Below are 55008 nucleotides of genomic sequence, written 5' to 3' on the forward strand. Positions count from 1 at the left end.
CAGCCCCCCGCACACCCCCCCCCACCCCTCCGAACACGGCGCCCCCCCCCCCCCCCCCCCCCCCCCCCCCCCCCCCCCCCCCCCCCCCCCCCCCCCCCCCCCCCCCCCCCTCAGTGCCCCGGACTCACATGGGGCAGGTGGCGCGGTAGTCCGAGATGCTCCCGAAGTAGGAGACCGACGGTCCCGGGCAGAGGAACTGGGTGTACCGGGTGTCGTCGTCGACGAACCGCTTGAGCCAGGCGATGGAGCTCGACGCGATGTCGGTGTTCGGGCTGTTCGGCGCGAAGTGGCTCGCGTTGTTCAGCTCCAGGTAGGCCCGCTCGGGCGCGTTGGTCAGGTTGTCGTAGAACGGGATGGAGTGGCTGCTCACCGGGGCCACGCTGTCGTTCTCCGCGCCGATCACCAGGGTGGGCGTGCGGACCTCGGGCCAGGTCTTGTCGGTGTTCCAGCCGGTCAGCGGGATGGCCGCCTGCAGGGAGGGCCGGTCCTTGGCCGCCTCGAGCGCACCGCCGCCGCCCATGGAGTGGCCCAGCACGGCGAGCCGGCCGGCGTCCACGCGGGAGCGGACCGAGCTGGAGCCGGTGAGGTAGTCCAGCGCGGCCAGCAGCTGGTCACCGCGGGAGGCCGGCTGGTCGTAGCGGGAGTTGGTGTTGAAGGTGATGACGACGAAGCCCTGGGAGGCGATCCGCGGGCCCAGCCAGGCGATGGTCGACTCCGACGCGGTGTACCCGGGTGAGATGGCCACGCCACCGAACGTGCCCGCCGTCGTGGTCGTCGGGTAGTAGATGGTGGCCGAGCCGAAGCCGGGAGTGGACCAGTTCGACACCGACGTCGAGGAGACGGCGAACGGGCCGCGCTCGGCGGTGATGCTGGCCTGGGTGGGTGCGGGGCCCCGCCACCAGGACGGGTCGGCGGAGGCGGGGATCGACGTGGCGACGACCGTCGCCAGCGCGAGGGCGAGCGCCGCGAGGGCGCGCGCCACCAAGCGAGGAATGGGCACGGTGGACCTTTCGACAGGAGTACCGCAGCCGACGGCAGCGGCGACCGAGGGGATCCGCCGATGCACCGGGCCCGGTATGTGATGCACATCACCATCGACGCGGCGTCAAAGTAGCGTCACCGTTCGCGGTCGCGCAACACTTCCCGCAGATGTTTCAGAACGCGGGTCCGGTGGCGCCCCGCCCACCCGGCAGGATCAGGCGCGGGCCGTGGCGGCGGCGTCGGAGACCAGGTGGGTGACCGGCACCCCGCACCCCTTGCGCAGGCGCGCCGGCAGGTCCCGGCGCAGCCACGCGGACAGTCCGCCGGGGAGGGTGGAGACGACGATCTCGTCGGCCGGGAACCGGCCGAGGCCGAGCCGGACGGCCTGCAGCGGATCGGCGTCCCCGACCTCGCCGTCCACCGTGGCCCCCAGCGCTCGCAGGGAGTCCAGCGCCCGGTCGAGGCGCTGCCGGGCGAGCGCGTAGGCCCGGTCGGTCACCGACGGGCCCAGCGACGCGTAGGCGGCGGGCCCCTCGGCCTCGTCACCCGCCGGCGTGGCCGGCGCGACGAGCAGGAACTCGTGCGGCTCGGCCGCCATGCGCTCCTGCACCGCGCGGGTGAGGGTGTCGGTGGTCAGTGTCTGGTTGGCGACGATCAGGCAACGGCGCATGGCCTGTGCTCCTCGTGGACGAGCCCTCCTGGCGAGCCGAGTGTGACCGGCGCCATCCTGCGGCGCCAGGGCAGCGCCCCCATCGGTGCGTTCAGGAGCTCCCGGCCTCACGGGCACGCTTGCGGCGCTTGCCCTCGTGCATCGCCTGCACCCGGGCGACCGGGATCGTGTGCCCCTCGGCGACCAGGTCGGCCGGCAGGTGCTGGGGCGCGGGCAGCGCCTCCGCCCACGGATCGGCGTCGCCCAGCAGCACGGGCGCGGTCGTCACGGTGAAGTCGGCGGGCTGCACCTCGCCGAGCCGGTGCCAGGCAACCGGGAAGGAGACCGGCAGCCCGGGACGGATCCGTGGGCTGTAGGCGGCGACGACGGTGCCCTGCCCGGACCGCGTCGAGTCGACGAAGACCCGGCCGCCGCGGTCCTCCTTGATGTAGGCGGTCGTGGCGCGCTCCGGGTCCAGCGCGGCGGTGCGTGCCGCCAGCGCCCGCGTGGCCGCGGCGACGTCCTCGAACGACGAACCGGCCACCGGGACGACGACGTGCACGCCCTTCGACCCGCTCGTCTTCACCGCCCCGGCGAGCCCGGCCGAATCCAGCGCCCGGCGCACCAGCCCGGCCACGGCGACGACCGCCGCGAAGTCCGCACCCTCCGGGGGGTCGAGGTCGAGCACCAGCCCGGTCGGCTCGGACTCCCCCGCGCAGAAGTTGGGCACGTGGAACTCGACGGCCCGCTGGTTGGCCAGCCAGATCAGGGTCCGGCGGTCGTCGCAGAGCACCTGGTGCACCTCGCGGTGCGCGCCGGCCGCCCAGACCGGCACCGTGCGCACCCACTCAGGCGCCCCCTTGCTCACGTTGCGCTGCATGAACGGCGCCTGCCCGGGGCGCACCCGCATGACCGACAGCGGCCGCCCCGCCAGTCCCGGGACCATGCGGTCGGCGACAGCCGCGAGGTAGTCCACCAGGTCGCGCTTGGTCACCCCGAGGCCGTCGCCCAGCGCTGCTTCCAGGCTCGTCAGCGGTACGCCGTCCAGCTCGTCGGTGGCCACGCCGGTCACGCTGCCCGGCAGCCGCGCACCCGGCAAGCGGTCGTCGCCCGGTCGGGCGTCAGATCTCGTAGGTGCCCGCGGGCTGCACCAGCTCGGTCTCGGAGAACACCGAGCTGGCGGCGAAGAGCTGTCCGATCCGGTCGACCCACGCGGGGATGTGGGTGAGCAGCAGCCTGCCCACGCCGGCCGCGGCCGCGTGCTCGGCCGCCTGACGGCCGGTCAGGTGCAGCCCCGGTGGCTGGTCGGGGTCGTTGTCGGGGTGCGCGGCCTCGGCGAGGAGCACGTCGGCGCCCCGGGCCAGCTCGACGACGCGGTCGCTCACGCCGGTGTCACCGGTGTAGACCAGCGACCGGCCGCCGGCGGTGAGCCGGATCGCGTAGGTCTCGATCGGGTGCGCGGTGCGTGCCAGCCCCACCTCGAACGGGCCGATCGTCAGGGCACCGGGACCCACCGGCACGAAGTCGAACACGTCGGTGAGCCCGTCGCCGTCCAGGTCGTAGGCCAGCGCCAGCCGGCGTTCCGCGCCCACCGGCGCGTACAGCGGGACGAGCCGGCCGGGCGACCGCTTGGAGTACCGGTGCCACACGACGAACGGCGCGACGTCCAGGCAGTGGTCGGCGTGCAGGTGCGAGAGGAAGACGGCGTCGACCGTGCCCGGGTCGATCAGGCCCTGGAGTGCGCCGAAGGACCCGTTGCCGAGGTCGAGCACCAGCCGGAAGCCCTCGTGCTCGACCAGGTAGCACGACGCCGGCGAGGCGGGGCCGGGGCCGCTGCCCGAGCACCCCACGATGGTCAGCTTCATGCCGCGCCCACCGCGCCGGCGCGCAGCACCGAGCCGACCTCGGGGCCGAGGAACCTGCGCCCCAGCCGGGCGAAGGGTTCGGGATCCCCGGTGGCGAGGAAGGCGTGCTGCGGTGGCGACGCCTCCTCGCGCAGCTGCCCGCTGCGGGTCAGCACCCGGTAGACGTCCTTGGCGGTCTCCTCCGCGCTGGAGACCAGCGTGACGTCGTCGCCCAGCACCAGGGAGAGGACGCCGGTCAGCAGCGGGTAGTGCGTGCACCCGAGGACGACGGTGTCCACCCCGGCGGCCAGCAGCGGGTCGAGGTAGGACTGGGCCAGCCCCAGCAGCTGCCGGCCGCTGGTCACCCCCCGCTCGACGAAGTCGACGAAGCTCGGGCAGGCCGCGCTGGTGACGGTGACACCGGGCACCGGGGCGAAGGCGTCCTCGTAGGCGCCGCTGGTGACGGTGGCCTGGGTGCCGATGACGCCGATCCGCCCGCTGCGCGTGGCGGCGGTCGCCCGGCGGACGGCGGGGAGCACGACCTCGACGACCGGCACGTCGTACCGCTCCCGGGCGTCCCGCAGCGACGCGGCGCTGGCCGAGTTGCAGGCCACGACGAGCATCTTCACGCCGTCGGCCACCAGGTCGTCCATCACCGCGAGGGAGTGCCGGCGCACCTCGGCGATCGGCAGCGGACCGTAGGGGCCGTTGGCGGTGTCGCCGATGTAGCGGATCGCCTCGCCCGGCAACTGGTCCAGCACCGCCCGGGCGACGGTGAGCCCACCGACGCCCGAGTCGAAGATGCCGATCGGTGCGTCCGCACCCGGCTGCGTCGTCCCCATGTCGCCGGTCAGGCTAACCGCCCGCCCCGTCCGCGGCGCGCACCGCGGCGACGACCGTGGTCGCCGCCGCGACCAGCGCGGCGTTGTCCGGCGCCGGTGTGCCGTCGGGCAGGGCGAGCACGTCCTCCAGCCCGATGCGGGTGTCCAGGCCGCGCCGCGCCGCCGAGCGCAGCGCCGGCCAGCAGCTGCTTCCCTCACCGTGGAGCAGCACCGGCCGGCCCTCGCCGACGGCGGCGAGCAGCCGGGCGGCCTCCGCCTCGGCGGCCGCGGCGTCCGGACCGTCGGGCAGCTCCACCAGCACGCGCAGGCAGGAGTCGCGGTGCGGCGAGGCCTGCCAGGCGGACGCCCCCTCCAGGTGCCAGAGGCCCGCCTCGATCTGCACCCCGCGGTCGAGCAGCGCAGCGGCGACGTCGTCCGCGCCGTCCTCGTGCCAGTTCAGCGACGCGTGGTCCGGCAGCACGGTCCAGGCCCGGATCGCCTCGACCCGCTTTCCGGGATCGGGCAGCGCCCAGGCGCCGGTGGTGACCCCGATCGGTACGCCGGGGACCGCCGCACGGACGGCCGTGACCACCGCTGCCACGTGGGCCGGGTGCAGGGAATCGGCGCCGGCGTCGTCCTTGGGGTGCACGTGCAGCTCGCGGGCACCGGCGGCCACCACGGCCGCGGCATCCCGCGCCACCGCGGCGGGGCTCACCGGCAGCGCCGGGTGGTCACCGGGACGGCGCGGGCCGTTCGGGCAGGCCTGGATCAGCACGCCCGCAGCCTGGCACAGCCCACCGACGCTCAGCTCACGCCCAGAGCTGGCCCTCCAGCGCGGCGGTCGCCTCGTCCAGCGTGCCGGCGTAGGCGCCGGTGGACAGGTACTTCCAGCCGCCGTCGCAGACGATGAAGACGATGTCGGCCTTGCGCCCGGCCGCGACCTCCTTGTCGGCGATGCCGAGCGCGGCGTGCAGGATCGCGCCGGTCGAGATGCCGGCGAAGATCCCTTCGCGCTCCACCAGCTGGCGGGTGCGGTGGATCGCGTCGTCGGGGCCGACGGAGAACCGCGAGTCCAGCAGCGAGGCGTCGTAGAGCTCGGGGATGAACCCCTCGTCGATGTTGCGCAGGCCGTAGACGAGCTCGCCGTACCGGGGTTCGGCGGCGATGACCTGGATGCCCGGCTTGTGCTCCCGGAAGTAGCGGGAGCAGCCCATCAGCGTGCCCGTCGTCCCGAGCCCGGCGACGAAGTGCGTGATCGAGGGCAGGTCGGCCAGGATCTCCGGCGCCGTGCCGTCGTAGTGCGCCTGCGCGTTGGCCGGGTTGCCGTACTGGTAGAGCATCACCCAGTCGTCGTGCTCGGCGGCGAGCTCCTTGGCCATGGCGACGGCCTGGTTCGAGCCGCCGGCCGCCGGCGAGGAGATGATCTGCGCGCCGTACATCTCCAGCAGCTGCCGGCGCTCCACCGACGTGTTCTCCGGCATGACGCAGATCAGCTTGTAGCCGCGCTGCCGGGCGACCATGGCCAGCGAGATGCCGGTGTTGCCGCTGGTCGGCTCGAGGATGGTCGAGCCGGGCTGCAGCAGCCCGTCCTTCTCGGCGGCCTCGATCATCGTGATCGCGGCGCGGTCCTTGATGGAGCCGGTCGGGTTGTGATCCTCGAGCTTGGCCCACAGGCGCACGTCGGAGGTCGGCGACAGATTCGGCAGCCCCACGAGCGGGGTGCCGCCGAGCGAGTCGACGAGGGAGGCGAAGCGGGCCATGGGAGCTCTTCCGGGACGGGGAGGGTGCGGGAGGACCGGGGGTGCGACCGGGGCGTGCGACCGGTCAGCAGCCGCCCGCGACCGCCGGGAGGATCGTCACCGAGTCGCCGTCCTTGACCTGGGTGTCCAGGGCGCCGGTGAAGCGCACGTCCTCGTCGTTGACGTAGACGTTGACGAAGCGGTGCAGCTTGCCCTCCTCGGTCACGAGGCGGTTCTTCAGGCCAGAGTGCTGCGCGTCGAGGTCGTCGATGAGCGCGGACAGGGTGTCCCCGCTGCCCTGGACGGTCTTGTTGCCGCCGGTGTGGGTGCGCAGGATGGTGGGGATCCGGACCTCGATGGCCATGGCGTGCGTTCTCCTCGGAAGTGTTCGGCTGGTCGGGGGCACGCTGCGCGAGCGGCAGCGACGTGGTGCGTCTAGCGGGCGCAACGCCCGGGCGCCGTGCGGGATTCCGCACCGGCGGCAGCCCCGTCCCGGGCCCGCCCCGAGCGTGCGAGGGGCGGGGAGGACGGGGTCCTTCTTCAGTCGTAGACGACGGTGGTCGGCGAGTGTCCGAAGAGGTAGGACTCGACGATCTCGACCTCCTCCTCGCTCACCTCGCCGTCGACGATGCGGTAGCTGCGGAACTCGACCTCGTCGCCGGCCAGCCCCGTCTGCTTCTCGTGGTGCCGGGTGGAGACCAGCACGTAGTGCGTGCGCGGGTCCGCTGCCGGGCCGGATGCGTAGCCGACGTCGGTGCGCGACGGATAGGCCTCGGTGGCCGTGTGCGAGTGGTAGACGACGACCGGCCACTCGTCACGGTCGTCCATGTCCCGGTACAGCCGCAGCAGGTCGGCCGAGTCGAACTCGTAGAACGTCGGCGACCGCGCGGCGTTGAGCATCGGGACGAAGCGCTCCGGCCGTTCGCTGCCCTCGGGGCCGGCGACGACGCCACAGGCCTCGTCCGGGTGGTCCTCCCGGGCGTGGGCCACGATGGCGTCGTAGGTCGCGCGGTCGATGCGCAGCACCCGGCCAGTCTAGGCGGCGCCTTCCGGCGACCGGGACAGGGCCGGGAAGGGTGACCTCGGCAACCATCCGGTGAACAACCGATACGGTCTGGACCCGTGTGGGATGACGCTCTGCTGATCGCCGGCGTGGTGCTGGCCGCGCTGCCCGCATTCGTCCTCGGTGCCCGGAACATGTTCCGGCACCGCGGCTACGTCACCGGCGACCCGAACGACCGCGCCCCGGTCATCGTCATGGTCACGCTGCGGGCGCTGGTGCTGCTCCTGGTCCTGGCGCTGTCGGCCATCACCCTGATCTCCTGCATCGGCGCCCTGATCAAGGACGTCGAGCTGCACGGCCTGGTCTACGTCTTCTTCACCCTCGACCTGCTGCTGGCGGCCCTGGTGCTGCTCACCTTCGGCCGGAGCGAGCAGCGACCAGCGCGTCGACGAGCGAGCCCTGCACGGCGGTGAGCCAGTAGTAGACGGCCAGCTGCTGGTCTGTCTCGTCGGCCACGTCCTCCGGCGGTTCGGTGTCCTCGCTGATGTCCAGCCGGGTGCCCAGGGCCAGGCGGAGGTCGTTGCTGGTGCGCAGCCAGGCGGCGGCCTGCTCCACGTCCAGCCGCACCTCGCCGCCCTCGGCCGGGAGCGAGGCGCGCACGGTCGCCAGGTCGTCGGCCTTGGCGCCGCGCAGCGAGGCCTCGGTCAGCTCCCGGTAGTCGGCGGCCATCTCCGGGTCGGAGCGGTGCCCGTCCGGGAACAGCCGGCCGAGCACCGGGTCGTCGCCGACGTCGTCGAGGTCGGCGGAGAGCAGCTGCTCGAGCTGGTCCAGCAGCAGCCCGAGGATGCCGGCCTCTGCACCCTCCAGGCGGGCGACCAACTCACCGCTGCGCGCGGCACGGAACGGCTTCACGCCAGCCTCCTCGCTGCACTCGTCGGACGCGCGGATCCGGGGCGCGCCGTCATGGCCGAGCTCGCGAGCTCGCTCACGTATCCCTCTGGTAGCTGGCCCACAGGCCGTAGGCGTGCAGCCGGCTGGTGTCGTGCTCCATGCGCTCGCGCGGGCCCGAGCTGACGATCGCCTTGCCGTCGTGGTGCACCTGCAGCATCAGCGCGGTGGCGGTCGGCTCGTCGTAGCCGAACAGCTCCTGCAGGACGAAGGTCACGTAGGTCATCAGGTTGACCGGGTCGTTCCAGACGATGGTGACCCAGGGGCGGTCCAGCTCCCCGCGTTCCTCTTCCGTCGTCTCGGGGGTCCGAGTCGGAGCGAGCGGTCCGGCCACGGGTCCACCATAGGACGCCGATCTGCCCCGGTCCCGGCCCCCGCCTAGGCTTCCCGATCATGGCTGTGGACACCGGGCTCACTCCCCCACCGGCCCCCGCGCTCTTCACCGACCGGTACGAGCTGACGATGGTCGCCGCGGCGCTGGCCGACGGCACCGCCGACCGGCAGTGCGTCTTCGAGGTCTTCGCCCGCCGGCTGCCGCACGGCCGCCGCTACGGCGTGCTCGCGGGCACCGGCCGGCTGCTGGAGGCCCTGCCCTACTTCCGGTTCGGCGACGGCGAGATCGCCGCCCTCCGGGACCAGGGGCTCACCGACGCCCGCCTGCTGGACTGGCTGGCCGACTTCCGCTTCTCCGGAGACATCGACGGCTACGCCGAGGGCGACCTGTACTTCCCGGGTTCCCCCGTGCTCACCGTGCGCGCGTCCTTCGCCGAGGGCGTGCTGCTGGAGACCCTCGCGCTGTCGGTGCTCAACCACGACAGCGCGATCGCCTCGGCGGCGGCCCGGATGATCTCGGCCGCCTGCGACCGGCCGTGCATCGAGATGGGCTCGCGCCGCACGCACGAGGAGGCCGCGGTGGCCGCCGCCCGGGCCGCGCACCTCGTCGGCTTCGCAACCAGCTCGAACCTGGAGGCCGGCCGGCGGTACGGGGTGCCCACCGCGGGCACCAGCGCGCACGCCTTCACGCTGCTGCACGACGACGAGCGGTCCGCCTTCGAGGCCCAGGTGGCGGCTCTCGGCAAGGGGACGACGCTGCTGGTGGACACCTACGACGTCGAGCAGGGCATCCGGACGGCCGTCGAGGTGGCCGGCCCCGAGCTCGGGGGCATCCGCCTGGACTCCGGAGACCTCCCCACGCTGGCCACCCGCGCCCGCGAGCTCCTGGACGAGCTCGGGGCGACCGGGACCAGGATCGTGGTGACGAGCGACCTCGACGAGTACGCGATCGCCGGCCTGGCCGCGGCACCGGTCGACGGCTACGGCGTCGGCACCTCCCTGGTCACCGGGTCGGGCGCGCCCACCGTCGGGATGGTCTACAAGCTGGTCGAGCGGGACGGCGTCCCGGTGGCCAAGCGGTCCGAGGGCAAGCGCTCGGTCGGCGGCCGGAAGTACGCCGTCCGCCGGCACGACCCCGACGGCGTGGCGACCGCCGAGGTGGTCACCGCCGACCCCGTCGCTGCGCGCCCGGGCGACCGCGACCTGCTCGTGCCGCTGGTGCGCGACGGCGAGATCTGCGACCCGGTCTCCCCTGCCGAGGCGCTGAGCCGGGCCACGGCCCACCACCAGCGGGTCCGCGAGGCGCTGCCGCCGGAGGCCCTCGCCCTGTCCCGTGGCGAGCCCGCGATCGACACCGTGACCGTCTGACCTGCCGAGTAAGAGGACGCCGTCCCCCTCACCCCTCGCACGCTCGGGGCGAGCCTCCGGACGCGGCCGAAGACCAACCGGAAAGGACCTGACCTCATGGCCCGCGCCCTGATCGTCGTCGACGTGCAGAACGACTTCTGCGAGGGCGGGAGCCTCGCCGTCGCCGGCGGGGCCGCAGTGGCCGCCGCGGTCACGGCCCACATGGCCGAGGGTGGGTACGACCACGTCGTCGCCACCCGGGACCACCACATCGACCCGGGGTCGCACTTCTCCGAGGCTCCGGACTTCGTCGACTCCTGGCCCCGGCACTGCGTCGTCGGCACCGACGGGGTCGAGCTGCACCCGGCCCTGGACCGCGCGCCGATCGAGGCGGTCTTCGACAAGGGCGAGTACGCCGCCGCCTACTCCGGCTTCGAGGGGACGGCGGACGGCGTGACGCTGGCCGAGTGGCTGCGGCAGCACGACGTGGACGCCGTCGACGTCGTGGGCATCGCCACCGACCACTGCGTGCGGGCCACCGCCCTGGACGCCGTGGCCAACGGGCTCACCACCCGGGTCCTGCTCGACCTCACCGCGGGCGTCTCGGAGGCGACCACCGAGGCAGCGCTGGACCAGCTCCGCACCGCGCGCGTCGAGCTCGAGGGGGACGCTGACGCGTCTGCGTGAGCACGCCCTCGAGGGGCGTCGCGACTGGACCGGGGGTTCGCGCCGAGTGGGGCCCGGAGGGTCCCGCGCAGGCGCGACGGTGGGGCTCCGCGCAGCAGGGCACGGCTCCTGGCCGCGGTGTCCTCCGGAGGAGGACAGATCACACCGCGGTGTCGTCCGGAGGACGACAGATCACGTGGCGTCGAGCACCTCGTCGCGGGTGAAGCCGAGCACCTGCAGCACGGCGTCCAGATAGGGCTGGTTGAGCGCGGTGTGCGCCTGCTCGCGCACGAACGGCTTGGCGTTGAAGGCGATGCCCAGCCCCGCGGTGTTGAGCATGTCCAGGTCGTTGGCGCCGTCCCCGACGGCCACGGTCTGGTCGAGCGGGATGCCGTAGTCGGCGGCGAACCGCGCCAGGGCACGCGCCTTGCCGGGCCGGTCCACGATCTCCCCCACCAGACCGCCGGTGAGCTTCCCGTCGACGACCTCGAGGGTGTTGGCCGCCGCGAAGTCCAGGCCGAGGCTGTCGGCCAGCGGATCGGTGATCTGGGTGAAGCCGCCGCTGACGATGCCGCACCGGAAACCGAGGCGCTGCAGCGTGCGGATGAGCGTGCGCGCGCCCGGGGTCAGCACGAGCGCCTCGCGGACCTCGTCGAGCACCTCGACGGGCAGCCCCGCCAGGACGGCGACGCGCTTGCGCAGCGACTCGGCGAAGTCCAGTTCCCCGTTCATGGCGGCGGCGGTGATGCGGGCGACCTCGGCCGCGCGCCCGGCACGGGCCGCGAGCTCGTCGATCACCTCACCCCGCACCAGCGTGGAGTCGACGTCGAGCACGATCAGCCGCTTGCTGCGCCGGGCCAGCCCGACGCGCTCGACCGCGATGTCGGTACCGGTCGCGGCGGCGACCGATGCCAGCGCGGTCCGCAGGGCCGTGGCCTCCGCGCCGGACACGGTCAGCTCGAAGCTGGTGACCGGGTAGTCCGACAGCCGCCGGATGGCGTCGATGTTCCCGCCGACCGCGGCGATGCCCTGCGCCGCGCCGGCGACCGCCTCGGCCGAGACGGGGCGGCCGAGCAGGATCACGTGGTGCGGGCGGCCGGCCGACACCGACGCCGGTCCGGCCGAGGCCGGCTCGACCTCCACCCGGAGACCCACGTCCGCGGCGACGGCGGCGGCCAGCGGACCCAGGTGCGCCAGCAGCGCGTCCTGGTCCACCGCGGGGGCTCCGTCCGGGGAGACCACCCCGACGACGACGCCGAGGACCAGCTGCCCGTGGACCACCACCTGCTCGACGTCGAGGACCTCGAGGTCGGGCGCACCCCCGGCCAGTGCAGCGAACAGCCGCGCCGTCACACCGGGCCGGTCGCCACCGCTGACGGTGAGCAGGGCCCGGGCAGGGGTCACCTGCGAGACCTCGGGCATCGGGGGCGCGGGGTTCGACGGCACGGGGTCCAGCGGCACGCCGTCATGGTGCCGCACCCGATCCGCCGCTCCTGCGGTAGCCCCCGACGACGACGGACGCCCCGCCGGCCGTGAGGCCGACGGGGCGTCCGATGTCCTGCTGGATGCGCCTCAGGTGGGGTCGGGGTCGTTCGGACCCTGGCGCGGACCGGTGCCGGGGACGAGTTCGCTGACCCCGGCGTAGGGCTCGTGGCGCTTGCCGGCGTGGGCTTCGGCCTGGAGCCGCTCGGTGAGGTGCGGGTAGTGCGCCTCGAAGGCGGGGCGCTCGGAGCGGATGCGGGGGATCTCCACGAAGTTGTGCCGCGGCGGCGGGGAGGAGGTGGCCCATTCCAGGGAGTTGCCGTGGCCCCACGGGTCGTCGCGCAGGGCGAGCTTGCCGTACTTCCAGGAGCGCACCACGTTGTAGATGAACGGGATCACCGAGGCGCCCAGCACGAAGCTGAAGATGGTGGAGATCATGTTCAGCGTGGTGAAGGTGTCGGTGGGCAGGTAGTCCACGTAGCGGCGCGGCATGCCCTCGTTGCCCAGCCAGTGCTGCACCAGGAACGTGCCGTGGAAGCCGATGAAGGTCAGCCAGAACTGCAGCTTGCCCAGCCGCTCGTCCATCATCCGGCCGCACATCTTGGGGAACCAGAAGTAGATGCCGGCGTAGGCGGCGAACACCACGGTGCCGAACACCACGTAGTGGAAGTGGGCGACGACGAAGTAGCTGTCCGAGACGTGCCAGTCCAGCGGCGGGGACGCCAGCAGCACACCGGTCAGCCCACCGAGCAGGAAGGTCACCATGAAGCCCATCGAGAACAGCATCGGCGTCTCGAAGGTCATCTGACCCCGCCACATGGTGCCGATCCAGTTGAAGAACTTCAGCCCGGTGGGAACGGCGATCAGGTAGGTGAGGAACGCGAAGAAGGGCAGCAGTACCGCGCCGGTGGCGTACATGTGGTGCGCCCACACCGCCAGGGACAGGAAGCCGATCGCCAGCGTCGCCCCGACCATGCCCTTGTAGCCGAACAGCGGCTTGCGGGCGAACACCGGGATGATCTCGGTGATGATGCCGAAGAACGGCAGCGCGATGATGTACACCTCGGGGTGGCCGAAGAACCAGAACAGGTGCTGCCACAACATCGGCCCACCGTTCTCCACCGAGTAGATCTGCGAGCCCAGGTTCCGGTCGGACAGCAGCGCGAACAGCGCCGCGGTCAGGATCGGGAAGGCCAGCAGGATCAGGATCGAGGTCACCAGGGCGTTCCAGGTGAAGATCGGCATCCGGAACATCGTCATCCCCGGCGCCCGCAGGCACACGATCGTGGCGATGAAGTTGACCCCGCCCAGGATCGTGCCCAGACCCGAGACCGCCAGCCCACCGATCCACAGGTTCCCGCCCACCCCGGGGGTGTGCACCACGTTGGACAGCGGCGTGTAGGCCGTCCAGCCGAAGTCCGGCGCCCCACCGGGGGTCGCGAAGCTGGACACCACGATCAGGCTGCCGAACAGGAACAGCCAGAACGAGAACGCGTTCAACCGCGGGAACGCCACATCCGGCGCACCGATCTGCAACGGCATGATCAGGTTCGCGAACGCGAAGAACAACGGCGTCGCGAACATCAGCAGCATCAGCGTGCCGTGCATCGTGAACAGCTGGTTGTACTGCTCCGGGGACAGGAACTGCAGCTCCGGCCGGCCCAGCTCCGCCCGGATCAGCATGGCCATCAGGCCACCCAGGATGAAGAACATGAACGAGACGGCCAGGTACATCAGGCCGATGGTCTTGTGGTCCGTGGTCCGCAGCAGGTTCGACAGCCGCGAGCCCCTCTCGACCACGTGAGCCGGGCTCGGCCGACTCACGATGGGCGCCGGTGCAATCGTCACGCCGAGCAGCTTAGACGGGCCCTCCGCCGTCGCTGCCGCGGGACGGGGCGGGCGCGCCGCGCGTCGCCGGGCGCCATCGGAGGGCCCTCAGCCCGGCCGGCGGTAGGTCGTCAGCCGGACCGCGGCGGTCACCTCGACCCGGTCGGGCAGCACACCCAGCCGAGCAGCGCGTTCACCGGCCGGCAGGTGCCGAGCGTGCGGGCCCATGCCCACCAGGGTCGCCACGGCGGCGCGGTCCAGCCGGAGGACGTCGCGCCGCTCGGTGCTCGCCACGGGCACCAGGTGCGGCTCCAGCGAACCGGCCAGCCGGGCCGCCTTGTCGGGGTCCACCCGCAGCAGGCCCAGCGGGCCGACCAGCTCGGTCAGGTGGTCGTCCGCCGGCGTCACCACCACCAGCCGGCCCGCGGGATGCAGCACCCGCGCGATCTCCGGGCCGTTGCGCGGGGCGAAGACGACGAGCACGCGGTCGACGGCGCCGTCCCGGACCGGGAGCCGCGCCCAGGTGTCGGCGACGACCGCCATCGCCCGCGGGTGTGCCCGGGCCGCCCGGCGCGCGGCGTAGGGCGAGGAGTCCAGCACGACCCCGGTCGCGCCGGGGGCACGCTCGAGGACGGTGGCCAGGTGGTGGCCCGTTCCGCCACCCAGGTCCAGCAGCCGCTCCGGCGCCGCTCCCCCGGCCTCCAGCACGGCGTCGCCGAGCGCGGCACCGATTCCGGCGTAGTGGCCGGCGGCCAGGAAGGACACCCGGTCGGCCACCATCTCCGCGGAGTCACCCGACGGCGCGCGGTGCCCCGGCGGCAGCAGGGTCACGTGGCCCTGGCGCGCCCGGTCGAAGGAGTGACCGGCCGGGCAGCGCAGCACGTCCCCGCTCCCCCCCACGGTCAGGGGGGCGGCGCAGACGGGACAGGCCAGCACCGCCACGGCGGCGTCCGGGAGCTCGGGGCGGGTCGTCACGAGCGGGGCGGCACCGCGTGGAACACGACGTCGCGCAGCTGCCCGGCGTCGGCCACCGCGGTGACGAACGTGCCGTGGGGCTGGCGCCGACGGTCCGTCGGGGACCCGGGGTTGATCAGCCGGAGACCCGACGGGGCGGTGGTGTCCCACGGGATGTGGCTGTGCCCGAAGACGAGGACGTCGTCGTCGGGGAAGCGGGCCGCGCAGCGGGCCTCCCGGCCCTTCGCGTCGCCGGTCTCGTGGACGACGGCGAAGCGGAGGCCCTCGATCTCGGCGCGGGCCACCACGGGAAGGCGCTCGCGAAGGGCGCCGTGGTCGTTGTTGCCGTGCACCGCCACCAGCCGGCGCGAGCGCTGCTCGAACAGGTCCAGCAGCGCGTCGTCCACCCAGTCACCGGCGTGCACCACCACGTCCGCGGACGCGATCGCGTCCCACAGGGACCGGGGCAGGTCACGGGCCCGCCGGGGGACGTGCGTGTCCGAGGTGACCACCAGCGACACAGGCACGACGACATGGTCGCAGGCCGCCAGGTCCCCGCCCCGGCCGGCGGCCTTGCCCGCCCCGTCCGCTCCCGGTCTCCCAGCGGGTCCGCTCGCAGGACTCAGCGCGGCCCGGGGGCGGCTCCCGGCGACGACGTCACCGCTCGGCCATCGCCCGCAGGCGTGCGTTGTAGGCGTTGAGCTCGGCGTCGCCGCTGCGGTCGGCCGCCCGGTCGAGGGCACGGGCGCGCCGCTCGTCGGAGCCCATCCACGACACGAGGACGACGATCAGCACGATCACCGTCGGCAGCTCGCCGAAGGACCAGGCGATGCCGCCGGCCACGGTCTGGTCACCGACGGGATCGATGCCCCAGGCGGCCGGCGGGTCGGCGAAGCTGTCCACGAGCAGCGAACTGGCGATCATGACCGCGACACCGAAGAAGGCGTGGAACGGCACCGGGATGACCAGCTCGAGGATCCGCGTCGGGTGGCTGTGGGTGTTCGGCCACGGGTCCTGGGCGATGACCGGACCGAAGAACAGCAGCCCGGTGACCACGAAGTGGGCCAGCATGAACTGGTGCCCGGCCGCGGTGCTCATCAGCGCGTCGAAGATCGGCGTGAAGTAGATGCCGTACAGGCTGGCGATGAACAGCGGCACCGTGAACCCCGGCGAGGCGAGGAACCGGGTGAACCGGCTGTGCAGGAAGTTCAGCAGCAGGGCGCGGGGCGCCGCGGCCGCCCCCTGACCACGGGGCAGCGTGCGCAGCGCCAGCGTCACGGGTGCGGCGAGCAGCAGCAGGATCGGCGAGATCATCGCCAGGACCATGTGCTGGACCATGTGCAGGCTGAACAGCACCATGCTGTAGCCGTTGAGCCAGGTACCGGTCACCGCGAAGACCGACAGCGTCCCCACGACCCATGACGCGGTGCGCCACCAGGGCCAGCTGACGCCGGTCCGCCTCAGCCGGACGACGGCGACGAGGTACGCCACCAGCCCGACGATGCTCAGGACGGCGAGCACCGACCAGGGCTCCAGGTGCGGCAGGAACATCCGGCCCCAGGTGGGCGGCTCGTCCGGCACCCACATGCCCGAGTGGTGCCCGTGCCCGTGATCCACCGACCGCCTCCTGCTCCCGCCGCCCGCCGTGCCGGCTCCACTGTCCCACCCGGGCGGGCCCGGGGCGGCGTGCGGCCGGTCACCCTGCCGGGGACGTCGAGCGTCGCGCGCCGCGCGTCAGACGTGGACGCCGCGCTCCCGCAGCCACGGGAGCGGGTCGACCTTCGTGCCGTTCAGCCCGCCCAGGTGCACCTCGAAGTGCAGGTGCGGCCCGGTGGACTGACCGCGGTTGCCCAGCAGCGCGATGGTGTCGCCGGCCCGGACGAGCTGGCCCGGCTCGACGAGGATCTCGTCCATGTGGCCGTAGACGGTCACGTCCCCGTTGTCGTGCTGGATGTAGACGACCAGGCCGTAGCCGCTGGCCGGGCCGGCCTCGAGGACGACGCCGTCCATGACCGCGTACTCCGGGGTGCGCATGGGCGCCGCCAGGTCGATGCCGGCGTGCACGGTGCCCCAGCGGGCGCCGAAGCCACTGGTGAGCCGGGCCCCGTGCACCGGCGCCACGGCCTTGGGCCGGGCCGCCTCGGCGGCCGCGGCGGCGGCGAAGAAGTCGGCCGTCGCCTGGGCGTCGGCAGCGGCGGTCGTCGCTGCGTCCCGCTCGTTGCGGCTGACCACCAGCTCCTGCAGGAGCCGGGTCGACTCGGCGTCCGCCAGCACGTCGGCCGGCTCGGCCTCGATGCCGAGCTGCTCGGCCACGCTGACGCTCTCGGCCACCGCGGGCGAGTCGGCGCGGGCGGACGAGTCGGAGTCGATCAGCGCACCCAGGCTCAGCGCGCCGACCAGGCCGGCGGCCAGGTAGAAGGCCGGGCGGCGGCGCACGACCGGGACGCGGTGGCGGCCGATCTCCCAGAGGTCACCGCCGGCGATGCCCGGAGCGGGCGTGGCCGGGTCGCGCTGCAGCGGCGCCAGCGCCTCGTCGACGAACGAGGGCACGACGGCGACCACCGGTGCGGGCTGCTCGTCCGGCCCTGCCGCCGTGGCGAGCACGGGCACATCGACGACGACCGGGGTGCTCTCCGGCGAGCTCACGACGGGCCGGGGGCGCGGATGCGGCGTGGGCCGCCGGATCGCCAGGGCGGCCGGAGCGACGACCGGGGAGCTCTCGGGCGAGCTCACGACCGGCCGGGGGCGCGGGTGCGGCGTGGGCCGCCGGCTCACCGCGGCGGCCGGCTCGGCGGGGACGAGCGGCTCGGCTGGAGCCGCGGCGGAGGTCGCAGCGACTCCCGGAGCCGGTGCCGTCCGGGCAGCGGCCGTGGTTCCCGCGGAAGCCTTCGCCGCGGTGGTGGCCCGTGCGGTGGCGGTGCGCGCCCTGGTCGCGCGGGCCGTGGTCGCCTTCGCGGCGGCACGGGCCGTGGCAGTGGCGGTCCGCGCGGCGGTCGACCCGGCGACGGCGGTGCTCGCGGCCTTGGCCCTCGCCGCCAGCGAGCCGGCAGCGGTGACGGCCCTGGCCGCCGGGCGCTTGGCCGACGACCGCGTGGGCGCCGGCTGCTCGGCGGAGGGATGCTCGGCGTCGGTGCGCTCCGCGGACGGGCGCTCGACGTCGGATCCGTCGGCGGCCGCGCCGGCCCCTGCTCGCGACGCCTTCCCCTGGCGCTGCGCGGGGACCTGCGGGGCGATCGTCCCGGCCGGGCGGCGCGAGCTCCGGCGGACCGGGGCGGGCGTCTCGGCCGGTGCCGCCGGAGCGGCGTCCCGACCGTCGTCGACGGGTCGATCGTGGTGGAGCGAAGTCATGCACCTGGAGCTTCCGTAGGGGGCATTGCCGCGCTCCCGGGGAGAGGAGCGGGGCCCATGTAAACACGCCGTGATCGGTTCGTGATCTGCGTCGCGGGGTAATGACCAGCAGTTCTGTGGTCTGAGCCACCGAAAACCATGGGTGTGGTTCGGCCGCTGGTGAACGGTTCGTGACGCAGCGTGAGTGCCGCGCCGAAGCTGGTTGAAAGTTGCGCGACACAGCTCACGGGCGGGCAGGGAGCCGTCCTGGCGGCCGGAACACGGCCCGATCGAGGGAGACGAACCGCATGCGCGCAGTGACCTGGCACGGCCGAGGCGACGTCCGGGTGGAGACCGTTCCGGACCCGACGATCCAGGAGCCCACCGACGTGATCGTGGAGATCACCTCGAGCGGGATCTGCGGCTCCGACCTGCACCTCATCGAGGTCATGGCGCCGTTCATGTCCGTGGGCGACGTCATGGGGCACGAGCCGATGGGCGTCGTCCGGGAGGTCGGCCGGGAGGTGACCGAGCTCAAGGCCGGCGACCGCGTCGTCGTCCCGTTCAACATCTCCTGCAACACCTGCTGGATGTGCTCGCAGGGACTGCAGTCGCAGTGCGAGACGACGCAGAACCGGGAGCAGGGCTTCGGGGCCTCGCTGTTCGGCTACACGAAGCTCTACGGGCAGGTGCCCGGCGGCCAGGCGGAGTACCTCCGCGTGCCCTTCGGCAACACGCTGCCGATCAAGGTGCCCGACGCCCCGCTCGACGACCGGTACGTGTACCTCTCCGACGTCCTGCCCACCGCATGGCAGGCGGTGCAGTACGCGGGGATCCCGCAGGGCGGCAGCGTGCTGGTCCTGGGGCTCGGGCCCATCGGTGACATGTGCACCCGCATCGCCAAGCACCTCGGTGCCGGGCAGGTCATCGCCGCCGACGTCGTCCCCGAGCGACTGGCGCGCGCCCGGCGCAACGGCATCACCGTCATCGACACGACCACCCAGGCCGACGTCGTGGCCCAGGTGCGCGACCTGACCGACGGCCGCGGCCCCGACGCCGTGATCGACGCCGTCGGCATGGAGGCGCACGGCTCCCCGCTGGCGACCTTCGCGCAGAAGGCGACGGCGATCGTCCCGGACGCCATCATGGAGAAGGTCATGCAGGTGGCCGGGGTCGACCGGATGGCGGCGCTCAACACCGCCATCGAGGCGGTCCGGCGCGGCGGCACCATCTCGCTGTCCGGCGTCTACGGCGGCGCCACCGACCCGATGCCGCTCATGCGCATGTTCGACAAGCAGATCCAGCTCCGGATGGGGCAGGCCAACGTGTGGCGCTGGGTGCCCGACATCCTGCCGCTGCTGCTCGAGGGCGACCCGCTGGGCGTCGACGAGTTCGCCACCCACCGGGTGCCGCTCGAGCAGGCTCCCGAGGCGTACGCCAACTTCCGCGAGAAGAAGGACGGCGCCGTCAAGGTGCTGCTCCAGCCCTGACCTGCTCACCGGGGGCGGGCGGCTCCCCGCCCCCGGTGTGAGCAGCTCCACCTCCCCGACCGGGCATGGTCGGGGACGGTCGACCGCTGCACCGCCGAGAACGAGGTGCAGCGCCTCACCCGGCCTCCCAGGACGATGTGGTCCGCCGGCTCCCGCCCCGACCGCGTCCCTGGAGTGCCCCGCCCGTGCCCCGCGCCCTGCTCGCCCTCGCCATCGGCGCCTTCGGCATCGGCACCACCGAGTTCGTCGTCATGGGCATGCTCCCCGAGATCGCCGACGGCCTCGACGTCTCCGTCTCCGCCGTCGGACTGCTCATCTCGGCCTACGCGATCGGGGTGGTCGTCGGCGCACCCACCCTCACGGCCGTGGGGCTGCGGTTCACCCCGCGCCAGACGCTCGTCGCGCTGATGGTCGTGTTCGTGGTCGGCAATCTGCTGGCCGCGCTGGCCCCCACCTACGGCACCCTCGCGGCGGCGCGGGTGCTGACCGCGCTCGCGCACGGTTCCTTCTTCGGTGTCGGTGCGATCGCCGCCCGCAGGGTCGTCGCCCCCGAACGCGCGACGCAGGCTATTGCCCTCATGGTGACCGGCCTGACGCTGGCCAACGTCGTCGGCGTGCCGGCCGGCACGTGGGTCGCCCAGCAGACGTCCTGGCGGCTCGTCCTGGCCGCCATCGCCGGCATCGGCGTGCTCACCATCGCCGGGCTGCTCGCCTGGCTCCCCGCCGACGGCGGTGAGCCGGCGGACCTCCGCACCGAGCTCGCCGCGTTCCGCAGCCGCCAGGTCTGGCTCGTCCTCTCCCTGACGATGGTCGGCTTCGCGGCCACCTTCGCCGTCTACAGCTACGTGACCCCGATCCTCACCGACGTCGCCGGCTTCTCCTCGGCCGGCGTGACCCCGGTGCTCGCCCTGTTCGGCGTCGGCACCACCGTCGGGACGCTGCTGGGCGGGCGGCTGGGCGACCGGTTCGGCTTCGGGTTCGTCGCCGTCGGCATGCTCGGCGTCGCCGCCGTCCTGGCGGTGTTCGCGTCCACCGCCGGCAACCCCGTCGCCGCCGTCGTCCTGCTGGTGCTCTTCGGGACGCTGGGCTTCGCCATGGGGCCGATCGTGCAGAACGGTGTCATCGAGGCCGCCGCCGTGCCCGGCGGCGGCAGCCTGGTCTCGGCGGCCAACCAGGGCGCGTTCAACGTGGCCAACGCGCTCGGTGCGGCACTCGGCGCGCTGGTCATCTCCCAGGGGTACGGCCTCACCGCGCCGATGTGGGTCGGGGCCGCGCTGGCCGTCGTGGGCGCCGGCATCGCGTGGTGGGCCGGGCACGCCGACCGGCGGCCTGCCACGGCACCGCGCCCCGTGGACGGCGTCCCCGTGGCCGAACCGATCCCGGCACGCTGAGCCGCACATAGCCGGTCCCACCCGGGTAGGGAGCGGCCATGACCATCGGGACCGCAGAACCCTCCGGCAGCTACCCCCTGGGCGACCGCCCCGTCTTCCGCCTCGGCTACGGCGCGATGCAGCTGGCCGGGCCGCACGTCATGGGACCGCCGGCCGACCGGGACGAGGCCATCGCGGTGCTCCGCCGCGCCGTGGAACTGGGCGTGAACCACATCGACACCAGCGACTACTACGGCCCGCACGTGGTGAACGAGCTCATCCGCGAGGCGCTGCACCCCTATCCGGAGGACCTCGTCCTCGTGACGAAGGTCGGCGCGCGGCGGACCCCCGAGGGCGACTGGCCCGAGGCGCTCTCGGCGGCGGAGCTCCGCTCTGCGGTCGAGGACAACCTGCGCAACCTCGGGGTGGACGCGCTCGACGTCGTCAATTTGCGGATGCCCGGCTTCGCCGAGCCGGTGGAGCGCTCGCTCGCCGAGCCGTTCGAGGCACTGGCGCAGCTGCGAGCCGACGGGCTGGTCCGCCACCTCGGGATCAGCAACGTGACGACGCAGATGGTGGCCGAGGCCCGGGCCATCGCGCCGGTCGCCTGCGTGCAGAACCACTACAACCTCGTGCACCGGAGCGACGACCCGCTGATCGACGCCCTGGCGCGCGAGGACATCCCCTACGTCCCCTTCTTCCCCCTCGGCGGGTTCAGCCCGCTGCAGTCGGCGGCGCTCGACACGATCGCCCGGCGGCTGGAGACCACGCCCATGCAGGTGGCGCTGGCCTGGCTGCTGGCCCGCTCGCCGAACCTGCTGCTCATCCCGGGGACGTCGTCGGTGGCGCATCTCGAGGAGAACATGCTCGCCTCGGCGCGCGAGCTCGGTCCGCTGGAGCTGCAGGAGCTGGACCGGATCGGCGGCACCGGGGAGCCCGACGTCGACCTCTGATCAGGCCGGCTGCGCCGCGTGCGAGGCGACGAACGACCCGACCGCCGCGTCCAGCACCGCCCGCGTCGCCGCGGTGTCCCGGTCGACCAGCCACGTCGTCGTCGCGCCGTCCACGAGGGTGACCAGCAGGCGGGCCAGCTCGGGCACCGGGCGGTCCCACCGCCGACCGGTGAGCTCGGCGGCCCGCTCCAGCAACCGGGACGCCGCGTCGGTATAGGCGCGGTACTGCTCTCGTGCCAGTGACTGCAACGACGGATCGCGCAGGGCGTGCAGGGTCAGCTCGAGCATCAGCTGCTCCTGGCCGGGCTCGCGCTCGAGGTGGTCGAGGTAGCCGGCGGTCGCCCGCCGCAGGCAGCCGGCGAGCCCCTCCCCGGCCCGCAGGTCCGCGGTCGCGGCAGCGAACTCGCGGCCCACGACCCGGCGCACGAGCGCCTGCAGCAGCTCGTCGCGGCCGGTGAAGGCGTAGTGGAAGCTGGCCAGCGACATGCCGGCCTCGGCGACGATCGCCCGCGTCGTCCCGGCGGCGAGCCCGTCGCGCACCATCACCCGGAGCGCCGCCTCGACCAGCGCCGCACGGCGCTCCCCGACCGCCAGGCGGGACACCCTCAGCCCCCGACGGGACCGAGCACCCGGTCCAGGTGCGCGTTGCCCAGCACGCCGGCGGGGTCCAGCCGGGCGCGCAGCGCGGCGAACTCGTCGAAGCGGGGGTAGCGGCTCCGCAGCGCACCGGCGTCCAGACCGTGCAGCTTCCCCCAGTGGGGGCGGCCGCCGACGCTGCCGGCGATCGACTCCAGCGCGGCGAACCACGCGCCGGGATCGGTCCGCGCGGGCACGTGGGCGGCGATGTAGGCGGTCTCGCGGCCCGAGGCCGTCGACAGCGTGATGTCGTCGGCGGCCGCCACCCGCACCTCCACCGGGAAGGCCGCCCGGAACTCCCCCGCCGTCGCCACGCGGTGCAGCTCGGCCAGCACCGCGGGCGCCTCGCTGCGCGGGACGGCGTACTCCATCTCCACGAAGCGCACCCGGCGCCGGCTGACGAAGACCCGGTGCGAGGCATCGGTCCAGGTGCGCGCGCCCAGGGCCCGGGCCGAGACGGCCGCGAGCGGGGGGATCAGGGCAGGCACCCGGCGGCCGGCCGCCACGACGCCGGCGAAGACGGCGTTGGAGAGCACCTCGTCCTCCCACACCGCGCGCCATCGGGGCAGCGGCTCCAGCTCCGCGCCCGGTGGCAGCCGGGTGTTGCGCTTGGTGAGGCATCGGTCGGTGTGCGGGAACCAGTAGAACTCGACGTGGTCGGTCGAGGACATGTCCTCCTCGAACCCGTCCAGCAGCTCGCCCAGGCCGGCAGGGCCCTCCTCGGCCCGCAGCGCGAACGCGGGTTCCGCCTGCAGGGTCACCGTGTCGATCACCCCGAGCGCCCCCAGGCCGACGCGGGCGGCGGCGAAGACCTCGGGGTGCTCGTCGGCCGAGCAGCGCAGCCGGGAGCCGTCGGCCAGCACCAGTTCCAGGGCACGGATCTGCGTCGCCAGCCCGCCGAAGCGCGCGCCGGTCCCGTGCGTGCCGGTGGACAGGGCGCCGGAGACGGTCTGCCGGTCGATGTCGCCGAGGTTGGTCAGCGCCCAGCCCCGCGCCGCCAGCTCGGCGTTGAGGCGGTGCAGCGGCATCCCGGCCTGCACGGTGACCAGGCCGGCGCCGTCGACACCCACCAGACCGGCATGCCGATCGAGCACGAGCTGCACGTCGTCGGGCCGTGCGATCGCGGTGAACGAGTGCCCCGAGCCGACCGGCCGCACCCGGCGGCCGGTGGCTGCGGCCCGTCGGAGGACCGCCGCGATCTCGTCGGTGCCGGCGGGGTGGACGACGTCCACACCGGCGGCCCGCTGGTTGCCCGCCCAGTTGCGCCAGCTGCCGCTGCCCGTCACGACGACTCCCGTCCCGGGGCCCGTTCGCGGCCCGCCCGGGCGCAGCCTGTCGGGCGCCCGCTACCGGGTCAAGCGTCTGGGACGCCCGACCCACTCACCCTCCCTGTCGCGATCATCGAGTCGTTGCCGGCAACACGCGCGGACACGCCGCCGCGGGTGGCGAGGAGCCGATGATCGCGGAGGGCGGCGTCAGCGGGCCCGGGCGACCCGGGTCTCGTCGAAGACCGGCTCGGCGGACTCGTAGACCCGCCCGTCGGCACCGAAGACGACGAAGCGGTCGAAGGACCGGGCGAACCACCGGTCGTGGGTGACCGCCAGCACCGTGCCCTCGAACGCGTCCAGCGCCTCCTCCAGCGCCTCGGCGGAGAGGACGTCGAGGTTGTCGGTCGGCTCGTCCAGCAGCAGCAGCGTGGCCCCGCCCAGCTCGAGCATGAGGATCTGGAAGCGCGCCTGCTGACCGCCCGACAGCGTGCGGAAGGGCTGGTCGGCGGAGTCGCTGAGCCCGTAGCGCCGCAGTGCGGCCATGGCCCGGCCGCGGTCGATCCCGGCTCTCCCGCCCGCCCCGGCCCCGGTCTCGCCGTGCCAGAGCAGGTCCACCGGCGTCCGGTCCTGCCACTCGGGGTGCGCGTGGGTCTGCGCGAAGATGCCGGGGACGACGCGGGCCCCGAGCCGCCAGGAGCCGGTGTGCGCGACGTCCTGCCCGGCGAGCAGCCGGAGGAAGTGCGACTTGCCGGCGCCGTTGGCGCCGAGGACTCCGACCCGGTCGCCGAACCACAGCTCCAGGTCGAAGGGCTGCATGAGCCCGGTCAGCTCCAGCCCCTCGGCGATCACCGCGCGCACGCCCGTGCGCCCGCCGCGCAGCCGCATCGCGACCTTCTGCTCCGGAGGACGGTCCGGCGGGGGGCCCGCGGCCTCGAATTTGGCCAGCCGGGTCTGCATCGCGTGGTACCGGTTGGCCATGTCGGGCGAGTTGGCCGCCTGCTGCTGCATGGTCCGGACCAGGTCGATCAGCCGCTGGTGCTCCTCGTCCCACCGGCGCCGCAGCTCCGCCAGCCGCTCGTGCCGCGCGGTGCGCGCCTCGGGGTAGGAGGCGAACCCACCGCCGTGCACCCACGCCGTGCCGCCCTCGACGGTGATCACCCGGTCGGCGACCCGCGCCAGCAGTTCGCGGTCGTGGCTGACGAACAACACGGTCTTGCGCGTCTCGAGCAGCCGCTGCTCCAGCCAGCGCTTGCCCGGGACGTCGAGGTAGTTGTCCGGCTCGTCGAGCAGCAGCACCTGGTCGGGGCCCCGCAGGAGCGCCTCGAGGGCCAGCCGCTTCTGCTCCCCGCCGGAGAGCGTCGACAGCTCGCGGTACTTGCACCGGTCGTAGGGCACGCCGAGCGCGGCGACGGTCACGGTGTCCCAGGTGACCTCCGCGTCGTACCCGCCGGCATCGCCCCACTGCGCGAGCGCGTCGGCGTAGGCCATCTGGGCCCGCTCGTCGTCGGTCTCCATGAGCGCGAGCTCGGTGGTCTGCACGGCGTCCCACGCCGCGCGGACCGCCGGCGGGGAGAGGTCCACCAGCATCTGCTGGACGGTCGTGTCGTCGCGGACGGATCCGATGAACTGACGCATCACGCCCAGGCCGCCGGTGCGGGCGATCGCGCCGGCCTCGGGCACCAGGTCGCCCGCGATGATCCGCAGCAGGGTCGTCTTGCCGGCGCCGTTCTCCCCGACCAGCGCCGCGCGGGCGCCTTCACCGACGCGGAAGGAGACCTCGTCCAGCAGCACCCGCCCGTCGGACAAGGTGTGCCGGACCGCGCTCACGTCGACCGAACCCGAACCGATGCCCACCCGGACATCCTCCCGGCACGGGCAACCGGATTCCGACCGGCCCGGCGGCTCAGCCGACGTGCATCGCCAGCCGGATGCGCGCCAGCCGCTCGACGAGCTCCGGCATCGCCCCGATCGGGGAGCCGCCGAGGTCCCGCCGGCTCTCCCGGACCACGCGCACCACCAGCTGGGGCCGCACCCGGCCGGCGTACTCGCCGCGTAACCGGTCGACGGCCTGCTCGACGGCCGGGTCGACCGGTTCCGACGAGCAGAGCTCGGGCGAGGGATCGGGGGTGCTGGACGGGACGGCGAGGGTCATCGACGGTCCTCCGGAGCGATGCACCGGCGTTGTTCCGGTGACTCCCCCACCGTGCCGGGGCGCGCATCCCGGCACCAGGGACCTAGGTCACCGGCGGTGGTCAGCCCAGGGCGATCGAGAGCACCGTCGCGCCCGCCGCCAGCACCATGGCGAGCACGATCACGGCCGCCACCAGCCGGCGACGACGCTCCGCGGACGGATCCCCGGCACCACCCATCCCCATCACGGGGTGCACGCTACCGCCGGCTCCGCCCGCCCGTCCGACGTTCGGCCCGCGCCCCCCGGCGGTAAGGGCAGCCCATGGCAGCCGTCGTCTCGCTGATCGTCGTCGTCACCCTGGGGCTGATCGTGACCCGCGTGGCGACCGTCGCCCTGACCATGACCGGCATGACCCTGCAGCACGCCCGGTTCCAGGCGCGTTCGGCGTTCACCGGGACGGGCTTCACCACCTCGGAGGCCGAGGCGGTGGTGAACCACCCGGCGCGCCGGCGCATCGTCATGGTGCTGATGCTGGTCAGCGGCGCCGGTGCCGTGTCGGTGATCGGGACGCTGGTCCTCAGCTTCGCCGGCGTCGACTCGACCGGCGGCGGGCTGCAGCGGGCTGCGGTCATCGTGGTGGCGCTCACCGGCCTGCTGTGGCTGGCGAAGAGTCGAGCGGTCGACCGCTCCCTGCGGCGGGTCATCGAGCGGCTGCTGCGCCGGTTCACCGACCTCGACGTCAGGGACTACGCCGCGCTGCTCCACCTGCGCGGGCGGTGGCGGGTGGTGCAGCTGCCGGTCCGCGAGGACGACTGGATCGCCGCGCGCCCCCTGGGACGGCTGCGCCTGCCCGAGGAGGGGGTCACGGTGATGGGTGTGGAGCGCGACGACACCTGGATCGGCGCCCCCGGCGAGGACCTGCACCTGCGGCCCGGCGACGTCGTCGTCCTCTACGGCCGCCAGGCCATGCTCGACGACATCGCCGACCGGCTGCACGGCGACGAGGGGGACCAGGCCGGCGAACGGTCCCGTGCCTGGCACGCCGCGACGCCGCCGGCGGAGAGGTTCGAGCGCGCCCGGCCGTGACGTGTCGTACCCCGGTGCCAGGGTGGCGGGCGTGGACACACGGCACGAGGTCGGGCTGCTGCGGCTCGTCGCGCAGGGGCTGGCCGGCCCGCAGGCGGCCGGTCCGGCCGAGGCGGTCCGCCGGCTGACGGCCGCCCAGGGGCAGGACCTCCCGGGTGCGGTCACCTCGGTCGCGCTGCGCACGACCGGCCGCTCCCGGGAGGCCGTGACCGCGGCCCTGGACCGCGGCGAGATCGTCCGGTCGTGGCCCATGCGCGGCACCCTGCACCTCACCGCCGCCGAGGACCTGCCCTGGCTGCTCGACCTGCTCGGCGAGCGCGCGCTGGCCGGCGTCGCGAAGCGCCGGGCCCACCTGGAGCTCACCGACGCGGACGTCGCCCGCGCGTGCGACGCCGTGGTGGCCGCCCTGTCCGGCGGCCGGCGGCTGAGCCGGGCGGAGCTGCTGGCCGCCATCGAGGCCGGCGGGGTGGCGGTGACCGGACAGCGCGGCTACCACCTGCTGTGGTTCGCGGCGCAGTCCGGCCACACCTGCCTGGGCCCGACCGCCGACGGCGAGCAGCTCTTCGTGCTCCTCGACGAGTGGGTGCCCGCCCCCCGCCGGCTCGATCGCGACGAGGCGCTGGCCGAGCTCGCCGCCCGCTTCTTCACCGGCCACGGACCGGCCACCGTGCACGACCTCGCCCGCTGGTCCGGCCTCCCGGTCCGCGACGCCCGGGCGGGGCTGGCCGCGGCGCGCCCGGCGCTGGAATCGCTCACCGTCGAGGGCACCGAGCACTTCCTCGACCCGGCCGCTCCCGAACTGCTGGCCGGCTGCCGCGAGGAGGCCCGGGCGACCTTCCTCCTGCCGGGCTTCGACGAGTTCGTGCTGGGTTACGGCGACCGCAGCGCCGTCCTCGATCCCGCGTTCGCGACACAGATCGTGCCGGGCGGGAACGGCATGTTCCGGTCCACGGTCGTCGTCGAGGGCCGGATCGTGGGCACCTGGCGGTACGAGGGCCACGGCGCCCGGCGCGCCGCCGTGGGCACCGCCTTCCGCCCGGAGGACGCCGCCCTGGTCGCAGGCGTGCCGGAGCTCGCCGCCGCCCTACCCTGAGGCCGGCGGCGACGGGTCAGCGGCGCTCCACCAGGAAGATCGGGATCCGGCGCTCGGTCCTGGTCTGGTAGTCGGCGTAGTCCGGGAACGCGGCCACCGCGCGGTCCCACCACTCGTCGCGCTCGGCACCCTCGAGCTCGCGCGCCACGCCGTCCCACGGCTCCGGGCCGTCCTGGACGGTGACCTGGTCGGGAGCGGCCCGCAGGTTCGCGACCCAGGCCGGGTCCGTGGGCGCACCGCCCTGGGAACCGACCATCAGGTAGGCCCCGTCGTGCTCCACGCGCATGAGCGGCTGCTTGCGCACCTTGCCGCTCTTCGCTCCCCGGGTGCTGAAGATGACGACCGGCAGCCCCCGGTCGAGCAGCGTGTTGCCCTCCCGGCCGCCGGTGCGCTCGTAGAGCTCCACCTGGTCGCGGACCCACTTCTGCGGACTCGGCTCGTACTCACCCTCCAGCGGCATGCCCCGAACCTAGGACGCGCGGCGCTTCCCGTCCTGCGGAGGAGCGAAGTCGATGGTGTGCGGCACGAAGAAGCTCAGGTTGTCGGTGATCAGCCCGTCGCTCTCCCGGATGCCCAGACCCGCCGGCTCGCCGTCGACGACCCACGCACCCAGCACCGGGTGGTGCGGACCGTCGACGCCGGCGAAGTCGGGCAACGGCGCGAACTCCTGCACCACGAAGCCCTCGGTGCCGTACCGCCCGGGCAGCTGCGCGGTCACCTCGCCGTCCCGGACGATCGCGACGTTCGCCCCCTCGCGTCCCCACAGCGGCTTGCGGACGTAGGTGCGCCAGGCCGACGGCATCTCGTCGGCGAAGTAGGCCGGGAGCAGGTACTGACCCAGCACCGGATCGGTGCCGAACAGCTGCCACAGCACCGGCAGCAGCGCCTTGGTGCTCCACAGCATCTTGTAGGCCGGCTCCACCCACGTCGTGCCGCCGGGCCGCATCCCGTCGGCGAGGACGGCCGGCCCGAACTCGTCCTCGATCAGCCACTCCCAGGGGTAGAGCTTGAAGACGACATCCAGGTGGCGGCCCTGCTGGTCGTAGAACCGCCCGTCGCCGTCGTCGAGCACGATGTCCTCGACGACGAGCTCGATCGCCTCGTAGCCGGCCTGCACCACGGTGTCCATCAGGTAGGCGACGGTCATCCGGTCCTCGCCGGAGGTCTCCTCGCTGGTCCAGGCCAGGTGCACGCGGGGACGCACGCCGGTGCGCCGCTCCCACTTGGTGAGGTTGCGCCGCCAGGCCGCCACGAGGGTGTCGTGCAGCGCGTTCCACTGATCGCGGCCCTGGCCGGTGAACAGGTGCCAGTTCCACTGGGTGACGGCGGACTCCACCAGCCCGGTGGGGGTGTCGGCGTTGAACTCCAGCAGCTTGGGCGGGCCCTCGCCGTCGTAGCGCAGGTCGAACCGGCCGTAGATGCTCGGCGGCTCCTCGGCCCACGTACGGCGGATCTGTGGCCGGGCCATCGGTGGGATGTGCAGCCGGTCGAACAGGTCGTTGTCGACGAGGTGGTCCCCGGCGGCCACGCACATCTGGAACAGCTGGCTCACCGCGCCCTCGAGCTCCTGGACCTCCGCCATCGAGAAGTCGTAGAAGGGGCCCTCGCGCCAGTAGCTGCGCACCGCGCCGCCGGGCAGGTGGGTGCGGTTGTAGACCAGGCCCTGGGACTCGATCTCCGCCTCCCAGCCGGGGCGGACGATCCCGCTCTCGATCCGTCGCACGGAGGGCGGCTCAGCTCCCGGCGCCGGTGCCGGCCCGGTTGCCGATGCCGCCGCTCACCCGCTGGCCGGCGCTCACCTTGCCGGTGGCCGGCAGACCGGCACGCTGCCGGGCGACGCTGTCACCCGGGTTGATCCGCGTGCCCCCCGGTGGCAGCACGGTGCCGACCGGCAGACCGGAGCGGAAGCCGCCCAGGTAGAGGAAGAACAGGCCGCCGCCCCCGAAGCCCCCGCCGCCGTCGCAGAGGTCCTCGTCGACGATCTGGCCGTTCTCGTCGGTGCAGTAGGCGACCTGCTCCTCGTCGTCCTCGCCGCCCGGGGCGCACCCGGCCATGAAACCGGTCGCGGCGGTGGCGAGCACCGTCGTGGTGAGCGCGGCGCGGACGCGGTTGGAGACCGCCATGACCAGGTTCCTCCTCGGGTTTCCCCCGACAGTAGGTCCTCCTCCCCCGCGACCGCTCGGCCCCTGTCGCGGGGAACCGCAGGGAGCGCCGGCACGGATGAGCTGCCGGGGCCGCAGCATCCCCTCGGGTCGCGGGACGGCGCCTCCCGATGGCACCGTTCTCGCCAGTCCGCCGGACGCACGCCGCCCGCCCCACCGGGGCCGCAGACCACGGAGGTCCGCCGAGCATGAGGTACCGCGAGAGCGGCAGCCTGGACACGTCCGGGGTCAGGGTGGCCTGCGACACCTCCTCCACCGACGACCAGCGCTGAGATGACCGAGCACCTGTCCCTGACGCGCGACGGCCACACCGCCGTCCTGACCATCGACCGCCCCGCGAAGCGCAACGCGATGACCCAGGCCATGTGGGCCGCGCTGCCCGGGGTGCTGGCCGGGCCCGCCGCCGATCCGGCGGTGCGGGCGCTCGTCGTGACGGGTGCGGGACCGAGCTTCTGCGCCGGCGCCGACATCGCGGGACTCCTCGGCGGCGCCGACCCGCGGGACCCCATGGCCGACCTGCGGGCGGACAACCTCGCGGCCCAGGCCGCGCTGCGGACCTTCCCCAAGCCGACCATCGCCATGATCCGCGGGCACTGCATCGGCGGTGGCGTGGAGATCGCCGCCGCCTGCGACCTGCGCTTCGCCGACCCGTCCAGCGTCTTCGGGGTCACGCCGGCCAAGGTCGGCATCGTGTACCCGCCGTCATCGACGAAGGCCCTCCTCGACCTGGTGGGCCCGGCGACGACCAAGTACCTGCTGTTCAGCGGCGAGCTGCTGGACGGTGCCGCCGCGCTGCGCACCGGGCTGGTCGACCGGCTGGTCGAGGCCGACGAGCTGGAGGCCGAGGTCCGGCGCTTCACCGACGTCCTCGCGGCCCGCTCGGCGCTCACCCAGCGGGCGACCAAGGAGGTCGTCGCGGCCCTCACCGCCGGCGCCGACGCCGACGCCGTCGTGACCCCCTGGTACGAGGAGACGATCAGCGCCGGCGAGCTGGCGGAAGGGGTCGCCGCCTTCGCCGAACGGCGCCCACCCAGCTTCGGCTGGACAGTCTGAACTGCCGAAACGGTTTCGGGTCCCCCTCGACCCGGGTACCCACCCCTTCGCGGCGCTCCCCAGACGGCGAGACCGGCGCGGCGCCCAGCCGTGTCACGTCCCGCCGCTCCGCTCGCCCGTGACGCACGGATGCGCCGGGCGGAGAGGCCGGTCGACCCGCACCGCTGGAAACAGTGGCACGTGTGGGAGGACCGCTCCAGGGTAGCGCCCCTCTGATTCCGAGAACTGCCCATGAATACAGCCGAGGAGGACCGATGACTCACTCCATCGACGCCCCGCTCCCCCCGCCCACCACCACGACCGGGGGCACGGGCCAGAGCTCGTCGAAGCCGACCGACGTCGCCAAGGGCGAAGCCCGGGACGCCAAGGACACCGCCAAGAACGAAGCGAAGCAGACCACGGACACCGCTAAGAACGAGGCCAGCAAGGTCGGCCAGACCGCGGCCCAGGCCGGTAGCGAGGTCGCCACGACCGCTGCCGACCAGGCGATGAACGTCGCGCACGAGACCCAGCGCCAGGCGCAGGATCTGCTGAAGCAGGGGCAGGACCAGCTCAAGGAGCAGGCCATGTCCCAGCAGCAGAAGGCCGCCCAGGGCCTCAGCGCGCTGGCCGGCGAGCTGCGCGGCCTGGCCGACGGCAGCAGCGAAGGCGCCCCCGGTCCCGCCCGTGACCTGCTCCAGCAGGCCTCCGGCGTCATCGAGGGCTTCGCCGACAAGCTGCAGAACCGTGAGCCGGCCCAGCTGCTGGACGAGGTCCGGTCGATGGCTCGCCGTCGCCCCGGGATGTTCCTGCTCGGCGCGGCCGTGGCCGGCATCGCTGCCGGCCGGCTGACCAGCGGCGCGCGCGCCGCGCACAGCGACTCGGGCTCCTCCGGGGATCACAGCGCGCCGCGGACGAACAACTACGTGGATCAGGCGCCGACCTACTCCGACACCACGAGCACCTACACGGGTACCGGTGCGGCCTACTCCACGGCCGGCTCGGCCCCGCTGCCGCCGCCCCCGTACGGCACCGTGCCGCCCGAGGGCGTCGTGCCCCCGGTGACCAGCCCCGGCTGGAACGACCCGGCGCGCAACCCGGGTGGGGTGGTCTGAGCCATGTCCACCCCTTACTCCGGAGCCACCCCGGCAGGTGGCCAGGCCGGCTACGCGCCCCCCGCCGATCCGGCAGCGACGCAGAACTACGCCAGCGACTACGCCGGCAACGCGGCGCACAGCGGTGCCATGGGTACGCCCATGACCGAGAACGGCGACCCGGACATCGAGGGCATCTCGGTCGGCACGCTGATCGGCGAGGTCACCAAGGATCTCTCCACCCTCATGCGCCAGGAGCTCGAGCTCGCCAAGGTCGAGCTGAAGGTCGAGGCCAAGAAGGCCGGTGAAGGCGCCGGCATGTTCGGCGCCGCCGCCTTCGCGGGCTACATGGTGCTGATGTTCCTGTCCATCGCGCTCTGGTGGGCACTGTCGCACCTGGTGGGCCACAGCTGGTCGGCGCTCATCGTGGCCATCCTCTGGGGCATCGTCGGCGCCGTCGCCTTCGTGATGGGCCGCAAGAAGTTCCAGCAGGTGAACCCGAAGCCCGAGCGCACCGTGGACACGCTGTCCGAGGTGCCCGGGGCCCTCAAGCCCAACTGACCCGCCGACCTCCCCCACTCCCGAAGGAGTCGCAGACATGACCAGCAGTGATCCGGACGTCATCCGCCGGCAGATCGAGGACACGCGGCGCGAGCTCAGCTACGACGTCGACGCCCTCAACGAGAAGGTCAACCCCGCGCGCGTCGTGGACCGGCGGGTCACCGCCGCCAAGGGACGCGTGAGCAGCCTCAAGGACAAGGTCATGGGGACCGCCCACGAGACCACCCACTCGGCGCAGGGCATGGCGTACAACGCCGCGGGCTCCGCGCAGGGCGCGGCGTCCAACGCCGCCGGCTCCGTGCAGGGTGCAGCCCACTCGGCCGCCGACAGCGTGCAGGGAGCGGCGTCCAGCGCCGCCGGCGCCATCCAGCAGGCCCCGGACCAGATGATGCGCCAGGCACAGGGCAACCCCCTCGCCGCCGGGCTGATCGCGTTCGGTGTCGGCTGGCTGGTGTCGAGCCTGCTGCCTGCAACGCAGAAGGAGCAGCAGCTCGCGCAGCAGGCGGAGTCGGCGGTCCGCGAGAACAAGGACATGCTGATGGCCCCCGCCAAGCAGGCGGCCCAGGAGATGGGCGAGGAGCTCAAGCCGGCTGCTCAGGACGCCATGGAGTCGGTCAAGTCGACCGCCCAGGACGCGGCCTCCACCGTCAAGGACGAGGGCCAGTCCGCCGTGCAGGACGTGCAGGGCCAGGCCCAGCAGTCCAAGGACAAGGTGCAGGGCCAGGCCCAGGAATCCAAGGACAAGGTGCAGGGCCAGGCCCAGCAGTCCAAGGACAAGGTGCAGAGCCAGACCTCCGGCTCCTGACCCTGGCGGGTCGCTGACCCGCTCGCTCGACACCGCGCCCCGCCGGGTTCTCCCGGCGGGGCGCGGTGCTGTCCGGGGGCGGTGGACCGTGCGACGGCGCTGACCCGTTGGGGTGACGCCTCGTTCCGCGGCCCTGCTGCCGCCGGTGCGGGACGCCGAAGACCACGGCATGACCGCCGCCGTCCTCGACCGGGGCCTCCGCGCGCCCGCGTGGCGCGCCGCCCTGCGGGGTCCCCTGCCGGCCACGCTCCTCTTCCTCGCCACGGCGGCCCTGCTCGCGGCCGGTGTGCTGCCCGTCGTGCACACCGGGACGGTGCTGGCCGGCCTCGCGACGGCCGCACTCGCCGTCGGCACCGACTGGCTCACCCGCGGATCGGCCGCCGCCCTGCGCGCCGTCGCCGTGCCGGTGGCCGGTACCGCCGCCGTCGCGCTGCTGCACGCCGGCACCGAGGTCCTCGGCGTCGTCCTCCTCGCCCTCGCCCCCGCGAGCGCGCTGGCCGCCACGGCGCAGCGCCTCGGCCGCCAGGCCGCGGTCATCGACCGGCTGCAGACCGAGCAGCAGACGCTGCTGGAGCAGGTCCAGAGCCGCGCCGACGAGCTGGACCGGGCCTCCCGGATCCTGGCCGCCCGCGCGCAGACCATGACCAGCGTCATCGACGCGGTCACCGAGCAGTCGATCATCGGCACCGACCCCGACGGCACCATCCGCGTCTGGAACCCGGGCGCGGAGAAGCTGCTCGGCCTCCCCCGCGCCGACGTGGTCCGCCGGCGCTCGATCCTGGACTTCCACCTCGCCGAAGAGCTCGAGGACGCGGCCGGGAACGACGGCACGGCGTCCGGGCTCTGCTCCCTCGTGCAGGCCGCCCAGGAGCACGGCAGCGACGTCCGCGACTGGACCTACGTGGGTGCGGACGGCCGGCAGCGCACCGTCTCCGTGGCCGTCACGCCACGCACCGACGACCGCGGCGTGCACGCCGGCTGGAACTTCGTGGGCACGGACATGACCGAGGTGCGGGCGACCGAGCGGATGAAGGACCAGTTCGTCAGCCTCATCTCCCACGAGCTGCGCACCCCGCTGACCTCCATCCTCGGGTACCTCGAGCTGGTGCTCGACGACGACGAGCAGACGCTCACCGACGAACAGCGGCAGTACCTGACGACGGTGGAGCGCAACGCCGACCGGCTGCTGCGCCTCGTGGGCGACCTGCTGTTCACCGCGCGCGTCGAAGCCGGCCAGTTCACGCTCCAGCCCGAGGACGTCGACCTGGTGACGATCGTGCAGGCCGCCGAGGAGACCGCCCGCGTCTCCGCCTCGACCGCGGGGGTGCGGCTGCGGGTGGACGCGCCCGCCGAGCCGCTGGTGGTCGCCGGCGACCCGGTGCGGCTGGGCCAGGCCTGCGACAACCTCGTCTCCAACGCCGTGAAGTTCACGCCGTCGGGCGGGGAGGTCACCCTCACCGTCGCCACCGGCTGGCAGTCGGCCGACGGTGCGGTCACCCCGGACGAGCGCCCCGGTGCGGCGCCGGTCGCCCAGCTGTCGGTGCGCGACACCGGCATCGGCATCCCGAACGACGAGCAGGGCAAGCTGTTCACCCGGTTCTTCCGCGCCTCGACCGCCCAGCGCGCCGCCGTCCCCGGAGTGGGTCTGGGCCTGTCGATCACCAAGGCGATCACGACCGCCCACGGCGGCACGCTGGACCTGGTGAGCGCGGAGGGTCAGGGCACCACCTTCACGCTCACCCTCCCCCGCACCGCCTGACCGCTGCGCGACCGGCGCCCTCCGCCCCCTCCGGGGCGGGGGGCGCTCCGCTACTCCCGGAAAGGCAGCCTGCTCGTCCGCGGAAAGACAGCAGGGACGGCGATGACCGGGCCGGAGAGCCCTGATCTGCGCGTTCTCCAACCGAGCCTTGCGGATTCCTTGCGGTTCCCGGGCGGGTGGCCTGCGGAAGGGCCTCCAGAGTTCTCCTTGTCGCCGGAAGAGCCGGTGACACGGACTCAGGGAGAACGAACGACATGAGCGCCACGGTCACCGGCACCACCACCCGCAAGGTCATCGGCTCGCTCGGTGTCATCGGCGCCGCAGCCGCCGTCGCCGGCATGGGCACCTTCGGTTCCTTCACCGACAGCACCACCCCGGTCGCGACGACCATCTCCTCCGGCACGGTCTCGATCGACCTCGCCAAGGCGAGCACCCTCGACTTCGTGGCCGGCGACATGATCCCGGGCGACTCGGTCACCCGCCCCTTCACGCTGAAGAACGACGGCAGCAGCGACCTGGCCTCGATCAGCGTCGCCTCGGTCGCCACGACCGGCAGCATCCTCACCGACGGCACGGCCAACGGCCTGCAGCTGGCCGTGAAGTCCTGCGCGGTGGCCTGGACCCAGAGCGGCAACTCCTTCACCTGCGCCAGCGGCGAGAAGACTCTGGCTGCCGGCCCGGCCGTGCTGAACCTCAGCCTGAACGGCCCGGCGTCGCTGGTCGCCGGCCAGTCCGACAACGTGGCGATCTCCTACACGCTGCCCACCGCTGCCGGCAACGAGTTCCAGGGCAAGCAGGCCGCGCTCAGCCTCACCTTCACCGCCACCCAGCGCACCGCGCCGGCCGCGCGCTGACCCGCGCTGATCCGACCGGAGACCACACCATGACCGCCGTCCTCCCCGTCCGTGGCCCGGGGGCAGCACAGCCGCTGCCCCCGGCCGAGGACAACCTCTCCGCGCACGACCGGTCCGCCGGTCCGGCCCGCACGCTGGGCCTGCTCGCCCCGTGGCTGGTCCGCGGAGTCGTCGGGCTGGCCGTCGCGGTCTTCCTCCTGCTCGCCGTGGGACCGCACGTCCTCGGCTACCGCACCATGACGATGCTCACCGGCTCCATGGCCCCGATGATCGAGCCCGGCGACGTCACCGTCGTCACGCCGATCGCCGTCGAGGACGTGACCGAGGGCATGGTCATCACCTACCACCAGCCGATCGGCGACCGCTCGCTCGTCACCCACCGGGTGGTCGAGGTGGAGCGCGGCGCGGACGGCCGGGTCAGCGTCCTCACCAAGGGCGACGCCAACGAGGCGGTCGACCCGTGGACGGCGACCCTCGAGGGCGACACCGCCTACCAGGTCCGGGCCGTGGTGCCCGAACTCGGTCACCTCATCCAGGCGCTCCGCGCCCCCGTGATCACCCAGGTGCTGCTCTACGGCGCCCCGGCCCTGCTGGCCGGCTGGCTGCTGCTGACCATCTGGCGGCCCACGACCGAGACCCCCGGCACCACCACGACCCGCGACGAGGAGGACCAGGCATGAGCGCGCTCCGCCGCACGGCCGTCCTGATCGGCCTCACCGCCTGCGTCGTCGTGGGCAGCAGCATCCCCGCCTCGGCCACCTTCACCGACTCGGTGAAAGTCACGCCCTCGGTGTCCACCGGGACCGTCGACGTGAAGGCCCCTACGAACATCCGGGTCACGCTGACCTGCCGGGGTCAGGACATGTACGCGACCGTGACCTGGACCCGCAGCACGACGACGACGGTGTCGGGCTACCGAGTGGTCGCGACCCTCGGTGGGCAGCAGCTCACCCTGAACGCCGCCGGTACCGCCTCGCGCGTCGACACCACCGTCAACCGCGTGTGGGCCGCCTACCAGGTGCCCGTCACGGTCACCTCGCTCACGGGCTACGGCTGGAGCGAGACGTCAGCGCCGGTCACGGTGACGACGTGCTGACCGCCCTCGTCGTCGACGCCGACGACCTGGCCCGCCGCCGCGTCCTCGGGCTCCTCCGCCTCGGCGGGTGGCAGGTCCACGAGGCCGCCGACGCGGGCACCGCGCTCCGGCTGGCCGCCACCACCCCCTTCGACCTGGTCGTCACCGACACGTCGGTGGCCGGGGAGGACGGGCTGGAGCTGCTCCGGCAGCTGCGCCGCGACGGATCGCGGGCCCGCTTCCTCGTCGTCACCGCGGCGGACCCGGAGGCCCTGACCGCCCAGGCGGCGGCCGCCGGGGCGTGGGCCTGCCTCACCAAGCCGGTGGATGCCGGCACCCTCCTCGACTTCCTGCGCAGCCGGACCACGGGGCCGGCTGCGCGGGGCGACCAGTACGAGATCCACGAGATCGGCGACCTGCACGACGCCGACATCGAGGACGACCTGATGGACCGACTCCAGGAGATGTACGTGACCGCGCTGCCGGGCCGCCTGTCGGCCATCGACATCCACACCCGCGAGGGCAACAGCCCCGCCGTGGCCTCGGCCGCGTACACCCTGGCCGGCACCAGCGGCCAGCTCGGGCACCCCGAGGTGGCCTCCCTCTGCCAGGCGATCGCCGCCGATGCCCGCCGCGGCGTCCTGGCCCACTCCCGGGTGCAGCACTTGCATGCACTCGCCGGCGTCTGAGCCCTGACCCCGCTCAGCCGCAGCACGACGGAGGGCCCGCAGACGAGGGGGAATCGTCTGCGGGCCCTCCGGCGTACCGGGCCCCCTCACGGGGCCGGAGAACACGCGAGCCCCCGCAACCGGACGGTTGCGGGGGCTCGCGTGGTGGTGCGGCTCAGGCGGCCACGAGGCGGTAGCCGACACCCCGCACGGTGCGGATCTCGGGCGAGTTCAGGCCGGCGGCGACGAGCTTGCGCCGCAGGTTGGACATGTGCGCCTCGACCAGCCGGAGGTTGCCCTCCCAGTCGGTCTGCCAGACCTCGCGCAGCAGCGTCTCGCGCTGCAGCACGCGGCCCGGCCGCGAGGCCAGCGCGGCGAGCAGGTCGAACTCCGTGCGGGTCAGGTCGACGACGGCCCCGTCGACCCGCACCTCCCGGCTCTCCTCGTCCACCTCGAGCTCGGCGAGCCGGCGGACCGACTCCTCCACCTCGGGCGCCACCTGCGGGGTGGCTGCGGTGCGCGGGAAGCGGAGCATCGCCTGCACCCGCGCCACCAGCTCGCGGGGCGAGAACGGCTTGGCCATGTACCCGTCGGCACCGACGGCCAGCCCGATGAGCAGGTCGACCTCCTCGGCGCGCGCGGTGAGCATGAGGACGTAGCAGGCGGTCTCGGCGCGGATCTGCCGGCACAGCTCGGTCCCGTCGGTGTCGGGCAGCCCGAGGTCGAGCACGATCAGGTCGGGCGCCTCGCGGCGGACCTCCGCCATGCACTCGGCTCCGGAACCGACGGCCCGCACGTGCATCCCGGCGCGGCTCAGGACCGTGCTGACCAGCTCGCGGATCTCTTCGGTGTCCTCCACGACGAGCACGGATGACGCAGTCACGATCCTCCTCCCTCCGATGCATTCACAGGCGCCCGGGACCGAACACGTCCGGGCCACCTGACTCCAGTGTTCGGCGGACGCACCGGGCAGCTTGAGCCGAGCCGCGTGGAGCGGGGGGTCACTGCTCACCCCTCCGGGTGACGCCGGACGCGCTCGGCTCAGCTACCCCGCCGGCGGGGCCGTTGCGGAGTGCGGGGCACGACGTGCCCTCCTCCCCCGTGGAGGCGTGCTCACCCGCTGAGGAGCTGGCCATGGACGGCAACGTCCGCGTGCTCGTGGTCGACGACGACCCCGACATCGCCCACTTCGTACGCACGGTCCTGCACAAGGCCGGGATGACCGCGGTGGCCTGCTTCGATCCGCTCGAGGCTCTCGCCCTGGCCGCCCGCGAGCCCTTCGACGCGGTGGTCACCGACATCGAGATGCCCGGCATGAACGGGCTGGAGTTCCTGGGCCGGCTGCGCGAGCTGCAGACCGACCTGCCCGTGGCCGTCATGACCGCGCACGCGTCGGTCGACTACGCCGTCGAGGCGCTCCGCCGCAACGCCGACGAGTTCATGGTGAAGCCGGTGCGCCGCGACGACGTGGTGACGACGGTGCGCCGGCTGGTCGAGCTGGGTGCCGGCCGCCGGGCCGCCGCGCGGCACCAGACGGTGCTGGCCATCGGCGCCCACCCCGACGACGTCGAGCTCGGCATCGGCGGGACCCTGGCCGCGCACCGGTCGGCCGGTGACCAGGTCGTCGTCCTCACCCTGTCCCGCGGTGCCCGCGGTGGCGAGGCCGGTGACCGCATGGGCGAGTCCATCGCCGCCGCCGAGCTCATCGGCGCGCGGTTGTTCATGGAGGACCTCGAGGACACCCGCATCAGCGAGAGCGACCCCACGGTCTCGATCATCGAGCGCGTCGTGGCGCAGGTGCAGCCGACGATCGTCTACACGCACTCCAAGCACGACCGGCACCAGGACCACCGCGCCGTCCACCAGGCGGCGACCGTCGCCACCCGGAACGTGCCCACGTTCGCCTGCTACCAGAGCCCGTCGGCCACGGTCGACTACCGGCCGACCCGGTTCGTGAGCATCGACGGCTTCACCGACACCAAGCTCGCCCTGCTCGCCTGCTTCGACTCGCAGGTCGGCATCCGCAGCTACATGCAGGACGACTTCGTCCTCGCCACCAGCCGCTACTGGTCCCGCTACGGCGGCGGTCAGCACTGCGAGCCGCTCGAGGTGATCCGCGAGGCCGCCGCCGTCGTGGGCGCGCAGCACTCCTCCTCCACCACCTCCACCGCCATCCCCGTCCAGTCCTCGAACCTCTCGGAGCGCTCCGGTGTCTGATACCTCTCCCGTCCGCGTGCTCGTGACCGGTGCCGGGGGCCCCGCGGGGGTCGCCGTCCTCCGGTCCCTGGCCCGGCGCCCCGACGTCACGCTCCTGGCCGCCGACATGGACCGCTACGCCAGCGGCCTGTACCTCGTCGACGCCGGTGCCCGGTTCCTCGTCGAGCCGGGCCTGTCCGAGACGTTCGTCGACTCCCTCGTGGCCCTGTGCGAGCGGGAGCGGGTCGACGTCCTGTTCTCCACCGTCGACGTCGAGCTGCCGCGCATCGCCGCCGAGCGCAAGCGGCTGGACGCCGTCGGCACCGCGCTGGCCGCCCCGAGCCTGGAGACCCTCGAGGTCTGCCTGGACAAGCTCGCGCTGGCCCGCCGCTGCGCCGACGTGCTGCCCACCCCGCGCACCGAGCTGCTCGGCACCACCGACCCGGAGTCCTGGGACTACCCGGTGATCGTCAAGCCGCGCCGCGGCGCCGGCTCGCGCGGCGTCCACCAGGTGGACGACGCCGACGCGCTGCGGGCACTGGGCGCCGACGAGGACATCCTCGTGCAGGCGATGCTGCCGGGCGAGGAGTACAGCGTGGACACCCTGGCCGACGCCGACGGGCACGTCGTCGCGGCGGTGCCGCGCTCGCGCCTGCGGGTCGACTCCGGGGTCTCGGTGGCCGGCTGCACGGTGGCCGACCGCGAGCTCGAGCAGACCGCGCGCCAGGTGGCCGACGCCATCGGCCTGGTCGGCGTGGCCAACGTCCAGCTGCGCCGGGACGCCGAGGGCCGCGCCGCGCTGCTCGAGGTCAACCCGCGCTTCCCGGGCGCCATGCCCCTCACCGTCGCGGCCGGCGTCGACATGCCCTCGCTGGCGCTCGACCTCGCGCTGGGCCGCCCGCTGCCGGACTCGGTGCCCTTCACCGAGCTCGCCGTCGTCCGGTACCTCGAGGACGTCTTCCTCGACCCGGCCGACGTGCTCGACGAGGCGACCCGATGACCACCGGGCTGGTCCGCACCGACCACCACGTGCACTCCACCTGGTCCGACGACGCGGTGAGCACGACGCTGGAGAACCTGACCGCCGCCCGCGACGCCGGGCTGGCCAGCATCCGCATGGTCGACCACGTCCGCACCTCCACGACCTACGTGCCGGAGTTCCTGGCCGAGGTCGCGGCGCTCCCGCCGGTGGAGGGGCTCGAGGTCCTCACCGGCGTGGAGGCGAAGATCCTGGACGCCTCCGGCCGCCTCGACGTCCCGGACGACCTCGTCGTCGGGCGCGGCGGGGTGGACCGCGTGCTCATCGCCGACCACCAGTTCCCCGGGCCGGACGGGCCGTGGAGCCCGCGCCGCACGCTCGAGGAGATGGCCCGAGGCCTCGCCGTGCAGGACGCGCTCGGCATCCTCGTGGAGGCCACCGTCCGCGCCATGGACCGGGCCGGCCGCGGCCAGCTCGCCCACGTGTTCTCCCTGCTGCCCAAGATCGGGCTGACCGAGTCCGACCTGACCGACGAGCACGTCGACGCCGTCGCGCAGGCCGCCGTCCGCACCGGGACGACGGTCGAGGTCAACGAGAAGTGGCGCTGCCCCGGGCCCCGCGTGGTCCTCGCGTTCGCCGCCGCCGGCGTGACGCTCGTCGGCTCCACCGACAGCCACGAGGCGTCGTCGGTGGGCCGCTACTCCTGGGTCGCCGAGGCGGACTCGGCCCGACGTCTGGTGGATGCCCGATGAACGACATCCTGGCCGCCGGCCCCGGGCTGGCCGAGGTCGGCCGCGGGGTGCTGGTCGGCGTCCTCCTGCTGTTCGTCGGGTTCGGCGCGATCCCGGTGCTCGCCGGGCTGGCGCAGTTCCTGATCATCCCCGTGCACGCCGTCCGCAACCACTACCGCGAGACCGGGCCGTACCTGCCCAACGTCGCGGTGCTGGTGCCGGCGTGGAACGAGGCCGCCGTCCTGACCGCCTCGGTCGAGCGGCTGATGGGGCTGGACTACCCGCCGGAGCGCCTGCGCGTCTACGTGGTCGACGACGCCAGCACCGACGACACCCCCGCGGTGATGGCCGCGCTCGGCGACCGCTTCCCGGGCCGGGTCGTGCACCTGCGCCGCGAGAAGGGCGGCGAGGGCAAGGCGCACACCCTCAACCACGGGCTGCGCGAGATCCTCGCCGACGACTGGATGGAGGCGCTCCTGATCATGGACGCCGACGTCATCTACGCCGCGGACTCGCTGCGCAAGATGACCCGCCACCTGGCCGATCCGACCGTCGGCGCGGTGACCGCCTACATCCGCGAGGGCAGCGAGGACGCCCACGGGCTGACCCGCTTCATCGGGTTCGACTACCTGGCCGCGCAGGCGGCGTCCCGGCGGGCGCAGAACGTGGCCGGCGCCATGGCGTGCCTGGCCGGCGGCGCCCAGCTGCACACCCGCGAGAACCTCGAGGCCATCGGCGGGCAGATCGACACCTCCTCGCTGGCCGAGGACACGGTGACCACCTTCCGCACCCAGCTGGCCGGGCGCCGGGTCGTCTTCGAGCCGCACGCCCGCGTGCTGGCCGAGGAGCCGGCCGGCATCGACGCGCTGTGGAAGCAGCGGCTGCGCTGGGCGCGGGGCAACGTGCAGATCACCTCGATGTACCGCCACCTGTGGTTCCGGAAGTCGGTGCACCCGGGGCTGGGCGGCTTCTTCTTCGGCGTCTTCTGGTTCGCCATCCTGCTGCTGCCGCTGGCGATGCTCCTGACCTCGATCGGGCTCATCGGGCTGTACGCGCTGGACAGCGACCTGGCCGCGCGGGTCTTCGGTGCGGCGGTGTTCGTACCGGTGGCGACCTTCGTCTTCATGATCACCATGACCATCTCGGTCGACCCGCGCGTCGGGCTCAAGGTGTGGCGGGAGGCGCTGCTCTTCCCGGGCCTGATCTCCTTCGCCGTCCTCACCGGGGCCACCTTCCCGATGCTGGTCCCGTGGGGCGGTGGGGACAGCAGCGGCTGGACCCTGTTCGTCTACAGCTGGCTGGTGCTCTGCGTGCCGACGGCCTTCCTGGTGCGGAAACTGGAGCTGACCCGCTGGGGCCGGTGGGTGGCCCCGATCGGGCTCTACCTGGTCGGGTTCGGCCCGCTGATGTGCGCGATCACCGTGGACGCCTACGTCAAGGAGTTCCGCGGCGCAGCGATGACCTGGGACAAGACCGAGAAGACCGGAAGGGTCATGGCATGAACAGGGGACGGACCACCACCGACCGGGCCGCGGCTGCGATCGCGCAGAGCCTGGCCGCCCGCCCGTACCGCATCTCGCCGCCGGTCGTGCTGACCGACGACGAGCTCGCCGCCCGCGGCGGGGTCCTCCCCGTGTGGGCAGATCCGATGGCGCTGGCCGACGAGACCGAGGCCGACCGGCTCCGGGAGCGCCGGCTGTACGCCGGGCTCGCGGCCGCGATCACCGTCGTCGTCCTGCTGTGGACGGTGCGCTCGCTGCTGATGTGACCACCCGCGGCCCCCTGACCCCGGGCCACGATCAGGTGACCTGATCCCAGCGCGTCCTCCCCCACCGTGCGCGGGAAGGGAGGACGCGCTGCGGTGAGGGAGGACCAGCTCAGACGAAGGCGCTGATCCCGGTGAGCGCCCGCCCGACGATCAGCTGGTTGATCTCCCGGGTGCCCTCGTAGGAGTAGAGCGCCTCGGCGTCGTTGAAGAACCGGACGACGTCGTTCTCGAGCAGGATCCCGTTGCCACCGAACAGCTCGCGCGCCAGGCCCACGGTCTCCCGCGCCTGGTTGGTGACGTAGCTCTTGGCCAGCGCCGCGTGGTCGTCTCGGAACACGCCCTCCTCCTGGAGCTGGGCTACCCGCACGGCCATGCCGAGGCTGGCCGTGACGTTGCCGGCCATCCGCGCCAGCAGGTCCTGGATCAGCTGGAAGCCGGCGATCGGGCGGCCGAACTGCTCGCGCTCCTTGGCGTAGGCCAGCGCCGCCTCGAACGCGCCCATCTGGCAGCCGACGGCGCTCCAGGCGACACCGCCCCTGGTCAGCTTGAGCACCCGGTTGACGTCCTTGAAGGTGTTCCCCTCCGCGAGCTTGTTCTCCGCCGGGACCCGGCAGCCCTCGAAGGTGATGTCGGCGTTCTGCACCGTGCGGAGCGCGTACTTGCCCTCCATCTTGGTGGCGGTGAACCCGGGCGTGCCCTTCTCCACCACGAACGTCTTCACCGAGTCGTCGTCGACGTCGCGGGCGAAGACGACGACGAGGTCGGCGAAGGTGCCGTTGCCGATCCACCGCTTGGCGCCGTCGATGACCCATTCGTCGCCGTCGCGCCGGGCGGTGGTCTCCAGGCCCAGCGCGACGTCGGACCCGCCGTGCGGCTCGGTGAGCGCGAAGCAGCCGATCTTCTCCAGCGAGAGCATGCCCGGCAGCCAGCGGCGCTTCTGCTCCTCCGAGCCGAGGGTGACGATCGAGCCCATCGCCAGCCCGTTGTGCACGCCGAGGAAGGTGGCCATCGAGGGGTCGACCCGGGCGGTCTCCAGGGCGATGAAGCCGGTGAACAGCCGGGAGCCGCGCGGGGAGCCCTCGGTGTCGTAGCTGCGGCCGACCAGCCCGGCCTGCGCGAACTTCGGGATCAGGTCCGTCGGGAAGGTGGCGGCCTCCCAGTGCTCGTTGACCCGCGGCTTGATCTCGGTCTGCAGGAACTCGCGGATGCCGGCGAGCTCCTCGCGCTCGTCGTCCGACAGCAGTGACTCGTACGCGTACAGATCCCCGGGGATCAGGTCCTCGGTCATGGGCGTCCTCTCGTCGATGGCACCCGGTCCCCTACCCGTCGCGCCCGGCCCGCAACTCGATCGCCGCCGACGGAGTGGGCAGGTCACCGGCCCGGTGCACCGCGTGCTCGGCGAGGCCACGCTCCCCCGCCAGCCGGCGCACCGCCGTGCGGATGCGGTCCTCGGCGCCCGGGCCCATCACCGAGAAGGCGACGACGACCCGCCCACCCGGGACGAGCAACCGGCGGACGACGTCCCACTCCGGGGCCGGGGGCGTCCAGAACGCACGGACGTCGAACGAGGTGACGACGTCGAAGGGGGTCGTGCCCAGGTCCGCGTCGAGCAGCGTCGAGGTGACCAGGCGTACCCGCCCCTGCGCCACGGCGTCGGCGTTCCGGCGGTGCGCGGCGGCGGTCATGGTGGCCGACCGGTCGACGGCGACCACCTGCCCCCGGGGCACCCGCGCCGCCAGCAGCGAGACGAGGATGCCGTGACCGCAGCCGACCTCGAGCACCCGGTCGGCGTCGCCGGGCGCCACGATCCCGGCCGCCCACGCGAGGCGCTCCGAGGCGCGCACCGGCCGCTAGTTCAGCTGCCGCGTCGCTGCCGGCAGCTCGCCGCCGCCCACGAGCGCGGCCGTGGCCTCCTGCAGCGCGGTCAGGGCCACGCGCTGGGTGTTCGGGCCGGCCGAGACGCGGGCCACCCCCAGCTCCGCCAGCTCCCCGACCGACGGTGAGCGGCCGGGGACGGTGATCAGGCTGAGCCGGCCGGGGCCGAACGCCCGGGCCAGCACCGCGATCTCCTCGCGGTCGACCACGCCGGGGACGAAGACCACGGGGGCGCCCACCTCCAGGTAGGCCCGCCCGCGGCGGACCGCCTCGGTGAGCACCTCGGTGCGGTCCGCGCCGGCCTCGGCCCGGAGGACGGCGTCGGTGCGCGCATTGAGCACGAAGCCGATGCCGGCGTCACGACCGGCGGCGAGCACCGCCTCGACGGCCGCCACGGCCTCGTCCAGGGGCCGCATCGCATCCTCGAGGTTCCCGCCCACCGCGCCGGCCTCGATCGCCCGCCGCGCGGTCTCCCCCGGGTCGCCGTAGCCGGCCTCCATGTCCATGGAGACGGGGAGGTCCACGGCCGCGGTGATCCGGGCCACCATGTCCAGGTGCAGGTCCAGCGGGATCCGCTCGCCGTCCTCGTAGCCGAAGGTGGCCGCGATCGAGTGGCTGGCGGTGGCCAGGGCGCGGACGCCCTCGGTGCCGGCGACCACCCGGGCGGAGACGACGTCCCACACGTTGGCGAGGACCAGGATCTCCGGCGCGGCGTGCAGGTCGAGCAGGGCACGGGCGCGGGCGGCGGGATCGGGCACGGCCCGAACCTAGCCAGGGCTCGCCGTGGTGACCAGGAGGGCTGGCGCAGGCGGCTCAGGTAAGGCTAACCTGCGCAGTGCCCCGGCCCCGGCCCGGGCAGCCCGCTCCCCCGCCGTCTCCCGGTTAGGCGACCCCGCGCATGTACGTGTGCCACTGCAACGTGGTGACCGACCAGGACATCCTCGAGTCGATCGCCAACGGCGCGCGCTGCGTGGCCGATGTCGCCCGCGAGACAGGAGCCGGTCGCACCTGCGGCGGCTGCGTGGCGACGATGCGCGAGCTCGTGTGCCAGCATTGCCCGGTCATGACCGAGCGACAGCTGGGAGTTGCAGGTGCAGCCCGTTAGTCCCCGAGTGGTCGAACTGCTCAACGATGCGTTGACCTTCGAGCTCACCGTCACCAACACGTACTTCCTCAACGCCCGCATGCTGGACGCCTGGGGACTCCCGAAGCTGGGCAAGGTCTTCTACGACCTGTCCATCGACGAGATGCGCGACGCCGACGCGATCATCCAGCGCGTGCTGCTCTTCGACGGCCACCCCAACCTGCAGCGCCTGGGCGCCATCCGGGTCGGCGAGACCGCCGAGGAGATGCTGGTCCTGGCGCTCGACAGCGAGAAGGCCGCCGTGGCCCAGTTCAACGCCTCCGCCAAGGAGTGCCACGACCTCGGGGACCACGGCACCGCCGCCGTCTTCGAGGAGATGGTGCGGGACGAGGAGAAGCACGCCGACTGGTTCGAGGCGCAGCTGGGCGCCATCGAGCGGGTGGGCGCGGCGCAGTACCTGGCCGCGCAGATCTCCACCGAGACGCCCTGACGGCTTCTCCGCACGTACCGAGGGCCGCCTCCCGATCCACCGGGGGGCGGCCCTCGGCGCGTCAGCCGGCGAGCAGGTCCCGGAGCTGCTCCAGCTGGAGCGTCGCGGCACGCAGCCCGATGCCGGTGTAGAAGACGTCGTCGTCCACCTGGAACGCCCGACCGTTCTGCACCGCGGTGAGGAGCGGCCACAGGGGTCCGGCGATGACGGCGGCCTCACCGGACTCGTCGGCCGGCCCGTAGGAGGAGTACAGGACGACGTCGGCGTCGGCGTCGGTGATCCGCTCGGGACTCACCTCGGCGAAGGTCGCCGTCTCCCCGGTCGGCAGCTCGACCTGGTCGAGCCCGATGTCGGCGAGCACCGTGCCGATGAACGACTGCGGCTGATAGGCGCGGATGGGGCCGCCGACGAAACGCAGCGGGCTGACCGTCGTCCCCGCGGGGTCGCCGATCGCCTCACCGAGGTCGGCCGCCTGCTGCTCGTACTCGGCGAGCAGCTCCTCGGCCTCGTCCTCCAGCCCGAGGGCCTCCGCGTCGAGCCGGAAGTTCTCCTTCCACGTGTCACCGAGGTCCGCCGCGAACACGGTCGGGGCGATCTGCGACAGCTGGTCGTAGAGGTCCTCGTGCCGCACCGAGTTGGACAGGATGAGGTCCGGCTCCACCGCCGCGATCGCCTCGAGGTTCGGCTCGCTGATGGTCCCGACGACCTCGACGTCGGCCGCGTCCTCGGCCAGGTAGCTCAGGAAGCCGTCGGAGACGGCGGTGGTCACCGCACCGACCGGGGTGACGCCCAGGGACAGCACCGAGTCGAGCTCCCCGGTGTCCAGGACGACGACGCGTTCCGGGCGCTCGGGGATCTCCGTGCTGCCCATCGCGTGCTCGACCGTGCGCGGGAAGTCCTCGTCCGCGCTCGCCGCGGTCCCACCTCCGGCGTCGGGCTCCTCGTCGCCGCCGCAGCCGGACAGGGACAGGGCGGCGGCCAGGGCCAGGCCGGTGGCGGACAGGACGGAACGTCTCATGGTTCTCCTCGTGGTGGTCGCACGTCCGCCGGAACGTGCCTCTGGATCCGAACGCCTGCGTGTGCGAGACTCGGCGCGAAGCCAGGTGAGGCTAGCCTAAGTTTGCTCCCCCGCCGCACCCGCCAACCGGGAGAGAACGCATGACCGTCGAGACAGTGCAGATCCCGGTGTACCGACCTTTCGCCGCACAGGTGTCCCGCCTGCAGCGGCTGAGCCCGACCTTCCTGCGCGTGACCTTCGCCGGGGCCGACCTCGACGAGTTCGGCAGCAACGGCTACGACCAGCGGATCAAGGTCATGCTCCCGCTGCCCGGGCGGGGCATCGACGACTGCCCGACCGACGCCGACTGGTACGGCGCCTGGCGGGCGCTGCCGGCCGAGCGGCAGATGCCGATCCGGACGTACACGATCCGCGCGGTGCGTCCCGAGCAGCGCGAGGTCGACGTCGACTTCGTCCTGCACGGCGCGACCGGCCCCGCCTCGGCGTGGGCCGAGGCGGCGACGGTCGGCGACGAGGTCGTCCTGATCGGCCCCAACGCCCGCTTCCCCGGCCCGACCGGTGGCTTCGAGTGGCACCCACCCGTCGACGCCTCCTGCCTGCTCCTCGCCGGCGACGAGACCGCGGTGCCGGCGATCTGCGCCATCGTCGAGTCACTGCCGGCCGGGCAGCGGGCCCGCGTCCTCCTCGAGGTCCCCGAGGCCGGCGACGCGCTGAACCTGGCCGCCCCGTCCGGCGTCGAGGTCGCCTGGCTGCCCCGCTCGTCCGGCGACGGCGCCCCCGCTCCCCGGGGCGCACTGCTCACCGCGGCGGTCGTCGCGGCGGTCGCCGAGCTCGCCGAGGACCTGGCCCCCTCCCCCGGCGCGACGCTCGAGGACGTCGACGTCGACAGCGGCATCCTCTGGGAGGTCCCCACCGGGGTGGGCACCCCGGCCCGCTCCTCGGGCGTCTACGCCTGGCTGGCCGGCGAGGCCGGGGTGGTCAAGGGCCTGCGCCGTCACCTGGTGCAGGAGGCGGGCGTCGACCGGCGCTCGGTGGCGTTCATGGGCTACTGGCGCGAGGGCCGCCAGAGCGACTGACGCTCGGTTTGACACCGTGTCAGGAACCGGTGTCACATGGGTCCGTGCCGAATCCCCAGCTCGTCGCCATGGACGGCCTGAGCATGATCGGGACCCTCGGCTTCTTCGTCCCCGCGGCGCTCCTCGTCGCGCTGGTCGTCGGAGCCGTGGTCCGCGACCGCCGGATCAGCGCCCGGGAGGCCGCCGAGGAGGCGGCCCGCGAGGGCCATGCCCGGGAGGCGCTCCCGGACGGCGACGGGCCTACTCCTCGTCGAGCTGACTGAGCGCAGCCTCCACCGCCGTCGCGACCTCGGTCGCCATCTCGGTGCGGAACGCGGCCAGCACGGCCTGCGCGGCCACCGGTTGCAGCCGCGTCACCGTCGCGAGGATCTCGTCGAGCCGCTCGCGCGGCGCCCCTGCCTCCACGAACGCCCGCCAGCCGGTGTCGACGAACATCTGCACGTAGGTGCGCGCGATCGCCCGGACGTGCTCGTTGACCTGCGCCTGGGCGGCGATGAGGTCGGCCGGCGGCACACCGAGGGCGACGACCTGCAGGCCGGCCGTCAGCAGGGCCGGGTCGAGCACCCGCATCCGGCCGTCGTCGAGCCGCTCCACCAGCCCGAGGTCGACGAGCTGGTCGACCACCTCCGGCTGCTCGGGCACCCCGGCGCGCGCGGCCAGCTCGGAGCCGGTGGTGACCTCGGGCTCCGGGGGCAGCCAGGGCGCCAGCAGCGCACGGTGCAGCGCCAGGGTCGCCGAGCTCGCGGTCGGCGGTGCGGTGGACAGCGTCCGCTCGATCATCGCCAGCGAGTAACCCTCGGCCAGCATCTCCCGCACCAGCAGCAGCCGGGCGACGTGCTCGCGGCCGTAGTAGCCGGTGCGGCCGACCATGCGGGGTGGCGGCAGCAGCCCGCGGGCCGCGTAGGCCCGGACGTTGCGCACGGTGACCCCCACCCGCGCGGCCAGTTCGTCGACCGTGAGGTCGTGCTCGGAGGGCTCCCCCGCCGGATCGTCCTGCGCTGCGCTCACCCGTCCCCCCTTCCCGTCGTGACCTCACGGTAAGCCGCTCGTTCTATGTATCAGTTGTCGATGTCACCGTGATGGGTGTTCCATGAGCCCCATGCCTCGAGGGGATGCCATGCCACTGGCCGCCGAAACTCGTCCCGCGGGGGGAGCCGCCATCGGCGAGGTCCTCCTCGCCACCGCCATCGGGGCGGCCCTCACCGCCGTGCTGCTCGCCCTGGTCTTCGTGCACCGCACGCGGCGCTCGGCGGTCCTGACCCGCGTGGGCGACCGCCTCGGCGCCGCGACCGGCGTCCCGGCATGGGTGGCGCTGCCCACCGTGCTGACGACGATCTCGCTGCTGGTGGCCCTGCTCGGGATGCTGTGGGACATCAGCCTGCACATCGGCATCGGCCGGGACGAGGGCCCGCTGGCCAACCCGGCCCACTTCCTCATCCTCTTCGGGCTCTTCGGTGTCTTCGCCGGCGGCGTCCTCGCGTGCGCCATGCCGCTGGACGAGAAGCCCGGCCCGTCCGCGGTCCGCTTCCTGCGCGGCTGGGACGTCCCCGTCGGCGGCATCATCCTCACCGCGGCCGGCTTCTACGCCCTCCTCGGCTTCCCCCTGGACGACGTCTGGCACCGCATGTTCGGCCAGGACGTCACCCTCTGGGGCCCGACCCACCTGATGCTCATCGGCGGGGCCGGGCTGTCCATCGTCGGGCTGCTGCTGCTGGAGCAGGAGGGCCACGGCGGGCTCTCCACCGACGACGGCGACCGCAAGGTGGGCCAGACCGCCCGGTTCGTCCGGCAGGCCTCGGCGATGGGCGGGCTGCTCCTGGGGCTGTCGGTGTTCCAGGGCGAGTACGACTTCGACGTCCCGCAGTTCCGGCTGGTCCTGGAGCCCCTGATGATCGCCGGCGCGGCCGGCCTGGCGCTGGTCGCGGCACGGCTGTTCATGGGCCGGGGTGGTGCGCTGGCCGCGGCCGCGTTCTTCCTCGTCATCCGTGGCGGGATCGCGCTGATCGTCGGCCCCGGCTTCGGCGAGATCCTGCCGACCTTCCCGCTCTACCTCGGCTCGGCGATCATCGTGGAGCTGCTGGCCCTGTCGGTGGTGCTGCTCCGCAAGCCCCTGGCCTTCGGCGCGGTCGCCGGCGTGCTGATCGGCACGGTCGGGCATGCCACCGAGGCCGCCTGGACCCAGACCATCCAGACCCTGTCGTGGAACAGCGACATCCTCGTCGAGGGCACGCTCATGGCCCTCGCCGGCGGCGTCGCCGGCGGTCTGCTCGGCGCGCTGCTGGCCACCGGCCTGCGCCGGCAGCTCCCCCGCCCCGCGGTCGCCCGCACCGTCCTGGTGGGCTCCCTCGTCGTCCTCGCCGCGGCGGTCGCCAACGGCCTGGTCGCCACCGTCCCCGACGACGTGCAGGCCACCTTCGGCATCGAGGACGTGGAGTCCGACCCGCGCACGGCGCACGTCACCGTCCAGCTCGACCCGGCCGACGCCGTCGACGACCCGGCGTGGGTGCAGATCACCTCGTGGCAGGGCGACGGCCTGGTCGTCACCCCCCTGGAGCGCACCGGCGAGGGCGCCTACCGGACGACGGAGCCGGTCCCCCTGCACGGCACGTGGAAGACCCTGCTGCGGCTGCACGACGGCCGGACCCTGACCGCGATCCCGATCTACCTGCCCGCCGACGAGGCCATCGGCGAGGAGGAGGTGCCCGCCGAGGACGGCATGACCCGGTCGGCCATCCCGGAGATCGAGATCCTGCAGCGCGAGCTGGACGGCGCCACGGGCGGCCTGTGGACGGTCTCCAACCTCGTCGTGCTCGTGTGCACCCTGGCGCTGATCGCGACCATCGCCTGGGGCGTGGGCCGCTACGCGCGGCGGGCCGGCGACCGGGACCCGTACGCCGGCACCGCTCCGGACCGCCCGGCGGAGGACGCCGGCGCGCCCCTCGGGACGGCCCGCCGGTGAGCCGGCGCAGCGTCCTCGCGGCCGTTCTCCTTCCGCTCGCCCTGGTCGTGTCCGGCTGTGCCGGCACGGACGCGCCGGACGAACCCGCCGCGAGCGGCTCGTCCCCGAGCAGGACGCCGGGCACACCGGAGAGCGAGGCGGGCACGCCGGAGAGCGAGGCGGGCACGCCGGAGAGCGAGGCGGGCACGCCGGAGAGCGAGGCGACCACCAGCCCACACGCCGAAGCCGCGGGGACGACGCTGGCGGTGCAGGTCGCCGGCGGCCGGGCCACCGGCGACACGGGCCGGGTCGCGGTTCCCCTCGGCGACCCGGTGACGGTCACGATCACCAGTGACGCCCCGGACGAGGCGCACCTGCACGGCTACGACGTCACCGCCGGCCTCGAGGCCGGCGTCCCGGCGGAGCTGACCTTCGACGCGACCATCCCCGGGGTGTTCGAGCTGGAGCTGCACGAGGCCGGGACGGTGCTGCTGACGCTGCAGATCTCGTGACCGAGCGTGCGAGGTCACGCGGGAGCAGAGCACTCGCCGGCACGGGACCGACGGGCTCCGGCGAGGATGTCCCGTGATGCTGCTGGCGCACGGGGTCGGTTCCCGCACCGACCTCCCCATCCCCCTGGGCCTGGCGCTGTACGGCGCGGGGGCGGCCATCCTGATCAGCTTCGCCGCGCTGCTGCTCTTCTGGCGCACCCCGAAGCTGGGCGGTCCGGACGCCGGCCGGCCGCTGCCCGGGGCCGTCCAGCGGATCGCGGACAGCGGCGCCGTCCGCCGAGCCCTCCAGGGGGTGGCGCTCGCGCTGTCCGTGCTGGTGGTCGCCGCGACGATCGGCGGGCCGCCGGAGACGGCACGCAACCTCGGACCGTGGGCGCTCTACGTGACCTTCTGGGTCGGTCTGGTGCCGGTCAGCCTGCTGCTCGGCCCCGTCTGGCGGGTGGTCAACCCGCTGCGGCTCCTGCACGCCGTGGCCGGCTCCGTCGTCCGCACGCCCCCCGGCGCGCACCGCCTCCCCGCGCTGGGCCTGTGGCCGGCGGCGGTGTCCCTGCTGGTGTTCCTGTGGTTCGAGCTCGTCTACCCCGGCCGGGCCGAACCGGCGACGGTCGCCGCCTTCCTCATCGGCTACGCGGTGGTGCAGACCGGCCTGGCCCTCTGGTTCGGCGAGGCCTGGTTCGCCCGCGGTGACGGCTTCGAGGTCTACTCGACGCTGATCGCCCGGCTGTCGCCGTGGGGACGCCGCAGCGACGGCCGGCTGGTCGTGCGCAGCCCGCTGACCAACGCGATGTCCACCCCGGAGCTGCCCGGGCTGGCTGCCGTCGTCGTCGTCCTGCTCGGTTCCACGGCGTTCGACGGGATCTCCCGCACGGCCTGGTGGCAGACCGGACCGGGCTCGGCGAACGACTCGCTGTCCGGGACCGTCGGCCTGCTCGCCTCGATCGCCCTCGTCGCCGGCCTGTACCTGCTCGGCACCCGGCTCTCCGGCCGGCTGGCCGGCCAGCCGGGCGCGGTCCAGCCCCGCCGGTACGCCGCGACCGTGATCCCCATCGCGCTGGGCTACACGATCGCGCACTACTTCAGCCTGCTGGCGCTCGACGGGCAGACGACGTGGATCCTGCTGAGCAACCCGTTCGGCCTGTCCGGCGTGGACATGTTCGGCACCTACGACAACGTCGTGGACCTGACCGCGGTCAGCCCGGACACGATCGCCTACGTCCAGGTCGGCGGGGTGATCACCGGCCACGTGGCCGGGGTGACCCTCGCCCACGAGCGCGCGCTGCGCACGGAGCGGCACGCCCGCGCCTCGGACCAGCTCCCGCTGGTCGTCGTGATGGTGCTGTTCACCGTCGGCGGGCTCGGCCTGCTCTTCGGCTTCTGAGCACCTGCGGGTGATGCGGTCCGGCCCGGCTTCAGCTCCGGGTCCTGCGTGCCGATGCAGGAAGAGCCGCATCAGGCGCATCCGGGGTATCCCCCGCCGAGCGGAAGGACCGCGTCCGTGATCGCAGTCACCTGTCGCAACGGCGAGCACTTCACCATCGACCCCCGCGAGATCGAGCGCGCCGAGGCCGTTCCCGACACCGTCGTCCATCTGGCCGGCGGCCGCACCTTCGTGCTGGCCATGAGCCTGGACGAGCTGCTGCGGGCCATCCGCGACTCCCGCGCCGAGCTGCTGGTCCTCCAGAAGCGGCTGGCCGGCGGCACGGCCCAGCTCGCCGACTCCGCGTCGACCGTGCGGACGGCGAACCTGCGGGTGGAGCGGCGCGCGCACCGCCGGGACGGCGACAGCCCCGGCTCGCCGGCCGACCGGCGACCGGTCGGGGCGCCCGAGGACTGAGGCGTCAGGCCTGGCCGGTCGGACCTCCGGCACGCGCCAGTGCCGCGAGCAGCTCGTCGACGACCGCGGCCGGTGAGCCTACGGCGGAGATCTCCGCGCCCGGCTCGTCCGGCTCCAGCGGTTCGAGGGTGGCCAGCTGGCTGTCCAGGAGCGAGGACGGCATGTAGTGGCCGGTGCGGTGCTCCACCCGCGCCCGGAGCACCTCGGCGTCCGCGGTGACGTGGGCGAACCAGACCGACGGACGCCCTTCGCGCAGCAGGTCGCGATAGCTGCGCTTGAGCGCCGAGCAGGTGACGACGACGGGGCGGCCGGCCTTCTCGCGCTGGTCGATCCAACCGGCCAGCGAGCGCAGCCACGGCCAGCGGTCCTCGTCGTCCAGTGAGTGACCCGCGGCCATCTTCGCGACGTTGGCCCGCGGGTGGAAGTCGTCGCCCTCGGCGAACTCCCATCCCAGCCGCTCGGCCACGCCCACGGCGACGGTCGTCTTGCCCGAGCCCGAGACGCCCATGACGATGATCGTGCTGGGAGCTCCGCCTTCGACCTGCATGA

The 55008-nt window shown here is 73.6% G+C and carries 63 protein-coding genes; 31 read left to right on the top strand and 32 right to left on the bottom strand.

Features of this window, described 5'->3' with window-relative positions:
- Positions 1 to 124: 124 nt before the first annotated feature.
- The 9 genes from ACI793_RS02560 to ACI793_RS02600 all read right to left on the bottom strand — a co-directional run bounded on the left by ACI793_RS02560 (position 125) and on the right by ACI793_RS02600 (position 7060).
- Positions 125 to 1000, bottom strand: coding sequence for an alpha/beta hydrolase family protein (locus ACI793_RS02560; protein ID WP_456604796.1), 876 nt, complete (start codon positions 998 to 1000; stop codon positions 125 to 127).
- Positions 1001 to 1195: 195 nt separating this feature from the next.
- Entirely contained in the window at positions 1196 to 1651 is a 456-nt protein-coding gene (locus tag ACI793_RS02565; RefSeq protein WP_456604797.1) for a hypothetical protein, read from the bottom strand.
- Between the two features lie 91 nt (positions 1652 to 1742).
- Positions 1743 to 2693, bottom strand: coding sequence for a DNA polymerase domain-containing protein (locus tag ACI793_RS02570; RefSeq protein ID WP_456604798.1), 951 nt, complete (start codon positions 2691 to 2693; stop codon positions 1743 to 1745).
- Positions 2694 to 2751: 58 nt separating this feature from the next.
- Entirely contained in the window at positions 2752 to 3495 is a 744-nt protein-coding gene (locus ACI793_RS02575) for an MBL fold metallo-hydrolase (protein ID WP_456604799.1), read from the bottom strand.
- Complete coding sequence (gene murI, locus ACI793_RS02580) at positions 3492 to 4316, bottom strand: glutamate racemase (RefSeq protein ID WP_456604800.1); 825 nt, start codon at positions 4314 to 4316, stop codon at positions 3492 to 3494. The genes ACI793_RS02575 and murI overlap by 4 nt, the downstream gene beginning before the upstream one ends.
- Before the next feature lie 13 nt (positions 4317 to 4329).
- Positions 4330 to 5070: a 3-keto-5-aminohexanoate cleavage protein gene (locus tag ACI793_RS02585; RefSeq protein WP_456604801.1), complete on the bottom strand. Its 741-nt coding sequence runs from the start codon at positions 5068 to 5070 to the stop codon at positions 4330 to 4332.
- A 34-nt stretch (positions 5071 to 5104) separates the two neighbouring features.
- Complete coding sequence (locus ACI793_RS02590; RefSeq protein ID WP_456604802.1) at positions 5105 to 6055, bottom strand: PLP-dependent cysteine synthase family protein; 951 nt, start codon at positions 6053 to 6055, stop codon at positions 5105 to 5107.
- 64 nt (positions 6056 to 6119) lie between these two features.
- Complete coding sequence (locus ACI793_RS02595; protein ID WP_456604803.1) at positions 6120 to 6398, bottom strand: MoaD/ThiS family protein; 279 nt, start codon at positions 6396 to 6398, stop codon at positions 6120 to 6122.
- A gap of 176 nt (positions 6399 to 6574) precedes the next feature.
- Positions 6575 to 7060 (bottom strand): M67 family metallopeptidase, encoded by a 486-nt coding sequence (locus ACI793_RS02600; RefSeq protein ID WP_311345126.1) that lies wholly within the window; start codon positions 7058 to 7060, stop codon positions 6575 to 6577.
- Between the two features lie 96 nt (positions 7061 to 7156).
- On the opposite strand from ACI793_RS02600, the gene ACI793_RS02605 reads away from it, so the two are divergent.
- Positions 7157 to 7510 (top strand): hypothetical protein, encoded by a 354-nt coding sequence (locus tag ACI793_RS02605; RefSeq protein WP_456604804.1) that lies wholly within the window; start codon positions 7157 to 7159, stop codon positions 7508 to 7510.
- Here ACI793_RS02605 and ACI793_RS02610 read toward each other — a convergent pair.
- Positions 7449 to 7949 carry a DUF2017 family protein gene (locus tag ACI793_RS02610; RefSeq protein ID WP_456604805.1) on the bottom strand — a complete coding sequence of 167 codons (501 nt, stop codon included), beginning with the start codon at positions 7947 to 7949 and terminating at the stop codon, positions 7449 to 7451. The genes ACI793_RS02605 and ACI793_RS02610 overlap by 62 nt on opposite strands.
- 73 nt (positions 7950 to 8022) lie before the next feature.
- Complete coding sequence (clpS, locus tag ACI793_RS02615; RefSeq protein ID WP_456604806.1) at positions 8023 to 8319, bottom strand: ATP-dependent Clp protease adapter ClpS; 297 nt, start codon at positions 8317 to 8319, stop codon at positions 8023 to 8025.
- Positions 8320 to 8378: 59 nt separating this feature from the next.
- On the opposite strand from clpS, the gene ACI793_RS02620 reads away from it, so the two are divergent.
- Together ACI793_RS02620 and ACI793_RS02625 are read left to right on the top strand one after the other, a co-directional pair.
- Positions 8379 to 9686: a nicotinate phosphoribosyltransferase gene (locus tag ACI793_RS02620; RefSeq protein ID WP_456604807.1), complete on the top strand. Its 1308-nt coding sequence runs from the start codon at positions 8379 to 8381 to the stop codon at positions 9684 to 9686.
- A 96-nt stretch (positions 9687 to 9782) separates the two neighbouring features.
- The gene (locus tag ACI793_RS02625) at positions 9783 to 10352 is read left to right on the top strand and encodes an isochorismatase family protein (RefSeq protein WP_456604808.1); all 570 of its coding nucleotides are present in this window, start codon (positions 9783 to 9785) and stop codon (positions 10350 to 10352) included.
- A gap of 171 nt (positions 10353 to 10523) precedes the next feature.
- Here the strand turns inward: ACI793_RS02625 and serB are convergent, their stop codons facing one another.
- The 6 genes from serB to ACI793_RS02655 form a co-directional block, all read right to left on the bottom strand.
- Positions 10524 to 11792 (bottom strand): phosphoserine phosphatase SerB, encoded by a 1269-nt coding sequence (gene serB, locus ACI793_RS02630; RefSeq protein ID WP_456604809.1) that lies wholly within the window; start codon positions 11790 to 11792, stop codon positions 10524 to 10526.
- Between the two features lie 111 nt (positions 11793 to 11903).
- Positions 11904 to 13661, bottom strand: coding sequence for an aa3-type cytochrome oxidase subunit I (ctaD, locus tag ACI793_RS02635; RefSeq protein ID WP_456604810.1), 1758 nt, complete (start codon positions 13659 to 13661; stop codon positions 11904 to 11906).
- Positions 13662 to 13748: 87 nt separating this feature from the next.
- Positions 13749 to 14582, bottom strand: coding sequence for a putative RNA methyltransferase (locus tag ACI793_RS02640; RefSeq protein ID WP_456605182.1), 834 nt, complete (start codon positions 14580 to 14582; stop codon positions 13749 to 13751).
- Positions 14583 to 14611: 29 nt separating this feature from the next.
- Positions 14612 to 15121 carry a metallophosphoesterase family protein gene (locus tag ACI793_RS02645; RefSeq protein ID WP_456604811.1) on the bottom strand — a complete coding sequence of 170 codons (510 nt, stop codon included), beginning with the start codon at positions 15119 to 15121 and terminating at the stop codon, positions 14612 to 14614.
- Positions 15122 to 15251: 130 nt separating this feature from the next.
- On the bottom strand, positions 15252 to 16211 hold the full coding sequence (locus tag ACI793_RS02650) for a cytochrome c oxidase assembly protein (RefSeq protein WP_456604812.1): 960 nt from the start codon (positions 16209 to 16211) through the stop codon (positions 15252 to 15254).
- Positions 16212 to 16328: 117 nt separating this feature from the next.
- Positions 16329 to 17240 (bottom strand): M23 family metallopeptidase, encoded by a 912-nt coding sequence (locus ACI793_RS02655; RefSeq protein ID WP_456604813.1) that lies wholly within the window; start codon positions 17238 to 17240, stop codon positions 16329 to 16331.
- Between the two features lie 25 nt (positions 17241 to 17265).
- Here ACI793_RS02655 and ACI793_RS02660 point away from each other — a divergent pair, with 25 nt between their 5' ends.
- The 4 genes from ACI793_RS02660 (at position 17266) to ACI793_RS02675 (ending at position 21734) form a co-directional block, all read left to right on the top strand.
- On the top strand, positions 17266 to 17961 hold the full coding sequence (locus tag ACI793_RS02660) for a hypothetical protein (protein ID WP_456604814.1): 696 nt from the start codon (positions 17266 to 17268) through the stop codon (positions 17959 to 17961).
- A gap of 268 nt (positions 17962 to 18229) precedes the next feature.
- The gene (locus tag ACI793_RS02665) at positions 18230 to 19411 is read left to right on the top strand and encodes a zinc-dependent alcohol dehydrogenase (RefSeq protein WP_456604815.1); all 1182 of its coding nucleotides are present in this window, start codon (positions 18230 to 18232) and stop codon (positions 19409 to 19411) included.
- Positions 19412 to 19596: 185 nt separating this feature from the next.
- Positions 19597 to 20802, top strand: a complete 1206-nt coding sequence (locus ACI793_RS02670; RefSeq protein ID WP_456604816.1) for an MFS transporter — start codon at positions 19597 to 19599, stop codon at positions 20800 to 20802.
- Between the two features lie 38 nt (positions 20803 to 20840).
- Entirely contained in the window at positions 20841 to 21734 is an 894-nt protein-coding gene (locus ACI793_RS02675) for an oxidoreductase (RefSeq protein ID WP_456604817.1), read from the top strand.
- Here the strand turns inward: ACI793_RS02675 and ACI793_RS02680 are convergent, their stop codons facing one another.
- The 5 genes from ACI793_RS02680 to ACI793_RS02700 all read right to left on the bottom strand — a co-directional run bounded on the left by ACI793_RS02680 (position 21735) and on the right by ACI793_RS02700 (position 26016).
- Positions 21735 to 22337 (bottom strand): TetR/AcrR family transcriptional regulator, encoded by a 603-nt coding sequence (locus tag ACI793_RS02680; protein WP_456604818.1) that lies wholly within the window; start codon positions 22335 to 22337, stop codon positions 21735 to 21737.
- 2 nt (positions 22338 to 22339) lie between these two features.
- On the bottom strand, positions 22340 to 23656 hold the full coding sequence (locus tag ACI793_RS02685) for a D-arabinono-1,4-lactone oxidase (protein ID WP_456604819.1): 1317 nt from the start codon (positions 23654 to 23656) through the stop codon (positions 22340 to 22342).
- Positions 23657 to 23845: 189 nt separating this feature from the next.
- On the bottom strand, positions 23846 to 25492 hold the full coding sequence (locus ACI793_RS02690) for an ABC-F family ATP-binding cassette domain-containing protein (RefSeq protein WP_456604820.1): 1647 nt from the start codon (positions 25490 to 25492) through the stop codon (positions 23846 to 23848).
- A 49-nt stretch (positions 25493 to 25541) separates the two neighbouring features.
- Positions 25542 to 25790 carry a three-helix bundle dimerization domain-containing protein gene (locus ACI793_RS02695; protein WP_456604821.1) on the bottom strand — a complete coding sequence of 83 codons (249 nt, stop codon included), beginning with the start codon at positions 25788 to 25790 and terminating at the stop codon, positions 25542 to 25544.
- A gap of 100 nt (positions 25791 to 25890) precedes the next feature.
- A complete protein-coding gene (locus ACI793_RS02700) occupies positions 25891 to 26016 on the bottom strand; it encodes a hypothetical protein (RefSeq protein WP_311346917.1) in 126 nt (41 codons plus the stop codon).
- A 74-nt stretch (positions 26017 to 26090) separates the two neighbouring features.
- On the opposite strand from ACI793_RS02700, the gene ACI793_RS02705 reads away from it, so the two are divergent.
- Entirely contained in the window at positions 26091 to 26855 is a 765-nt protein-coding gene (locus ACI793_RS02705) for a TrkA C-terminal domain-containing protein (RefSeq protein WP_456604822.1), read from the top strand.
- 31 nt (positions 26856 to 26886) lie between these two features.
- Entirely contained in the window at positions 26887 to 27948 is a 1062-nt protein-coding gene (locus tag ACI793_RS02710; RefSeq protein ID WP_456604823.1) for a winged helix DNA-binding domain-containing protein, read from the top strand.
- 16 nt (positions 27949 to 27964) lie between these two features.
- Here the strand turns inward: ACI793_RS02710 and ACI793_RS02715 are convergent, their stop codons facing one another.
- Genes ACI793_RS02715 through ACI793_RS02725 form a run of 3 tightly spaced genes read right to left on the bottom strand, consistent with a single transcriptional unit; the run spans position 27965 to position 30071 of the window.
- Positions 27965 to 28408, bottom strand: a complete 444-nt coding sequence (locus tag ACI793_RS02715; RefSeq protein WP_456604824.1) for a nitroreductase family deazaflavin-dependent oxidoreductase — start codon at positions 28406 to 28408, stop codon at positions 27965 to 27967.
- A 9-nt stretch (positions 28409 to 28417) separates the two neighbouring features.
- Positions 28418 to 29671, bottom strand: a complete 1254-nt coding sequence (locus ACI793_RS02720) for a glutathionylspermidine synthase family protein (protein ID WP_456604825.1) — start codon at positions 29669 to 29671, stop codon at positions 28418 to 28420.
- 10 nt (positions 29672 to 29681) lie between these two features.
- Positions 29682 to 30071: a hypothetical protein gene (locus tag ACI793_RS02725; RefSeq protein WP_456604826.1), complete on the bottom strand. Its 390-nt coding sequence runs from the start codon at positions 30069 to 30071 to the stop codon at positions 29682 to 29684.
- 312 nt (positions 30072 to 30383) lie between these two features.
- Between ACI793_RS02725 and ACI793_RS02730 the strand changes: the two genes are divergently transcribed.
- The 9 genes from ACI793_RS02730 (at position 30384) to ACI793_RS02770 (ending at position 37979) form a co-directional block, all read left to right on the top strand.
- On the top strand, positions 30384 to 31163 hold the full coding sequence (locus ACI793_RS02730) for an enoyl-CoA hydratase/isomerase family protein (RefSeq protein ID WP_456604827.1): 780 nt from the start codon (positions 30384 to 30386) through the stop codon (positions 31161 to 31163).
- Between the two features lie 254 nt (positions 31164 to 31417).
- Positions 31418 to 32257, top strand: coding sequence for a hypothetical protein (locus ACI793_RS02735; protein ID WP_456604828.1), 840 nt, complete (start codon positions 31418 to 31420; stop codon positions 32255 to 32257).
- 3 nt (positions 32258 to 32260) lie between these two features.
- Positions 32261 to 32797 carry a phage holin family protein gene (locus ACI793_RS02740; protein ID WP_456604829.1) on the top strand — a complete coding sequence of 179 codons (537 nt, stop codon included), beginning with the start codon at positions 32261 to 32263 and terminating at the stop codon, positions 32795 to 32797.
- Between the two features lie 37 nt (positions 32798 to 32834).
- Positions 32835 to 33602 carry a DUF3618 domain-containing protein gene (locus ACI793_RS02745; RefSeq protein WP_456604830.1) on the top strand — a complete coding sequence of 256 codons (768 nt, stop codon included), beginning with the start codon at positions 32835 to 32837 and terminating at the stop codon, positions 33600 to 33602.
- A 169-nt stretch (positions 33603 to 33771) separates the two neighbouring features.
- A complete protein-coding gene (locus ACI793_RS02750) occupies positions 33772 to 35361 on the top strand; it encodes a sensor histidine kinase (protein WP_456604831.1) in 1590 nt (529 codons plus the stop codon).
- Between the two features lie 254 nt (positions 35362 to 35615).
- A complete protein-coding gene (locus ACI793_RS02755) occupies positions 35616 to 36215 on the top strand; it encodes a TasA family protein (RefSeq protein ID WP_456604832.1) in 600 nt (199 codons plus the stop codon).
- 29 nt (positions 36216 to 36244) lie between these two features.
- A complete protein-coding gene (locus ACI793_RS02760; protein WP_456604833.1) occupies positions 36245 to 36895 on the top strand; it encodes a signal peptidase I in 651 nt (216 codons plus the stop codon).
- On the top strand, positions 36892 to 37311 hold the full coding sequence (locus ACI793_RS02765) for a hypothetical protein (protein WP_456604834.1): 420 nt from the start codon (positions 36892 to 36894) through the stop codon (positions 37309 to 37311). The genes ACI793_RS02760 and ACI793_RS02765 overlap by 4 nt, the downstream gene beginning before the upstream one ends.
- A complete protein-coding gene (locus ACI793_RS02770) occupies positions 37305 to 37979 on the top strand; it encodes a response regulator transcription factor (protein ID WP_456604835.1) in 675 nt (224 codons plus the stop codon). The genes ACI793_RS02765 and ACI793_RS02770 overlap by 7 nt, the downstream gene beginning before the upstream one ends.
- Before the next feature lie 154 nt (positions 37980 to 38133).
- On the opposite strand, the gene ACI793_RS02775 is transcribed toward ACI793_RS02770, so the two are convergent.
- Positions 38134 to 38841, bottom strand: a complete 708-nt coding sequence (locus tag ACI793_RS02775; protein ID WP_456604836.1) for a response regulator — start codon at positions 38839 to 38841, stop codon at positions 38134 to 38136.
- Positions 38842 to 39092: 251 nt separating this feature from the next.
- On the opposite strand from ACI793_RS02775, the gene ACI793_RS02780 reads away from it, so the two are divergent.
- The 5 genes from ACI793_RS02780 to ACI793_RS02800 are packed head-to-tail and all read left to right on the top strand — an operon-like array spanning position 39093 to position 43632.
- Positions 39093 to 40175: a response regulator gene (locus ACI793_RS02780; protein ID WP_456604837.1), complete on the top strand. Its 1083-nt coding sequence runs from the start codon at positions 39093 to 39095 to the stop codon at positions 40173 to 40175.
- Complete coding sequence (locus ACI793_RS02785) at positions 40168 to 41154, top strand: ATP-grasp domain-containing protein (RefSeq protein ID WP_456604838.1); 987 nt, start codon at positions 40168 to 40170, stop codon at positions 41152 to 41154. The genes ACI793_RS02780 and ACI793_RS02785 overlap by 8 nt, the downstream gene beginning before the upstream one ends.
- Positions 41151 to 41885, top strand: a complete 735-nt coding sequence (locus ACI793_RS02790) for a histidinol-phosphatase (RefSeq protein ID WP_456604839.1) — start codon at positions 41151 to 41153, stop codon at positions 41883 to 41885. The genes ACI793_RS02785 and ACI793_RS02790 overlap by 4 nt, the downstream gene beginning before the upstream one ends.
- A complete protein-coding gene (locus ACI793_RS02795; RefSeq protein ID WP_456604840.1) occupies positions 41882 to 43366 on the top strand; it encodes a glycosyltransferase in 1485 nt (494 codons plus the stop codon). Before ACI793_RS02790 ends, ACI793_RS02795 begins: the two co-directional genes overlap by 4 nt.
- The gene (locus ACI793_RS02800; RefSeq protein WP_456604841.1) at positions 43363 to 43632 is read left to right on the top strand and encodes a hypothetical protein; all 270 of its coding nucleotides are present in this window, start codon (positions 43363 to 43365) and stop codon (positions 43630 to 43632) included. The genes ACI793_RS02795 and ACI793_RS02800 overlap by 4 nt, the downstream gene beginning before the upstream one ends.
- Before the next feature lie 109 nt (positions 43633 to 43741).
- On the opposite strand, the gene ACI793_RS02805 is transcribed toward ACI793_RS02800, so the two are convergent.
- The 3 genes from ACI793_RS02805 to ACI793_RS02815 are packed head-to-tail and all read right to left on the bottom strand — an operon-like array spanning position 43742 to position 46265.
- Positions 43742 to 44920, bottom strand: a complete 1179-nt coding sequence (locus ACI793_RS02805; RefSeq protein ID WP_456604842.1) for an acyl-CoA dehydrogenase family protein — start codon at positions 44918 to 44920, stop codon at positions 43742 to 43744.
- Between the two features lie 31 nt (positions 44921 to 44951).
- Positions 44952 to 45476 (bottom strand): class I SAM-dependent methyltransferase, encoded by a 525-nt coding sequence (locus tag ACI793_RS02810; protein WP_456604843.1) that lies wholly within the window; start codon positions 45474 to 45476, stop codon positions 44952 to 44954.
- Between the two features lie 6 nt (positions 45477 to 45482).
- A complete protein-coding gene (locus ACI793_RS02815) occupies positions 45483 to 46265 on the bottom strand; it encodes an isocitrate lyase/PEP mutase family protein (RefSeq protein WP_456604844.1) in 783 nt (260 codons plus the stop codon).
- Between the two features lie 140 nt (positions 46266 to 46405).
- On the opposite strand from ACI793_RS02815, the gene ACI793_RS02820 reads away from it, so the two are divergent.
- Together ACI793_RS02820 and bfr are read left to right on the top strand one after the other, a co-directional pair.
- Positions 46406 to 46612, top strand: a complete 207-nt coding sequence (locus ACI793_RS02820; protein ID WP_456604845.1) for a (2Fe-2S)-binding protein — start codon at positions 46406 to 46408, stop codon at positions 46610 to 46612.
- A 7-nt stretch (positions 46613 to 46619) separates the two neighbouring features.
- A complete protein-coding gene (bfr, locus tag ACI793_RS02825) occupies positions 46620 to 47081 on the top strand; it encodes a bacterioferritin (protein ID WP_456604846.1) in 462 nt (153 codons plus the stop codon).
- A 61-nt stretch (positions 47082 to 47142) separates the two neighbouring features.
- On the opposite strand, the gene ACI793_RS02830 is transcribed toward bfr, so the two are convergent.
- A complete protein-coding gene (locus ACI793_RS02830) occupies positions 47143 to 48099 on the bottom strand; it encodes an ABC transporter substrate-binding protein (RefSeq protein WP_456604847.1) in 957 nt (318 codons plus the stop codon).
- A gap of 140 nt (positions 48100 to 48239) precedes the next feature.
- On the opposite strand from ACI793_RS02830, the gene ACI793_RS02835 reads away from it, so the two are divergent.
- Both ACI793_RS02835 and ACI793_RS02840 read left to right on the top strand, forming a co-directional pair.
- Positions 48240 to 49175 carry a siderophore-interacting protein gene (locus ACI793_RS02835; RefSeq protein WP_456604848.1) on the top strand — a complete coding sequence of 312 codons (936 nt, stop codon included), beginning with the start codon at positions 48240 to 48242 and terminating at the stop codon, positions 49173 to 49175.
- Positions 49176 to 49219: 44 nt separating this feature from the next.
- Positions 49220 to 49438: a hypothetical protein gene (locus ACI793_RS02840; protein WP_456604849.1), complete on the top strand. Its 219-nt coding sequence runs from the start codon at positions 49220 to 49222 to the stop codon at positions 49436 to 49438.
- Here ACI793_RS02840 and ACI793_RS02845 read toward each other — a convergent pair.
- On the bottom strand, positions 49416 to 50183 hold the full coding sequence (locus ACI793_RS02845) for a MerR family transcriptional regulator (RefSeq protein WP_456604850.1): 768 nt from the start codon (positions 50181 to 50183) through the stop codon (positions 49416 to 49418). The two genes, ACI793_RS02840 and ACI793_RS02845, sit on opposite strands and share 23 nt — an antisense overlap.
- A 91-nt stretch (positions 50184 to 50274) precedes the next feature.
- Between ACI793_RS02845 and ACI793_RS02850 the strand changes: the two genes are divergently transcribed.
- The 4 genes from ACI793_RS02850 to ACI793_RS02865 all read left to right on the top strand — a co-directional run bounded on the left by ACI793_RS02850 (position 50275) and on the right by ACI793_RS02865 (position 54459).
- Positions 50275 to 52134 (top strand): hypothetical protein, encoded by a 1860-nt coding sequence (locus tag ACI793_RS02850; protein WP_456604851.1) that lies wholly within the window; start codon positions 50275 to 50277, stop codon positions 52132 to 52134.
- Positions 52131 to 52625 (top strand): hypothetical protein, encoded by a 495-nt coding sequence (locus tag ACI793_RS02855; protein WP_456604852.1) that lies wholly within the window; start codon positions 52131 to 52133, stop codon positions 52623 to 52625. The genes ACI793_RS02850 and ACI793_RS02855 overlap by 4 nt, the downstream gene beginning before the upstream one ends.
- A 76-nt stretch (positions 52626 to 52701) precedes the next feature.
- Positions 52702 to 54003: a hypothetical protein gene (locus tag ACI793_RS02860; RefSeq protein WP_456605183.1), complete on the top strand. Its 1302-nt coding sequence runs from the start codon at positions 52702 to 52704 to the stop codon at positions 54001 to 54003.
- Positions 54004 to 54120: 117 nt separating this feature from the next.
- Positions 54121 to 54459 (top strand): flagellar FlbD family protein, encoded by a 339-nt coding sequence (locus ACI793_RS02865; protein WP_456604853.1) that lies wholly within the window; start codon positions 54121 to 54123, stop codon positions 54457 to 54459.
- Between the two features lie 4 nt (positions 54460 to 54463).
- Here ACI793_RS02865 and ACI793_RS02870 read toward each other — a convergent pair whose 3' ends face one another.
- Positions 54464 to 55006, bottom strand: coding sequence for a gluconokinase (locus ACI793_RS02870; protein WP_456604854.1), 543 nt, complete (start codon positions 55004 to 55006; stop codon positions 54464 to 54466).
- Positions 55007 to 55008 lie beyond the last annotated feature (2 nt).

The sequence above is a fragment of the Blastococcus sp. SYSU DS0617 genome (assembly GCF_054051075.1).

Coding starts and splice junctions, on each gene's coding strand:
- ACI793_RS02625 (WP_456604808.1), top strand. CDS start 9,783: ATGGCCCGCGCCCTGATCGTCGTCGACGTGCAGAACGACTTCTGCGAG.
- ACI793_RS02850 (WP_456604851.1), top strand. CDS start 50,275: ATGCCTCGAGGGGATGCCATGCCACTGGCCGCCGAAACTCGTCCCGCG.
- ACI793_RS02760 (WP_456604833.1), top strand. CDS start 36,245: ATGACCGCCGTCCTCCCCGTCCGTGGCCCGGGGGCAGCACAGCCGCTG.
- ACI793_RS02755 (WP_456604832.1), top strand. CDS start 35,616: ATGAGCGCCACGGTCACCGGCACCACCACCCGCAAGGTCATCGGCTCG.
- ACI793_RS02565 (WP_456604797.1), bottom strand. CDS start 1,651: ATGCGCCGTTGCCTGATCGTCGCCAACCAGACACTGACCACCGACACC.
- ACI793_RS02860 (WP_456605183.1), top strand. CDS start 52,702: ATGCTGCTGGCGCACGGGGTCGGTTCCCGCACCGACCTCCCCATCCCC.
- ACI793_RS02745 (WP_456604830.1), top strand. CDS start 32,835: ATGACCAGCAGTGATCCGGACGTCATCCGCCGGCAGATCGAGGACACG.
- ACI793_RS02730 (WP_456604827.1), top strand. CDS start 30,384: ATGACCGAGCACCTGTCCCTGACGCGCGACGGCCACACCGCCGTCCTG.
- ACI793_RS02740 (WP_456604829.1), top strand. CDS start 32,261: ATGTCCACCCCTTACTCCGGAGCCACCCCGGCAGGTGGCCAGGCCGGC.
- ACI793_RS02675 (WP_456604817.1), top strand. CDS start 20,841: ATGACCATCGGGACCGCAGAACCCTCCGGCAGCTACCCCCTGGGCGAC.
- ACI793_RS02870 (WP_456604854.1), bottom strand. CDS start 55,006: ATGCAGGTCGAAGGCGGAGCTCCCAGCACGATCATCGTCATGGGCGTC.
- ACI793_RS02835 (WP_456604848.1), top strand. CDS start 48,240: ATGACCGTCGAGACAGTGCAGATCCCGGTGTACCGACCTTTCGCCGCA.
- ACI793_RS02590 (WP_456604802.1), bottom strand. CDS start 6,055: ATGGCCCGCTTCGCCTCCCTCGTCGACTCGCTCGGCGGCACCCCGCTC.
- ACI793_RS02665 (WP_456604815.1), top strand. CDS start 18,230: ATGCGCGCAGTGACCTGGCACGGCCGAGGCGACGTCCGGGTGGAGACC.
- ACI793_RS02705 (WP_456604822.1), top strand. CDS start 26,091: ATGGCAGCCGTCGTCTCGCTGATCGTCGTCGTCACCCTGGGGCTGATC.
- ACI793_RS02830 (WP_456604847.1), bottom strand. CDS start 48,099: ATGAGACGTTCCGTCCTGTCCGCCACCGGCCTGGCCCTGGCCGCCGCC.
- ACI793_RS02800 (WP_456604841.1), top strand. CDS start 43,363: ATGAACAGGGGACGGACCACCACCGACCGGGCCGCGGCTGCGATCGCG.
- ACI793_RS02805 (WP_456604842.1), bottom strand. CDS start 44,920: ATGACCGAGGACCTGATCCCCGGGGATCTGTACGCGTACGAGTCACTG.
- ACI793_RS02795 (WP_456604840.1), top strand. CDS start 41,882: ATGAACGACATCCTGGCCGCCGGCCCCGGGCTGGCCGAGGTCGGCCGC.
- ACI793_RS02695 (WP_456604821.1), bottom strand. CDS start 25,790: ATGACCCTCGCCGTCCCGTCCAGCACCCCCGATCCCTCGCCCGAGCTC.
- ACI793_RS02780 (WP_456604837.1), top strand. CDS start 39,093: ATGGACGGCAACGTCCGCGTGCTCGTGGTCGACGACGACCCCGACATC.
- ACI793_RS02820 (WP_456604845.1), top strand. CDS start 46,406: ATGTACGTGTGCCACTGCAACGTGGTGACCGACCAGGACATCCTCGAG.
- ACI793_RS02750 (WP_456604831.1), top strand. CDS start 33,772: ATGACCGCCGCCGTCCTCGACCGGGGCCTCCGCGCGCCCGCGTGGCGC.
- ACI793_RS02620 (WP_456604807.1), top strand. CDS start 8,379: ATGGCTGTGGACACCGGGCTCACTCCCCCACCGGCCCCCGCGCTCTTC.
- ACI793_RS02595 (WP_456604803.1), bottom strand. CDS start 6,398: ATGGCCATCGAGGTCCGGATCCCCACCATCCTGCGCACCCACACCGGC.
- ACI793_RS02790 (WP_456604839.1), top strand. CDS start 41,151: ATGACCACCGGGCTGGTCCGCACCGACCACCACGTGCACTCCACCTGG.
- ACI793_RS02575 (WP_456604799.1), bottom strand. CDS start 3,495: ATGAAGCTGACCATCGTGGGGTGCTCGGGCAGCGGCCCCGGCCCCGCC.
- murI (WP_456604800.1), bottom strand. CDS start 4,316: ATGGGGACGACGCAGCCGGGTGCGGACGCACCGATCGGCATCTTCGAC.
- ACI793_RS02735 (WP_456604828.1), top strand. CDS start 31,418: ATGACTCACTCCATCGACGCCCCGCTCCCCCCGCCCACCACCACGACC.
- ACI793_RS02725 (WP_456604826.1), bottom strand. CDS start 30,071: ATGGCGGTCTCCAACCGCGTCCGCGCCGCGCTCACCACGACGGTGCTC.
- ACI793_RS02715 (WP_456604824.1), bottom strand. CDS start 28,408: ATGCCGCTGGAGGGTGAGTACGAGCCGAGTCCGCAGAAGTGGGTCCGC.
- ACI793_RS02765 (WP_456604834.1), top strand. CDS start 36,892: ATGAGCGCGCTCCGCCGCACGGCCGTCCTGATCGGCCTCACCGCCTGC.